The sequence below is a fragment of the Phyllobacterium sp. TAF24 genome, assembly GCF_052113785.1.
In the GTDB taxonomy this organism is placed as follows: domain Bacteria; phylum Pseudomonadota; class Alphaproteobacteria; order Rhizobiales; family Rhizobiaceae; genus Phyllobacterium.
This window is the reverse complement of sequence record NZ_JBFRDN010000022.1, coordinates 1-55,642: the sequence shown is the minus strand read 5'-3', so window position 1 is coordinate 55,642 and position 55,642 is coordinate 1. Positions and strand designations below refer to the sequence as shown.

Below are 55,642 nucleotides of genomic sequence, written 5' to 3'. Positions count from 1 at the left end.
TCTGTCCCAATAGATCGAATTATTGTCCAAGTGAGAATTATAATGGACATCGATAGGAACATCGGTACCCCGATAAGGCACCAGCGCACCGAATATCCAACCAAACGGGATCAACAGCTTTCCGATGGCGCTATGCTGCACCTCCTGCATTGTTCCGCTAACGCAAATGTAGTCATTGCTGTACGGCTGCAACGAATAATGCCGTTTGACGATATCGCCCAGATCATGCCAGGCATCGCCCAGCACTGTCTGAAATACCGGCAGGTGATTTTCTGCGTCGCCGCCGCGTTGAACCTTGCCGTTCTTCAATTCCACTCCCGATACATGCGTGATCCCTTGATGAGTTAGAGCAGTAACTTGCCCAATCTGCGATGGATCAGTCCCACCTGCAAAAGTGCTCCCACGGTCATCCCCTCGATATCACGCGTTATTATCGCATGCATTAAGTAGTTTCGGAGCCCGCTGCACGGAATCGCGTTTCAAACTCACGCCGTAGGGTACGCCGTACTTCGGCAGCGCGCAGGCGTTGTTGCCCGATTTCAGTTGTTGGATGAAATGGCGGCACCTCGGTGGGCCGCCCATCCGCGTCAACGGCCACCATGGTGAAATAACATGAGTTCGTGTGACGTCGCTCGCCGGAACGGATATCTTCGGCCTCAACCCGGATGCCAACTTCCATGGACGTTCGGCCCGCATAATTGATCGAGGCGCGGAAGGTCACCAATTCGCCAACCTGGATGGGCTGACGGAACACCACCCGATCGACGGACAAGGTTACCGCATATTGCTTTGAGTAACGCGAGGCGCAAGAAAAAGCGACGCGATCAAGCAGATTAAGCAATGCACCGCCATGAACCTTACCACTGAAATTGGCCATATCGGGGGTCATCAAGACCACCATTTCAATACGGCTTCTGTCGATACCATCATCCATTCCGGTAGCCCCTAAATTTCAACACTGAGTTGATATCAGCTACCAAAAATCCCCTCGGTAGTCGTGGAGATTCCCTACACCAACATTTCACTGGATGCGATTGTAAAGTCTTCAGCCTCTTGCCGAAGCAGGTGGGTGTGTCTTCGGGCGCTGCCTTTGGCGGCACCCTCGCCATTCTGGCAAGCTTTCCATCGCATCTCGCCTTTCGCGAGTGTGCTGGCTGATATCGGGCAGCAATTATTACCGAACACGGATTTCTTCGGCCCAACCCTACGCATTCTATCCATTCGTAGGATTATGCAACAAGCTCGCAGGATTGCTCTATGGCTCTGACCCCGACCGGGTCCATGAGTGGCAGGTTCCAACTATCTCTTCATCTCAAAAGGAATTCACCATGGCTCTTGCTAAAGGCTATGCGGCGACAGACGCATCCCAACCACTTACACCGTTTATTTTCGAACGGCGGGAGCCCAATGACGATGACGTCGTCATTTCGGTAAAATATTGTGGCGTATGCCACTCCGATATCCATCAGGCACGCGATGAATGGGGCGGCTCGAAGTTTCCCATGGTGCCAGGCCATGAGGTAGCGGGCATTGTTACCGCCGTCGGTTCAAAGGTAACGAAATTCAAGACCGGCGATCGCGTCGGCGTTGGCTGTTTCGTCAACTCCTGCACAAAATGCGCCGCGCGTGATGCCGATCTGGAGCAATACATGCCCGGTATCGTGCAGACTTACAACGACGTCGAAGCCGACGGCGTCACAYCCACCCATGGCGGCTATTCGGATTCCATTGTCGTCAAGGAAGGCTATGTTCTTTCCATTCCTGATAATTTGCCGCTCGATGCAGCCGCTCCGCTTCTTTGCGCTGGCATCACGCTCTATTCGCCGCTCCGCCACTGGAAGGCCGGACCCGGTAAAAAGATCGCAATCGTTGGTATGGGCGGACTTGGCCATATGGGCGTCAAACTCGGCCACGCCATGGGGGCCGAGATCACTGTGATCAGCCAAACCCTGTCAAAAAAGGATGAGGGATTGAAGCTTGGTGCCACGCATTATTATGCATCAAGCGATCCTGAAACCTTCAAGACTCTCGCTGGCGCATTCGATGTCATCATTTGCACCGCAGGCGTCGCGATTGACTGGAACGCCTATCTCGGCTTGCTCAAGATTGATGGCACCATGGTCCTGGTGGGAGCGCCGGAGCACCCGGTTCCGGTAAATGCGTTCTCCGTCATTGCCGGTCGCAAGAGCCTTGCCGGCTCTGGCATTGGTTCGATCAAAGAAACGCAGGAGATGCTGGATTTCTGCGGCAAACATAACATTGTTGCTGAAATCGAGACCATCGATATCAAGGACATCAATGAAGCATACGAACGTGTCCTGAAGAGTGACGTGCGTTATCGCTTTGTCATCGACATGGCTACTTTGTAATATCACAGAACACTGGGAGGGGCAGTTTTGCCCCTCCCTTCTGTCTACGCGCTGCTATTCGCCTGCCGGATTGCTTACCGGCATATTCCGGCGCACGCGCAGCAGATACTCGGTGCGATTGAACGGATCGGCACCCGAACGCAGGCGTAAACGCTTTGGACCCATTATTGGCGCATAGTGATCAAACTCACATTCCATAGCGCCTGCGCCACTCGTCAGTCCCGGCAATTGCAGTTGAACGTTTTGGATTATCGCCGACGCTATTGTGCCTTCAAGCCGGGCCATACCACCGGAAATCAGGGAATCTTTCGTGACAGCCCCAGCCTTTGCCAGCAGGGTGAGCAGGCCACTTAAAGCCGCCGCAGGAGCATCGAGGCAAAATCGGTTGATCGGCTCGCAAATGACAGTCTGTGCCTCCAACAGCGCGGTTGCCAGCACCAATGGCGTCAACTGGCGGAAATCGGCAGCCGTACTAACCGGGGAACTATGCCGGGCCGCGATCATTGCCACATGACAATCAATCACCTGCCAGCCAAACAAGCCCTGCTTCAATGTTGTGAACACGGTTTCCTCGACCGCCCGATAAAAACTCGCGGGCATCTGACCTATGTCGACTTCCAGCGCGAAGCTGTTGCCCGACCCTTCCGGCCGCGGTTCGATGCGCAGCCCAACCGTCGCAATAAACGGATTGGGCTCCTTGAATATGACCTCGATTCCAGTGCCGGTTCCAATAAGCCTTTCGACACAGATGACCGTGGTCTCCTCAAACATGGCATCAAGACCGAAATCACTCAGCAAGGTCGATTGGATGACCTCTTTTTGCACTTCACCATAGAGCGACACAAAGACCTGATTGGCCTCTTCGTTCCTGCGCAAGTTGATCAATGGATCTTGTTCGGCCAATTGGTTGAGCGCCAGCCAGAGTGCGCCATTATCAGATGGATGTCTGGCCAGAACACGGGTTTCCAGAGTGGGCGGCGCAAAATCAGCACGTCTGCTTGAAGCAAGGTCGACGCCCACCACATCACCGATCTGCGCATCACTGAGCCCGCTCACACGGGCAATTTGTCCCGCTTTGAAGCTCGTAGCTGCATGAACCCGTCCGGCCTCGAAAAGCTGGATACCGGTCACTCTAGCCTGCCCTTTGGGTAAATTCAGATATTGCCGGGTCTGGATGGTGCCTGAATTTAGCGACATATAAGAAAGCTTTTCGCCGCCCCAACCGCGTTCGATCTTGAAGATTTTCCCCTCGATCGGACCGTCAGGATCAGGAAGGCGCGCGGGCAGCATCGCCGCGATGGCGGCCATCAGGGCGGAAATGCCAATGCCTGTGGTTGCCGCTCCCCCGAATACGGGGTGCACCCATCCCTTGGCGATCTGATTAGCGAAGGCATATTCAAGTCTTTCGGCGATCAGGCGTTCGGGAGCCAGAACATAATCGGCCAACAACGCGTCGTCATTCTCCGCCAGCGTCTCGCACAGGACTTTGAAGAATGGTCCATTTCGCAGATCAAGCGCCTCGATCTGCGCGCGCTTGCTGCCGGGATCGATGACACCAGACATAGCGATAGGCCGGACTGGCAACTGGTTGGCGATGGCCTCCAGTACCCGGTCATATTGCGCACCGACGCGATCAACCTTGTTGATGAAGAACACGAACGGAACTGCAAGGCGTTGCAGCGCCCGTACCAATACACGCGTCTGCGCTTGCACGCCCTCGACCGCCGAAACAACGACCACCGCCGCATCGAGCAATCCAAGGATACGCTCAACCTCGGCAATAAAATCAGGATGACCGGGCGTATCGATGAGATTAACCACCGTATCGCCAATAGTAAAAGACACGACCGCAGCCCGGATCGTAATACCGCGTTGCCGTTCAAGCTCAAGATTATCGGTCTGCGTGTTACCGCTATCGACGCTGCCAAGCTTGTCGATCACACCGGCATTAAAAAGCAGTCGTTCAGTAAGGCTGGTCTTGCCTGCATCCACATGGGCCAGAATGCCCAGATTCAAAGTGCGCATGAATCCTCAACTTCTCAGAATTTCGTTTGTGATTTTCTTGAGAAGTGAATCGGGGCATTGGAACCTCTATGCACGGATGACAATGACTATTGCGAAGACACTCCATCGAGTCCGGAGCATGAGCAGAACCCTACAAACTTCGCGAAAGATATGTCAAGGATGGATAGCTCATGGCTGAAACCACGACATTAATCGAAGCCACTCCCGGCATTCCTGTTCGATAGTTTGAACCCGAAAAATTCGTGGCATCTTCATTTGGGCGGGCATTTATGGATCAATCCGGAACTTTCTGTACAAATTGCGTCACTAGAAAGTGCCGACATAACGATATACCCTCCCGGTGCAACTTAAGGTTATTCATCGGAGGGAAAAGCGATGAGTCAGCCGTCGAAGTGGTGGTGGGGACTACTCCCCCTGATAGTCTTATGGATTGTCGCCACCGTTTTCACCAATAAGTTTGTTAGCTCCGATCTCAACAACAGGTCAGCCGCAGCACTGGGCACGACCGTTGACAGTCCGGCAATCTCAGTGGCCGGGCGCGATATCACCACGTCAGGCACCATCTTCTCTCCAGAGGACTCCGCCAAGGTCACCAACACCGTTGGCGCCGTTTGGGGTGTACGCAAAGTTTTGAATGATACGAAACAACCCGCGCTGGCAAACCCCTTCAATTGGGGCGTAACCCGCGATGGTTCGACCGTCAATTTGACCGGAAGCGTACCAAACCCTCAGGCGCGGGAAAAAATCGTTTCGGCTGCCAAAGCAGCGTTCACGGGTGCTGAAATCAAGGACGCGATGTCCTATGCCAGCGGCGCACCCGTCAGTTACGAGACTGGCGCGCTGTTCGGATTGGATCAACTCGCCAAGTTGGCAAAAGGGAGCGTCGCAATCTCAGGTGCCGACCTCACGGTTTCAGGCAGTGCCGCAACACAGGCCGCCTATGACGGCATCACGGCTGCGCTTAAAACCCCGCCCCAAGGCATTAAGCTCGCAAAGGCAGACATAGCAGCGCCGCCTTCCTACGCCTTTGACGCTTCGAAAGACGCGGGGAAACTGACGCTCACGGGCAAATATCCGGATGATGATACGCACGGCAAGATACTCGATGCCGCCAAAAGCCTGTTCTTCGGTGAGGAGATTGTCGATCAGCTAACGGCTGCTGCGGGCGCACCGAGCGGTTTTGGCAATGCGGCGATAGCCGGGTTGAACGCCCTCTCCCGGCTGGCAAAAGGCACATTCTCACTCTCGAACACCAATGCAAAGCTTACCGGCGATGCTCTGTACGATCAGGCCGTCGCCAGTGTGCAGAACGCCTTTACCACTGCAGTGCCTGACGGTTTTAAATTCGAGCCAGCGCAGATTGCCGTCAGCCCGGCTGCACCAGCAATAGATGCCACGAATTGCCAATCGACGCTCAATACTATGCTCACCAAATCCAAGATCAATTTCGAGACTGGCAAAGCACAGATAACGCCCGCATCATCCGGCTTGCTTGATCTGATAGTGGCAACCATTGGCCGTTGCGCGAACAGTTCTATCGAGATTTCCGGTCATACGGATTCCAGTGGTGATGAAACAGCGAACCTTGCCCTGTCAGAACAACGCGCCAAGGCGGTGGTCGCCTATCTGACCAATGCAGGCGTGTCACCCGAGCGTCTGGTGGCTGTCGGGCTGGGTTCTTCACGTCCAATTGCATCAAACGACACTGATGAAGGCAAGGCGCTCAATCGCCGGATTGAATTTTCTGTTAAATAGGAGGTAGCGGCAATGACCTATCTACTTTCCACCTATTGGCCATGGATGTTGATCGCATTGCTTTTCGGCGGCGTGGTCGGCTTCGTGACCTTCCTGCGATCTGCCAGTGGCTGGTGGCCGGATTCTTGGCCGGGCTGGTTCAAATTACTCTGCCTGCTGTTCATCGTCGGTCTTGTGGTAGCAGTATTGAAATGGCTGCCTGGCCTTGCAGGCCATTATCTCGAAACTGCCCTGTTGTTGCTTGGCAGTTATATCGTAGGCTGCTTCCTCGGCAGTTGGCTGGCAAGCTTCCGTGCCGCCGAACTGAAACCGCAGGAACGGCCCTCTTCGCTTGCTCCGGCTGCACCAGCACCTACACCTTTGACAGTGTCAGCACCGGTCGTGGCCGCGCCAGCAGTTGCTTTGGCTGCCAATGATGGCCATCCGGGACAACGTCCGGCCTCAATAGAAAAAAGTGCGACGCCGGACAATCTGAAACGTATCTCCGGCATCGGCCATACCAATGAGATAAAGCTCAATGAATTGGGCATCTGGACGTTCCGCCAGATCGCCGAATGGACGGGCGCCAACGCGGAATGGGTTGGAAGCTATCTCGCCTTTCCCGGAAGGATAGAGCGTGAAGATTGGATTGGTCAGGCGGCCCAGCTCGCAAAGGGCCTCGAAACCGAGTTTTCCCGCAGGGTTGATGATGGGGATGTACCGACATCGCAGTGATCAGTTCCATGCTGACATCATGTCCAAACCACCTTGCCTTGCCCACGCTTTGAAACMCAAAGCGTAGCAAGTGAACATGCTGACTCATTCCTGCCCCAGAACGCTGCGACCCTGGGCACGTTGAAATGACGCGAACGGAAAAGAGGAAAAGATGAGTGAAAAACGTTTTTCTGTCCCCGTAGCAGTACGATTGGGCGCTGCCGGGCAGCGGATGATCTTCAGCACTTGGGAAGCCGTAGAGTGTCTCAAAATCCAATGGCCCCGCAATCATGGGCCCAAATACCGCAAAGCACTGCAGGCTTGCATGGATGCGCTTGAAGGGTGGAAACCGACGCATAAAGCCAGACGAGCCTTTGTCGACGCGGCGCGCGAGGCCGGTATTTTCCTTGAGGTCAAACCACTGCACTAAATCCGGGTCTTATGGCCAAGAACGCGGTGCAAAACAGCGCCTTCATTAAGAATGCGCTGAGTTCTCAGCGGCTATTTCCTGAATGAAGTCGAGGAAAGCCCGCACTTTTGCCGGAGGCAGGTGACGCGAGGGGTGATACGTATAAAGCGGAAACCGCTCACCCGACCATCGGGTTAATATCGGCACCAGTTCTCCGTTTACCAGCCACGGCCCAAGCCCCACCGCAAGGCTTTGGAAGATGCCCTGACCAGCGACGCAGGCAGCCACGGCCACCGATGGGTCATCCACGACCACCCTGCCGGTAACCTTCACCTCGATCACCTCTCCTTCAAGATGAAATTCCCATGGAAAAGGCCGCCCTGTCTGCGGATCACGAAAAAGCAGAGCTTCATGGTGTTTCAGATCTTCCGGCGTTTTGGGCTCGCCGTGCCGCTCAAGGTAGACAGGCGACGCACAGGTAATGACGCGCGTATCGAGCAGTTTGCGGACGATCAAAGACGCGATATCCGGCGGACCAAAGCGGACTGCTATATCGGCTCCAGTCATCATGTCCTCGCGATAATTCGTGTTCATCAGTTCCAGAAACAACAGCGGATATCGGGACATGAATTGCGGCAGTTGCGGCGCAAGCACCATCCGGGAGAACCAGGGGTCGATTGATACCCGCAGCCGACCACTGACGACAGCGGCAGCACCTGCGGCATTGGTGGCGGCCTCCTCCAACCCGGCCAGCAGCGGCATAGCTTGCTCATGGAAACGGTGTCCCTCCTGCGTGAGCGTGACATATCGCGGGCTGCGATCAAACAGTCTCACGCCAATGCGTGCCTCAAGCCTCGCTATGGCACGACTGACACCCGAGGGCGTCAGGCCCAGAATTTCTGCCGCCCGGGCAAAATTCCCGGCCTCCGCAACGGCGGCAAACACACCAACTCCAGTCAACAGCCGGGCGTCAAAACTCATGGATTTACCTCTGTTGAAACTCGGTTTTCGGCTGATGACGCAAACTATCCGGGTTCGTCACTACGCATCCTCGCATTATAGCGATGATTTTCAGTCATTTCTCCAATGATCTTTTTGATTTCATATCACGGCACCCTTCATCAGGTGCTCATGCGATGCAAACCCTCACCCTCATTCTTCGCGGCATAAAGCGCTTTATCGGCGGCAAGAAGGATAGCTTCAGGCGACGTACCATGTTGCGGAGCTTGTGCACTACCAATGCTGGCGCTGACCTGTGCAAGCCGGCCATGCCCCAGATCGAAAGAATAGGCCACCGCTTCCTGAATACGCTCCACCAGTTCGACATAGTCTTGACCAGAACGGTCGGGTAGCAGAACAACGAACTCATCGCCGCCGATCCTGAACACGGTATCCTTTGCCCGAACAGCGCCGGTTATGGCAGCTCCCACTTTTTGAAGCACAATGTCGCCTGCCGCATGGCCGCAATTATCATTGACCGCTTTGAAGCCATCAAGATCAATATACAGCAGCGAGAACCAGCGTTTTTCATCCGTTTCGTCGAGACTCAATTGGCTGCAAAGAGCCTCAAGTTTCCCATCAAGTGCCATGCGATTGGGTAGTCCGGTCAGAGCATCATTGGTTGCCAGAAACTGGTTGAGAATTTCCGTTTGTATGGCCCGCACATTCAATTGATAGTTTTGATAGAGCACAAAACACATGCCGGCGGTCCACACAGGCAAGAGCAGGCAGAGATATCCAGAATCGGGAATGGGCGAGAGGTAAAGTCCGACGAGAAACGGAAAGCCGACCAGGATAAGAACCAGAACCGCATATCTTGGCATTGCAGCGTTTCTCGATGCAATGACGCCTTGAATGCCCGCCACATTCATCGCTGCCATCATGGAAAGCGTGAAATTTCCCGTGACGACACAAAAGGCGCAGCCCACACCCGCCACCAATGACCATAGACCGCCAGCGAGCATCAGATAAGAAAATATCCGTGGATCGGTTTCGGACTTGGCTTCTTCTCCGAGCGTCAGGAGATGCTGGCGAATAACCAGCAGTACCAGTTCGATGATGATCCACACAAACGGCCAATTGCTCTGCGTAACCGAGCGGGCATAGGTCGCCAGCGCAACAATGCTGATTGATCCAAAGAACAGCGCTGCCCGGCGCAAAAGCATCGTCTCGATCAGCCGTTGTTCGACGGCACGCGACTGGCGCGGAGATGCAGTTGTGAACCACTCAAATAATAAATTGGACATCGTGAGTTACTTTACGCCTAACGCCCTCTCTTTGATATTTGACGCAACGTCCCAGAGACAATCTGATAAAGTACTATCACAATATTTGAATATGCGCTTGAACAACAGTAAATACATCAAAATGCATCCACAGATTGCGGCATAGTAAATAAAAATGCGCGGCTAAACTTTACCAGCAATCGCATTTGCCCAAGTCAGTGCTTTATCAGCCATCGTTTTCAGATGATCCCCTACAGAGAAACCCGACAGGTTTTTGCGTGGACGCAGATCATGATCTCCATCCTCAAGCCAAACTATTTCGATAGCGCCTGACAGCGTGTAACCGGCAACTTCTTCGCGTGTCCCGAACGGATCGCGCGTCCCCTGTACAATAAGGGTTGGCGTCTTCATGTGGGCAAGATGCGCCGTGCGTAACTGTGCCGGTTTACCGATGGGATGAAAGGGATAGCCAAGGCAGAGCAGACCAGCGATCCGTCCCGAACTATGGAGATCATCAGCGATCATGCTCGCAATGCGGCCACCCATCGATTTGCCGCCGATAACCAGCGCTTCAGTTGCACCAAGGGCGTCAATGGCGGCCAAATACTCAGGAATGAGCGTGTCTGCACGCGGCGGTGGCTTTCGTGCGCCGAGCGTTCGGCGGCTCGCCATATAATTGAATTCAAAACGGGCAACCCGAAACCCGGCGTCCGCCAGGGCCTCAGCATTTGCTGTCATCGAGGCCGAATCCATCGGAGCACCGGCGCCGTGGGCGAGCAGGATCGTATAATCTGCGTTCTCTTGCCCGTTAAACAGGAAGCTTATTGTCATCTCGATCGCTTCTCTGGTTTCAATCTTCCCACAGGCAGGCGGCAACGTAAATTGCAACAAGTCGCTCTACCCCCGCCTGATCAATGCTGTCAAATCTGCCCTGCAATGGACTATCAAGATCGAAAACACCAAGAATGGTGTCCTCGTGAATCAACGGCACGACGAGTTCCGAACGGGAAGCCGCATCGCAGGCGATATGTCCCGGGAAAGCATGAACATCCTCGACAAGAATGGATGAACCCTGCGCAACCGCTGTTCCGCAGACACCGTTGCCCACCGCAATACGCACGCAAGCTGGTTTTCCCTGAAAGGGTCCGACGACGAGTTCGTCTTCCGAATATAGAAAATAAAAACCGGCCCAATTGAGGTCAGGCATCATCTGGAAGATCAGTGCCGACGTGTTGGCGGCATTCGCTACAGGGTCAGTTTCACCCGCGAGCAGACCACTCAACTGATCGGCAAGTTCGCGATAAAACTTGGGCTTGTCAGATTGATCAATCGTCTTCTCGGCAAACATCGAACATCCCAGTTTCTATATCAACGGTCAGAGCAGCAAATTTGCGGCCCCACCTCACATCTTCAAGCACTATATGGCACAAGAAATGCGGATTGAGAAACTGACGGGAATGCCCATTGAGCCTAGCGTCTTCACAAATTTTATGAAGCGGTAAAAATTGGAAAGACCCGAATGATGCGCATTCGGGTCCTTTTTCCAAGCGAATCGCAACTCCGGCTAGTCGACGGAGATCACTTCGCCTGTCCGCCTGTCAACATTGACCCGGATATCGTTGCCACGCCGATCAGTGCCTTCCACAATGAAACGCGACCGTCTGCGTTCGATATTGTCCACATTCCGCAGGCCTTCGGCACGCGCCACGCGGACAGCTTCGCGTTCGCTGATTTCCATTCCACGACGCATGGGCCGCTCGACGCGTGGCTCAACAAGCCGCACACCACCGGGGCCAATTTCAACAGATTGTGCAAAAGATGGCGTCGCCGACATGACTGTCAATGCGGCAACACCTGCAATGGCAAAAGCTTTCAACATGATTGTCTCCCTGAATTAATAAAATTCATGCTTACGGGGAGATAACGCAGAGCGCAGGGCGTGGTTCCCATCGCAGACAGCACTGGCCTTACTCGGCGGCCAGTTTCCGGGCATGAAAAACGTTGCGCGTGCCTTTGGTCAAGTCAGCCTTCACCGCAGCGAAATCGCCGGGTGATGTCCAGTATCGCAGAGTTACCACAACTGAATCCTCCGTCAGATCGGACACGAAGGCTTGTGGTCCCGGGTTTTGCAAAATCCGTTTGTCACCGACAGTCAGTTTGACAAGGCTTTTCTGAATCTGTTCGACATCTTCATCAGGACCACCGCTGATCGTGATATCGTTGCGCCTGACACCGTTGCGCGTGTAGTTCTTCACCGGCTGGGTCCATAGTGTCGAATTCGGAGCCAGAACATAAACACCATCCGCTGCCCGCAACCGCGTGGCAAACAGGCCGATCTCCTCCACAGTGCCTGTAACGCTGCCGACTTCGACATATTCGCCAATACGTAGCGGTCTCAGGGCCAGAAGCATGATACCAGCGGCGATATTCTGTAATGTCCCTTGCAAAGCGAGCCCGATGGCCAGACCAATCGCGCCAATGGCTGCAATGACCGAGGCAGTCTGGATGCCGAACTGGCCGAGCACCATGACTGTTACAAGACCGAGCACCACATACCGGGCAATCTTTGAAAAGAAGCKGCGCAGTGTAAGATCAAAACCGCTCACCTGCCCCAATCCGGCATAGAGCCATCGCTCAACCAGCCCGGCAACGATATAGCCAATCACCAGCAGCAATATGGCCCCTATCACCGAGAACGAATAGGTGACGACAAGCGCACTGGCTTGCTGAACTCCGGTTTGAATGGCGTTGAAGGCGTTTTGGGGATCAAGTTCCATGAAGCATTTCTCCTTGTCAGGGACTGCTGGACAAAACTTTACAGCCCCGGGATAGTTCCCAAATCGGCTGCATCGCTTGCCCGTCGAATCCTGTTCGGGGAACTAATATCTAAACATCATTGTGGCCATACTTTTGACAACGCCAGAGGGCGATATCCCATTTCAGGGCTTGCGCCGAAACCCGCTGTCTGATTCTTTGCCGAATATTGGGGCAGAAAGCAGTTTTGATTCTCCAGCTGAGCCCCGCCATACCATTACGTACCTGCACGCCGATAATGATCACCGGCCGGGAATAAGGATTGCACGATGTCAATTAACCTCATGAAGCCGGAAATTTCCGAGATGAAGCCGAATATCACTGTATTCGGTGTCGGTGGAGGCGGTGGTAATGCGGTTAACAACATGATCCGCGAAAACCTGCAGGGAACACAGTTCATCGTTGCCAACACCGATGCACAGGCTCTTTCCATGTCCAAGGCCAGCCGCTTGATCCAGCTTGGCGCGAATGTGACGCAGGGCCTTGGCGCAGGCTCCCACCCGGAAATCGGCCGGGCTGCGGCGGAAGAAAGCATCGACGAGATCATGGATCATCTTGCCGGCACGCATATGTGCTTTGTGACGGCGGGTATGGGCGGCGGCACTGGAACGGGCGCTGCACCGGTCATTGCACGCGCGGCACGCTCCGCTGGCATTCTCACCGTCGGTATTGTGACAAAGCCATTCTCCTTCGAAGGCACCCGCCGTATGCGCATGGCCGAAGAAGGGTTGGAAGAACTGCGTGACAGCGCCGATACTTTGATCGTTATTCCGAACCAGAATCTGTTCCGGGTCGCCAATGCCGCAACGACATTTGCCGATGCCTTTGCCACGGCTGACCGTGTGCTTTATTCAGGTGTTGCCAGCATCACCGATCTGATGGTGCGCGAAGGCCTGATCAATCTGGATTTTGCCGACGTGCGCTCCGTCATGCGTGACATGGGCCGTGCCATGATGGGCACCGGCGAAGGTTCGGGCGAAGGCCGCGCACAGGCTGCGGCCGAAGCAGCTATTGCCAACCCGCTTCTCGATGTGGAATCGATGAAGGGTGCCAAGGGCGTTCTGGTTTCGATCTCCGGCGGGCGTGATATGACCCTGTTTGAGGTTGACGAAGCCGCTACCCGCATCCGTGAAGAAGTTGACGATCAGGCAAATATCATCCTTGGCGCAACATTCGATGATGCATTGGAAGGCGTTTTCCGCGTATCCGTCGTTGCCACAGGCATTGACGTTGCCCGCACCGCCGCCGCTTCGGATGCAGAAACACCGGGCTCCGTCCTCTCCATGACCAGACGCCAAGCCTGATCAAATTATAAATATATACTTCAATTGGTTATGCGAAAGGTTTGTCTTGTTACTGGAACAGGACAAACCTTTGAAACATGTTGAATATAATGACCGGTACAGTGCCATTTCAGGCGCTGCACCGGCTGGAAGACGTTAGTCTTTCTTCTTGCCCGCTTCGATATCAAGCGCAGCCTGTTCGAGTATCTTGCGAACCCGTTCCGCCTCTTCCGCATCCCAGCCATGGCTGTGCAGATGCAGGGCTGTGCGCAGCGTGTCCATCGCGTGGGCGATGGCTTCCGGTGCGCGTTGTCCAGCCATGGAACGGGCAACCATGCCCATACGCGTGCGGACCGCATCGACGAGGTTCTTGTTCTCGGCCAGATAGGCAAGCCCTTCCTCGGTGATGGTGTAGAGCTTCTTCGAGCCTTCGCTCGCCGCAGCCGTAACCTGCCCTATTTCCTCTAGGAATGTCAGGGACGGATAGACTGAACCGGGGCTTGGTGCATAGGCGCCCCCGAACAGTTCTTCGATATCCTTGATCAACTCGTAGCCGTGGCGGGGCCGTTCGGCGACCAGAGCCAGTAGGACAAGACGCAGATCGCCCGATGCGAACACCCGGCCTCCTCCGCCTCTGCGGCCAAAACGACCGCCGCCCCCAGGACCATCATGACCACCGCCATGGCGGCCGAAGCCGCGCGCCATAGCGCGCAAGATAGCGCGTTCGACGTGTTCATGACCTTCGCGCCGTTCGCTTCGTTCGTGATGACAATTTCCAAACATGTGTTTTCTCCTTTTCATACACAAACGATATATCTTTTGAGTCTATCTGTAAATAGAATCTTTAAATCGCATCGAAAGTACGTACCGCCGATAGCACTATGTGTATGATTGTCTTGGAGAAAATATTGCGGCATTCATCCATCAGCTGGCTGTAAAGTCGCAACATGGACCATATCGCCAGTGCAAAAATTCACTTGCTCCGCCGATCGATCTCTTCCGCTTGCTGCCGCGTTATGCCGATATCATCGAGCAAATGATCGCTGAGCTTACTGATGCGCGGGTCATCCGCCCGCTCTTCCCGGTAGAACAAATTGTTCCAGCGGAACGTGAGGACTTTTCTGATCAATTGTAACACAGCGTCACCGCTCTTCTGCAGGCCAATAGTATTGGGTTCATTTACTAGTAGACCAGTCGTCTTGATACTAGACATGATAAATCTCCTATGCGTGGTTTTTAAGCAGCCCGTCGAACGCCATCGTCGTGAAACGCTGGAGCGGTGCGATGCTGCCTTCGGTCTTCATGCGAACAAGGGCGCCTTCATAGGCGTCAATGAGAAAAGCTGCGGTTTCATCAGGATCAAGGTGCGAAGGCAATTCCCCCTGCTCCCGCGCTTCCCGCAAGACTTGCTGAAAATCGCGCTGCCAGGCAGCAAAGGCACGGTGCAGCTCCTGCCTGAGCACATCACTGTGAACCGCGATCGATTGGGCAAGGTTGCCGAGCAAACATCCACCTATGGGGTTTTCGCTGGCATATACCTGCTCATGATACTCAAAATAGGCGCGCAGACGTTGCAGCGGTGATTTGCTCTCGTCGGTCAGCAATTGGGTCCGAACGGTCTGATTACCTTCTGTATAAGAACCGACAACCGCCGAGGCAAACTCCTCCTTGCTGGCAAAGAAGTGGTAGAACGACCCCTTGGGGACGCCGGCGGATTTGAGGATTGGCCCAATTCCCGCCCCTTCATAACCATGCGAGAGAAGAGCTTTCAGCCCCTCGTCAATAAGTACAGCGCGTGTGTCAATCTTGCTCATACTCTGAAAAGTAGACCAGTCGTCTAGTAAAGTCAACCCTCCCTGATGATCGGCTTGCAGCGGGATTGGCAAACATGAAAATGTGGTGCTCGGAGCGCGAGCGATACGTCCCTTACCTCAGGACCTTTATGTGAGTGCTGCCTCTCGCGCGTTGCGGCGGATTACCTGTGGCGGTTGACCGAAAGCCCGCAGAAAAGCACGGCGCATCCGCTCGCGATCAGCAAATCCGGTTTCCTGCGCCACTGTATCGATAGGCAGACGCCCCTGCTCCATCATCAGCCGTGCCGCCTCGACACGCAGGTTCTCGACAGCCTTGGCAGGTGATTGGCCGGTTTCCGCTTTGAATGCGCGGCTGAACTGGCGCGGACTGAGGTGGGCTGCCTCGGCAAGCTGTTCCACCGAAAGCGCCGTTTGCAGATTGCGCTTGGCATAAACAAGCGCGCTCTGGATGCGATCGGATTTGGGTTCGAGATCAAGCAGCGTTGAAAACTGTGATTGTCCACCTGCCCGGCGATGATAGATGACGAGGCTTTTTGCCACCAGCCGGGCAATGTCTGCACCCAGATCCTTTTCGACCATCGCCAGCGCCAGATCGACCCCGGCAGTCATGCCCGCAGACGTCCAGACCGAGCCGTCAACGATGAATATCCGGTCTTCTTCCACTTTGATTGCAGGAAAACCGGAACGCAGATCCCGCGCATAGAACCAATGGGTGGTTGCCCGGCGCCCATCCAGAATGCCTGCTTCGGCCAGAACAAAAGCACCCGTACAGATAGACGCAATGCGCCGGGCACGGTTCATTTCCCGTTGCATGAAGGCGACCAAACCCGGCCTCGACGGCGCGATACCGGTGGCACCACCAACGATCAGTGTGTCGAAAACTAGATTATTGAACGGCTCAGTCTCCATCGCCAATCCGATAGAGTTGCGAATGGGTCCACCCGTTTCCGACAACAGATGCACATCATAAATATCCTCCTCAGCCTCGATATTGGCGAATTCAAACACCGACGCCGCAGCCAGACTCATCATCTGGAAATCAGGGAAAACCACAAATCCGATACGCTGCATAACACCATGTCCTAAAAGGTTGCATATATGACATTTAGGACACAGACCATGCGATGTAAAGTCCAGCTCACTATCAACAACCAAAAACACATGGAGCATGATGATGAGCACGAACCCAAGCAAAGGCACCGCCCTGATTACCGGAGCATCTTCAGGCATTGGTGCAATTTATGCAGATCGCCTCGCCCGGCGCGGATATGATCTGATCCTTGTTGCCAGAAACCGCGGACGTCTGGATGCGCTTGCCGAGCGACTGACAACGGCAACGGGCCGTTCAATCGAAGCGGTCGCTGCCGATCTGAACGACAAGGCCGATCTTGCGCGCATTGAGAATATTCTGAAAACCGATGCCAGCATTACGCTGCTGGTCAATAATGCCGGTGTCGGCGCATCGAAACCCTTGCTTGATGGCGATATCGATAGTCTCGACAGCCTTATCAGCCTGAACGTTACTGCATTGACCCGGCTGACCTATGCGGCAGCGCCGGGTTTTGTCGCCAGAGGCGGCGGCACGATCATCAATATCTCGTCCATCGTTGCCATTTCGCCGGAAATGCTGAATGGCGTTTACGGGGGCAGCAAGGCCTTCGTTCTGGCTTTCAGCCAATCGCTGAAGCACGAGCTTGCCGATAAGGGCGTACGCATTCAGGTTGTACTGCCCGGTGCCACCGCTACCGAATTCTGGGACGTCGCAGGAGTGCCGATCACGCATCTGCCTGAAGCCATCGTCATGACCAGCGAAGACCTGGTGGATGGCGCTTTGGCAGGGTTTGATCAGGGTGAATTCGTCACCATTCCATCTCTGCCCAATGCAGCGGACTGGGACCGCTACGAATCAGCACGAACAGGCCTTGCGCCGAATCTCTCGCACAAGAAGCCCGCTGAACGTTACGGAGTTGCCCCGCGCGCCGCAGCCTAGTGACAAAAAGAGCGCTCGCCGGATGGCGGGCGCTCTTTTATCCTAACGAAATCGACCTTCCCCGAACTATCTGTACCGGCTCGACGACGCGACGCGAGGGATTTTACGAACAATATTCTGGTTGCTTGCAGCCTGTTCGGGAGAAATCTCTGCGAGCCTGCGCAGGTTACGTTCACTTTCAAACTGCATAACCGATAGCGCAATGCCCACCGAAGGCTTGCAGCGCCCATGCAGTGACGCTGCCAAAATCTCGCGACCTGAGAAAAAATCGTTGAAATCATATCTGGACAGATAATCGTCCACGGCAGCACGCGCATTGAGGAAGGCCGATTTCCAGACTTCCATAATTTCGCCATGCAGAGCCACGGCAAGCCGCCAGCGTTCGTAACGCTCTCCGGCATTCCCCGCATCGCGGTAAGCCGCCAGACGCTCACGCAGTTCATCGCACAGCGCTGCCAGTGGACCGATCTTTTTTTGAATAACCGCCTCTGCACCACGGATCAGTTTTACTGTTTCCGGGTCAGTATCGATAGGTTGGGGACTGGCCCAATTGCTCGGCATGATTGTCGATTCCCTCGAAAATATCAGCACTAGAGGACATTTTCCCACACGAAACGCCCGCTCAATGAGACTTGGCCAAGGTTTCAACGCAGGTACCGGTTCGATTTATTGGCATTCCGACTGTGGTTGTGCGATCAGCGTCTGTAGGATTGAGAACAGTTCGTATTTGTCCAAATTGTCATCGTCCTCCAGCAGAAGAGAACAAATGTGCCGTGCTTTCGCTGCAAATTCTTCCAACGTATTTGCCGGATGCCTTAGCATTGCAACGCGTGCGTGATGTTCCGCATCCGTCGCCGCCGCAAGGCGTCTGTCAAAGGAAGCAGTCTCCTGCCCGCCATCCATGCAATCAGTGCATGCACGTACAAGCCATTGTAGTTCGCGTCTGGAATTTCGGTGCCGTTCGAGCACAGTTGCAATCGAAGCAACGCGGGCGGCAGGATTAACCCTGATACCATCGATGGTAATGACAGCCAAAGTCACGCCGAAAATCCCCTTGATGCAAATCTGCACCGCTCACGTTTCGGTCGGAACACTATTCCGTTATACCAAGAAAAATAGGGACAACCCTGTCCCTATTTTGCGCTTTATAGAAATCGCACTACTCTCTAAGCGCCAATGCTGTCAGCATGGTAAAATGGCGTGCAACCGGGAGTACGCGTGAGGGCGATGGCGGAACAGACGTCGAAGCATACACACGTGCTGATCATCGAAGATCAGCACTTAATGAGACTGGCCCTGATTCATGAATTGCAGGCAGCCTTGCCTGCGTCCATTGTTCACGGCGCAGCCAATATAACAATTGCGCTCGACCTGCTGGAATCACACCAGTTCGACCTTGTGGTGATTGACCCGGGTCTTCCCGGCTATGATCCGAAGTCACAGGACGACCGCTTTGATGTCGTGCAGGTTGTCATAGAACTGTCACCCGACGCCATCCATTTTGTGGTCACGGGTTCTGATACGGATGAAGAATGGGAACACTGCCAGAAACTCGGCGTCGTCGGCTATCTGGCCAAGAACAATCTAAGGCCCGGAGCCTTGGTCGACGTTCTGCAGGAGGTTGCAGAACGCGGATACAGTGTCAGGCTTTCAAATGAGACGACAGCACCACCCGAATTCTATCATTCGGGTTTGACACCGCGTGAACAGGAAATACTCGGCTGGATGCGGCAACGACCGTCTGGAATCAGCCGCAAAGAAATATATGAACAGCTCGGGGACCGCTTTGATATTGATGCAGCATCTGCAGAAAAATACTATAAACGTGCACGTGCTAAGCTATTAAAAACCGGGCTCCTACCAAAGGGGTTATGATGGGGACTGCTCTGGAACACCATAATAACAAAAAACTAAAGGCATCAGCGGCAATTGGAGGTCTTTTCGCCACTGGAACTGCCAACCGAACAAAACAGATAAATAACGCAGGCAAGCAGGTTTCTTTTCTCTTCGCGGGCTTGTGCCTCTGCATGTCGATTTTTTCGGGTACATCTTTTGCCAATGATGACCCTGCGGTCATTCAAATGCAGGATGCATCCGGCGGTGCTTTGGCGACCTTCACCCAGGAAAAACTCCGTCAGGAGTTTCCCATGCATGATCTGGTGACGGAGACACCCTGGACCAATGGTGTGAAAATCCATTTCCGTGGCCCTTCGGTGAAGGAAATGGTGACCAAGTACAAGATTGCGGACAAGCCCAACCTCGAAGTTGCTGCATTCGACAATTATATTATAAAAATCACCATGGAAGAGGTGGTTGAGTTTGCGCCCATCATTGCACTCGAACAGGCCTGCACAGATACCGACAAGCAAAGCGGCGTCTGCACGAAGGATCAGGATTTCAGGCCTTTATCACTCGATGATGGCGGGCCGTTCTATATTGTCTGGCCACTGGGTAAACTGCCAAAGCCCTATATCCCGGCACGTAACTCCATATGGGTCTGGTTTGTTACTTCGATCCGCCCGGCCGATTGAAACTGACTGAACATGAAGCTGGATAAGTACCTCGACCCGCTCTTTTACATCATCCTGATCGGGGCGGCCCTACTCTGTGTCTGGTCGTTTGTCCGCGCGGATCTGTACCGTATCCAGACCAATGAAATCATGAGTCAGACCTTTGAGGTTCAGGTTCGAGCTTCACAGGCACGCGAGAAGATTGCCAGCATCAAGGGTTATCTGATGCTGGCCACCAGAACGGGCGATCCTGAGCCGCGTCTGATTCAGGAAGTGACCCTGATGAATTTCAACCTGAAATCACTGGATCAGCTCGACTATGCAGACCGGTTTCTCGATGCGCCTGATATCGCTTCCCTGAAAAAGACGATCCTGACAGTCGACACGGTCTTGACCCCGCAAATCAAGGCAAGCCAGTTCGACAAGGCGTTGAAAACCGTACAAACCATCGAAACGGATATTTTCCGCACCGCCGGGTCGACCTTGGCCCATAGTATTACCCTGCAGGGCACCGCCACCATCGCCGCCGATGTTGCCAGAAACAAGCTTCTGGGTGCAGCTGGCGCGCTGATCCTCGCCGGACTGCTCATCCATCAGCGCAGCCTTCTGGCCCGCCGCAAGGACCAGCATATCCGCTCTTTCTCCGCACTGTTTGCCCATATGACGCGCACGCGGATCGCCGCATTGCGCCTGTTTCTCGGCTATGTCGGCAACAATGCCATTCCCTCCTCTGAAATGACCGAGGCAGCCCGCAGCACGATTGCCGAACTGGAAAGCATCAATGAGGGCCTGATGATGATCGGCCACTCCAAGACGCAATTCAAGAAAGTGCCCTTGGGCGATCTGCTAGCGGACATTGTGTCGAAAAGCCCGATCAACCTGCAACTGGACATTGAGCAAGCCGCGCGGAAATCCCTTATTCCAGCATCTCAGTTCCATCTCATCATTGACGAACTGGTCCGCAACGCCACCAATGCCGTCGCCACCCGGACTGATCCGGTCATTGCAATCAGGGCAAGCGTCAACCGCCGCTTTCTGCAGCGCCCGCAACTAGTACTGGTTGTTGCTGACAACGGCATCGGCATGAGCCCCTCCACGCTGGCGAAAGCCAAGGAGCCATTCTTTTCGACCAAGGCAGGTGTCCATCTTGGCCTTGGCCTGACGAACTGCATGGAACTGGTGAAAACCATGACGGGAAAGCTGAAAATCACATCGGTCCCCGATGTCGGCACGACCGTGCGCATCAGCTACGGGCTTGATAGTTAGTCTCGAACTGATTTTTGAACCCGATTGTTCGAATTCGACACAACCCAGGATAGCTTTCTTCACTTGTTTCAGGCTTGAATGCCGGTGCTCGCAACTGACCCGGCGGAAACAATGAACATCTACAACCTATGGATGACCCGATTCGGTGCGCTTTCGCCATTGAGGCAAGTCGCGATCATGGTTGGCATGGCCACCATCTCGTCAGATATCATGGCTGTCAGCGCATTTTTCGTCATTGGCCTCGAAACGCCCCATCGCGTGGCCGCTGTTACAACTGGCATCGTCGTTCTCGTCAGCCTGCCGCTCGGCGCATTTCTGGTTGGGCTGAATTACAAATTGAAGCAGCTTGCCGAACAGCTCGATCTCGACTCGCGCCGGGATGATTTGACTGGCCTGCTCAACCGGGCCGAGTTTTACCTGCAAACACAGCAACTGTTTGCCACATCCCGCCCCATCGACAGTGCGGGCGCCCTCCTCTACATCGACGCCGATTACTTCAAGGCCATCAATGATCGCTTTGGCCATGCCACTGGTGACGGCGTCATTCATGAGCTTGGCCGGGTCATTAAATCCAGCATCGGCGAGCGGGATTTGGCGGCGCGGATTGGCGGTGAAGAATTCACCGTCTTCCTCGCCGATGCGGATCTTGGCCGCGCCAACTGGATAGCCCATAAAATTCTGATCGCCACCCGCGCTATTGGCAGGGAACTCGGGCTTGAGCGAACCACGATCACCGTCAGTATCGGTATTTCCCTGCACACACCGGGCCAGTCACTGGAAGAGACATTGGCGATTGCCGACAAATATCTCTACTCCGCCAAACATCAGGGCCGAAACCGGGTCGTTTATGGCTAAAAGCTTTTTCTATTTGCCGGTCATTTGGATCAGCTGAATCAGATTTCCGCAGGTATCATCAAACACCACCATCCGGACTGGTCCGGCATCCATTGGCTCGACAGTGAACGATACGCCGAGGTCACGCAGCCTGCGATACTCCGCATCAATATCATCCACCTGAAACGAGGTTGCCGGGATACCATCCGCAACAAGGGCGTCCTTGAAGGGCTTGGCTGCCGGATGTTCGCTCGGCTCCAGCAGCAGTTCCGTTCCCTCGGGGTTTTCGGGCGATACGACCGTCAGCCAGCGATGTTCGCCGCCAAGGGGGATATCGTGTTTCACGGTGAAGCCAAGGATTCGGGTGTAGAAGTCCAAAGCCTTTGATTGATCGTCTACCAATACACTGGTGACATAAATCCTCATGGTGGTTTTCCTCCTAAAGATGTTTGCGAAGCCAGAGAGCCGCCGCCGCCTGCAACGGAATGAGATCGATGGAATGAATTTTGGTTCGCCCAGACCATGAAACATGGAGCAGTCCAGCTTTCTCAAGCGTATCGAGATGCTGGGTGATCGCCTGCCGGGACAGGGCTTCCCCATCCTCCGCTACCGACAGCGCGCAGATGTGGAACAGCGATTGATCGGGGCGCTCGCGTAATCGGTCTATGATCCTGCGCCGCGTCGGGTCGGCAATCGCCTTGAAAATCCGATCGAGTTGCTCATCATCCATGCCGAATAAATGCAATAATATTATTGCATGTCAAGAGATCGGTCGAAGAGAGAGCGGATAGTTGCGCGTCTGTCGGACCACGCATGATGGATTTTGCAATTCATGGATAAAAGGGCGCCTATGGCAGCCTCATCAAGAAGCTTGCATATCGTAACATATAGAGTTACATGAAATGCGTTGGCGACCTTTCTTCCACCCTGCTTGCCCTTACCGCAGCGGTGAAGCCTCGAACGGAGATGCAGATGTCATCGTTTTCCAATCCCGATATTGTTTCGGGATATGCGGCCAGAACCGCACAACTTGTGCCGGGCCTTCACGACCTGCACCTGATGACCGGTCTGCTTCTGGCAGAGCGGGCTCCCGCCGATGCGCGCGTTCTGGTTCTCGGGGCTGGCGGAGGAATGGAACTGGGCGTGCTCGCGCAGATGCAGCCACACTGGCGTTTCGATGGCGTCGACCCCTCTGCCGAGATGCTTCAACTGGCAAGAACCAATCTCGGTGCGCAGGCCTCTCGCGTTGCGTTCCACGAGGGCTATATCGACAGCGCGCCCGAGGGCCCATTCGACGCCGCAACCTGTCTTTTAACACTTCACTTCCTGCCGGAAGAGGAACGGCGTCAGACGCTGCGGGCGGTCCAGCAGCGACTGAAGCCCGGCGCGCCATTTGTCGCCGCGCACCACAGTTTCCCCAATGAGGGGGCGGAATTGGACAAATGGCTCACACGCTACGCGGCGTTCGCGGCGGCAACTGGGGCTCCAATATCCCTGACAGCGAACGGCATCAGAACCATGAAGGAGCGATTGCCCGTTCTGTCTCCCGCTATGGACGAAACCATCCTTCGCCAAGCGGGATTCTCAAATATCGAGCTATTCTACGCCGGTTTCACATTCAGGGGCTGGGTCGCTTACAAGAGTTGACCGCGGACTGCACCCCACCTCCTTCCGTCATCCTCGGGCTTGACCCGAGGACCCACAGCTAAAGAGTTCCATTGAACTTGATTGCTCGTGCTTTCAGATCATGGGTCCTCGGGTCATCCTCGGGTTAAACCCGAGGACTGAGGATGACGGAGTGGGGGTGATGCAAGGGAGCCAAGTTCTGCAACCTTTGTTCTGCAACCTTCGCGATTAGCGTTGCATCCACTCAAGCCCCTCAGGGTTGTTATGTCGAACCGCGAACCGACAGATGTGCAAATCTCTCTTTTATGATTAGCGCTTTAAAGGTGGTTTGCCCTCAGCATATTCAAACGCTTCGCCCGGCCCCTGATCGAGGAAAAGTAGCGGTGGGTTATCTCCCACCTGCTTTATGTGGCTGATGATATGAACCCGGTTTTGCTTATCCCTATGAACTGAATAAACAAGTTCGCCATCCAGCCCTTTGTCTGCCCGCTTGCTCTCGATCCTGAACCGCATGGTCATCGCCACCAGCCCCAGCACAAACGCAGGCGGAATGATCAGCCATATTGCCTTGATCAAATCAGGTGAGGATTGAAACGTATCAAGCAGATGAGCCCAGAAATTGTAGTCGGTCATGCGCACTCCCTTGTTTCACGAGGAAAGCGGCCACCCGAGGATTATCCTCTGGTGACCGGGGAGCTAGAAAGTCGCACACAGACGACCGCCACGGCCTTTAAGCCGAAGCTCTGGACATACGCCGAGGCCTCCCCGGCCATAGGGCTGAGGAGGTGCCTTTGCGGTCGACACCGACCGCTGTATGCGAGGTTTCTAGGCCCCAAGACCAATCCATTTCGACCGGTCTCAACGCAGACCATAGTGGGAAAATTATGCAGGTGGAAGGGGTTAGAGTGTCGGTTTGCAGGGTTATTAGTGGGTGGGGTGTGGTATGTGGTTCGTGGTTCGACAAGCTCACCATGAGGGGCTTGGGTGGATGCAACGATAATCACATAGATTGCAGATCAAAATGGTTGCAGCGCAAAGGTTGCAGAACCTAACTCCCTGCACCCCTCTTTCCGTCATCCTCGGGCTTGACCCGAGGACCCATGATCTGAAAGCGCGAGCAATCAAGTTCATTGGAACTCTTTAGCCGTGGGTCCTCGGGTCATCCTCGGGTTAAACCCGAGGACTGAGGATGACGGAGAGATGAGAGCTATAGGATGACGGAGTGGGGAGTGATGATGGGGAGCCATAGTCTGCAACCTTTGCGATTAGCGTTGCATCCACCCAAGCCCCTCATGGTGAGCTTGTCGAACCACGAACCACGAACAACACTGCACCAACCCTCTCCGCAAAATGGGAGAAGAGCGAAACCATAGCGCTAAAAGCAGGAAGCGGAGCATTGGCCCCGCTTCCTATAAATTAGATTTAGCTCTTCAGGCGGGAATTGCAGAGGCTGTAATAGCCGCCGCCCTTCTGGATCCACTTGAGGCCGCCAAGCGTGTTGTTCTGCTTGTTGGCATAATACTGTTCAAGGCATGTATGCATACGGGCCTTGCCAGCGCTTTCAGTGGAGTATTTGGCCGAAACGGCCTTCGGGAAACCAACACCCGCTGGAGCTGCCGTCGTGGCTGCTGGCGGCTCATCCTTATAGGTCGCTGTCTGAGGTGTTGGAGCAGTGTCATCATTGGTAGCAGCGGCAGAAGCGCCGGAGCTGCACTGTGCCTTGCGGAAATCATTCCACTTCTGGCCGCCAAGTGTGCCTGCCGTCTTGGCAGCTTGATACTTGGCACTGCATTCCTTCATCGTCAGGCCGCCACCGGCGCTGGCATCTGCTGGAGCAGTGGCTGTCTTGGTCGGTGCGGCGGCGGGAGCAGCTGCTGCCGCATCACCACTGCACTGGGCCTTGCGGAAATCATTCCACTTCGCGCCGCCAAGTGTACCTGCCGTCTTGGCAGCCTGATACTTGGCACTGCACTCCTTCATGGTCAGGCCGCCACCTGAATCAGCGGGGGCAGCAGCTTTCGGCGCTGCGGCTGTTGTCTTGGCGGCTTTGGTTGGAGCAGCCGGGGCCGGAGCCGCAGCTGCAGGCGATGCATCCGCACATTGCGTCTTGCGGAAATCATTCCACTTCGCACCGCCAAGTGTTCCGGCAGTCTTGGCTGCCTGATACTTGACGCTGCACTCTTTCGCCGAGAGCGCGTAGGCCGGTACAACCGTAAACGATGCGGCACCGATAATTCCGGCCAATATAAGATTCCGGGTCATAGACATTTTTGAACTCCCTCAATTTCAACAGTGCACATTCAGAAACTGGCACCAACCATGGTTTCCCCCCGAAACCCATAGTCTTCCCATGTGATGAAATGATTATGGCTTAAATTGGAGAAGTAACCAACAGGAATTACGCATGCAGAATATTCAAAATATCTGACAGAATATTACAGAATTTCAAAGAATTATACCAAAGTCTTATCAAAATACTGCCGTAATACCCACATAAAGACAGCAACAAGAAAATGGCCTTTCAAAAGAGAAAAACTGCCCATGCGAAGAATCGGGCGCCCTCCGTCACCCTTAACCGTGAGTTAACAATCTGAAGTTGTTAAACTGATCCTTGGTGCGAAGACATGAACGGCGAGGCATTTACGCAGCCGGACTTTTCGTTGTTATATGACGCCAAGGAAAAACTCTTCGATCAGGAAAACGCGTTGCATCCATCACCTGCCCGCCCGCTGCCTGCGCCTGTCTTTCGTCATTACACCGTCGCTGAACTCTGGGCTGACGGAGTGGTCCATATAACAGGCGTGACCTTGGCCATATCAGGAGCGATTCTCCTGTTCGTCTTCGGGCCGAAAGAACCCGCGACCTATGCGGCTGTAGCCATCTACCTTGCGACGCTCGTCCTCTCCATGGCGCTTTCGGCGACATACAACATATGGCCGATTTCGCCTGTTAAAGCCCTTTTGCGGCGTTTCGATCATTCGGCAATCTATCTGCTGATCGCGGGCACCTACACGCCGCTTATGGCAAAAAGCGGCACATGGTGGCTGCTATCCACTGTCTGGGCCATTGCCATCGCGGGCGTGCTGTTGAAACTTTTAATGCCCAACCGCTTCGACCGGCTGTCTATCGTGCTTTATCTGGCCTTGGGCTGGAGTGGCGTGGCCGCCTATCAGGAACTGACAACAGCGCTGTCAGCCACGGTGCTGTGGCTGATTCTCGCCGGTGGCCTCGTCTATTCCCTTGGGGTGATTTTCCATGTTCTTGAGCGGCTGCCATTTCACAACGCGATCTGGCATGCCTTCGTTCTGACTGCGGCAAGCATTCATTATGCCGCCATTTGCACGGCTGTCGCCTAGGGAAACAACATGAGCAAATATGTGTTGATTGGTTCGGCAGGATGCGGCTCTGTCATTATCGAACTGGCCTTCGCCCGCGCAAAAGCGAACTACACACTCGAACAGATACCCTATCTTGAACCAGGTCCAGAGCGTGACCGGTTGCTGGAACTCAATCCTCTGGGTCAGGTGCCGACGCTCATCCTGCCCGACGGGAATATCCTGACGGAAAGCGCGGCAATCATCCTGCATCTGGCCGATGCTTTCCCCGACGCCGGACTGGCACCCTCTGCCAGTGATCCACATCGCCCGCAGTTTCTGCGCTGGCTCGTCTACATCATCGGCGCCATCTATCCGGTTTCCACTTTTGGCGATGACCCAGCCCGCTGGGGGCTGGATGAGACAAACCAGAAGAAATACCGCGCCAGCCTCGAGGAATACCGCCTTAGCCTTTGGAAAAACGTCGAAGAGGTTGCAGACGAACCGTGGTTCCTTGGTAAGAATTTCAGCGCTATCGATCTCTATCTGGCGGTCATGCGCAATTGGCGGCCGGGGCTTAGCATATTCAACAGCCATTTCCCCAAACTCGCCGCCATCGCGGATAATGTTGGCAAAGAACCGGCCTTTGCAGAAATCCTCAATCGAGATTTCTAACTCTGCCCTAAACGCTCCTGCCATAACAGGCATAAATGCTGACATGACAGGCTTGAGCCACGGTGGAAAATAGGACAAGCTTGCAGGTGAACGGAAAGCTGCAAATTTTTCGTTGCAGGCCCTTTTCGCGGAAATAAATACCCGGACCCGCCACGGCAATCGTGGTTTAAAGGTCATATTAATTCGGGATATCCAAAGGGAACGAAAAGAATGTCTACCAGCAAAACCTTTCTCGGCGCTGCGCTCGCTCTGGCGCTTTCTATCGGATCTGCAAGCGCGCAGGTCGTTGTTTCATCCAAGATCGATACTGAAGGCGGCGTCCTCGGCAATATCATTCTGGCCGTGCTGAACGCCAACAAGATTCCGACCACCGACCGCATCCAGCTGGGCGCGACACCCATTGTGCGCAAGGCGATTACCGCCAAGGAAATCGATATCTACCCTGAATATACGGGCAATGCCGCCTTCTTCTTCGAGAAGGCTGATGATCCCGCATGGAAAGATGCGACCAAAGCCTATGAGACGGCGAAAAAGCTGGACTACGATGCCAACAAGATCGTCTGGCTGACACCCTCGCCCGCCAACAACACCTGGGCAATTGCCCTGCGCAAGGAAGTGGCCGACGCTGAAAAGCTGGTAACACTGTCTGATTTCGGCAAATATGTCGCTGGTGGTGGCAATGTCGTGCTTGCCGCCTCCTCCGAATTCGTCAATTCGGCGGCAGCCCTGCCCGCATTCCAGACCACCTACGGTTTCAAGCTGAAATCCGACCAGCTGATCACCCTTTCGGGCGGTGATACGGCTGCAACGATTGCCGCCGCTGCCAACAAGACCAATGGTGCCAATGCGGCCATGGTTTACGGCACTGATGGCGGTATTGCTCCATCCGGCCTCGTCGTTCTCGCCGATGATAAGGGCGTTCAGCCTGTTTATCAGCCAGCACCGATCATCCGCGAAGCTGTGCTGAAGGAACATCCGGAGATTGAAACCCTGTTGAAGCCGGTTTTCCTGAAGCTCGACCTCGTCACATTGCAGGACCTCAATGGCCGTGTGCAGGTGGGCGGCGAACCGGCAAAGGCCGTTGCGGAAGACTTTCTGAAGAAGAACGGCTTCCTCAAATAAGTCAGTCACTTCACTGAAGCAGGGCGGGCTGATCCCGCCCTGTTCCGGTAAATGGAGACCATGGCCGTGCGTCTGGACAAACTAGGTGTCGTGATTGCCCTGATCGCCGGATATGCGGTAGGCGTAGCGCCGTTTGCCACGTTCCGCGCCAACCGGATCGTTGCAGGTGAACCGCAAACCCTTCTGGCTTCCCTGCCTTCATGGGCTGGCCCCACGCTTCTCGCCATCATTGCCGTTGCTGTGGTTATCGGGCTCTTTCGAACCCCACCGACACTGCGGATGGCAGCTAGCTTTGCCACGCTTGCAGCTTTGTTTCTCCTCATCGGCACGGCCGCCGACCACCTCACCCCGCCTGCCAACACCTATGCACGTGTTTCGCCCGCGTCCGGCTTCTGGCTGCTGCTGTTTGCTTTCGCCCTGCTCGCAGCGGATTCGCTGACGCGCCTGCGCCTGACACCGCTGCTCCGCATCCTTGTGCTGATCCTTGCGGCTGGCTTCATCGGCTTTGTCCTGCTTTCCGGAAGCTGGGACAAACTGTCGATCCTGAAAGAATACAGTGCCCGTGCCGATAGTTTCTGGGCGGAAGCCAGCAAACACGTCACATTGGCGCTGGGTTCGCTCGTCGCGGCTGTTGTCATTGGCATCCCGCTCGGCATTCTCTGCCACCGGGTGCAGAAACTGCGCGACATCGTGCTCAATGTGCTGAACATCGTCCAGACGATCCCGTCCATTGCCCTCTTTGGCATTCTGATCGCCCCGCTTGGCTGGATTGCTGCCAACGTGCCCGGTGCCGCAGAAATCGGCATCAAGGGCATCGGCATGGCACCTGCCTTTGTCGCGCTGTTTCTCTATTCGCTGCTGCCTGTTGTAGCCAATACGGTGGTCGGACTTGCGGGTGTTCCCGTTCAGGCTAATGACGCGGCGCGTGGTGTCGGCATGACCGAAAGGCAACGCCTGTTCAAGGTGGAATTCCCACTGGCCTTCCCAGTGATCCTCACCGGTGTGCGCATTGTTCTGGTGCAAAATATCGGCCTTGCAACCATCGCCGCTCTTATCGGCGGCGGCGGTTTTGGCGTTTTCGTGTTTCAGGGCATCGGCCAGACCGCCATGGATCTCGTCCTGCTTGGCGCGGTTCCCACCGTGCTTCTCGCCTTTGCGGCAGCCATTATTCTTGATGCCGCCGTCGAACTCAGTTCACCCTTTCACTCCGGGGCATCCGCATGATTGAAATCGAGGGTATCACCAAGCGCTACGGCGCGGCGACTGTCGTCAACAACGTCTCGCTGGTCGTCCAGCCACGCACCGTCACCGTCATTGTCGGCACGTCAGGCTCGGGCAAGACGACGCTGATGCGCATGATCAACCGGCTGGTCGAGCCGACATCGGGCATTATCAAGCTTGATGGCGAGGATAATCGTTCCCTTCCCGGCTATGAACTGCGCCGCCGTATCGGCTATGCCATTCAGGGCCACGGCCTCTTTCCCCACCGCACCGTGGCGCAGAATATCGCTGTCGTGCCCGAGCTTCTCGGCTGGGACAAGGCGAAAATCGACGCCCGTGTGAGTGAACTGCTTTCGCTGTTCCAGCTGGACCCTGATACATTCGGYCCGCGCTATCCGCATGAACTTTCCGGCGGCCAGCAGCAACGCATCGGCGTTGCCCGCGCGCTCGCCGCCGAACCAAACGTGCTGCTGATGGACGAACCCTTTGGCGCGCTTGATCCCGTTATCCGCTCCAAGGCGCAGGAGGATCTGCTCGCCATCCAGAAACGCTTCGGCACCACCATCATTCTTGTCACCCACGACATGGAAGAAGCCATTCACCTCGGCCACAAGATCGCGGTGATGGATGGTGGCAATCTGCTGCAATACGCAACCCCAGCTGAAATTCTCGCCAATCCGGCAACGGATTTTGTCGCGACACTGGTTGGCACCGGCGACCGGCCCTTCCGCTTCCTGTCCTTGAGTCCCGCTGGTGATGCGGTGGAGCCCGGCACCGCCGAAGGCGAAGCCATTCCAGCCACGGCAACCCAGCGCGATGCCTTGGCCGAACTCCTCTGGTCGGGCCGCCCTGCTCTGCCCGTCGTCAATGAAGCGGGCAAATCCATCGGCCGTGTCACCGTGGACGGGCTGGTGAAACGCGCTTCAAGRCCAGCCGCATGAACCTGCGTTTTCCCACCATTCTGCGCATCGGCATCATGGCGCTTCTCGTGGTGTTTCTGCTGCGACCGGAATGGTTTGAGCCGATCTTCCGGCCACTCACCCAGAACAATGCCCCTGTCATCTACAATCAGGGCAGTTTGCTGACGCTGACGTTGCTGCATCTGCGCACCGTTGCCATTGCAACGGCAGGTGCCACCATCGTCGCTGTTGCTCTGGCTATTCTGGTCACACGCCCGTTCGGTGCCGAGTTTCTGCCGCTTTCGCGCAGTCTTGTGAATATCGGCCAGACATTTCCGCCGGTGGCTGTTCTCGCCCTCGCCGTGCCCGCGGTCGGCTTTGGTGAGAAACCAACGCTCATCGCCCTCTTTCTCTACGGATTGCTGCCGATCTTTGAAAACTCTCTGACGGGCCTGACCACCCTGCCACCCACCGTCACCGATGCGGCGCGTGGTGTGGGGATGACGGGCTGGCAGCGCCTGATCAAGGTTGAACTGCCGCTGGCAATGCCAATCATACTCGCTGGCATACGCCTTTCCGTGACAATCAATCTGGCGACCGCCACCATCGGTTCGACAGTTGCGGCCAAAACGCTGGGTGAAGTCATTATTGCCGGGCTGCAATCCAACAACCTTTCCTTCGTCCTGCAAGGCGGCCTCATCGTCGGCATTCTCGCGGTCATGATCTATGACGGATTATCGGCAATAGAACGCTTCATTTCCCGCCGCATGGGCCTTCTCCAGCAGAGCTGACCACCCCATATAAAATTATCGACGAACCGTTCCCCAAGGCAGGATTGTAAGAGGACATGCGATGAGCACGACACGCAAGCTGCATCTTGGCGCTTTCATGCGACCGGTCAGTATTCATACGGGTGCCTGGCGTTATCCCGGCGCCTATGCCGATGCCAATTTCAATTTTGCTCATCTCAAGCGCTTTGCCCAGACGCTGGAACGCGGCAAGTTCGACGCCTTCTTCATGGCCGACCATCTGGCCGTGCTGAACATGCCGGTGGAAGCGCTGAAACGCAGCCACACGGTGACATCCTTTGAACCGTTCACCCTGCTTTCGGCATTGGCCGGTGCGACCGAGCATATCGGCCTGATCGCCACCGCCTCGACGACCTTTGACGAGCCCTATCACATCGCACGGCGCTTCGCCTCGCTCGACCATATCAGCGGCGGACGTGCAGGTTGGAACATCGTCACCACCTCCAATCCCGACGCGGCGCTTAATTTCGGGCTGGAAGACCATATGGAGCACGACGAGCGCTATCGGCGTGCCCGCGAGTTTTATGATGTGGTGACAGGGCTTTGGGACAGTTTTGCCGACGATGCCTTTATCCGCAACGCTGAAACCGGCATTTATTTCGATCCAGAGCGCATGCATGTGCTCGATCACAAGGGCGAGTTTCTCTCGGTTCGCGGCCCGCTCAACATTGCCCGGCCCGTGCAGGGCTGGCCTGTGATCGTACAGGCAGGGTCATCCGAACCGGGACGCCAACTGGCCGCTGAAACCGCAGAACTCGTCTTTGCCGCACCGTCCAATCTTGCCGACGGCCAAAGCCTTTATGCCGACATCAAGGCCCGCATGGACAAGATCGGCCGCCAGCGCGATCAGTTGAAAATATTGCCCGCCGCCTTTGTCGTGGTGGGCGATACCGTGGAGGAAGCCAAGGAAAAACGCGCCCGTCTCGATAGTCTTGTGCACTACGCCAATGCCATCGGCTCCCTGTCGATTGCCCTTGGTCAGGATGCGTCGGGTTTTGATCCCGATGGGCCATTGCCCGAGATCACCGATACCAATGCCAGCAAGAGCGGCCTGGAGCGTACGGTCAATCTGGCACGGCGTGAAAACCTGACCGTGCGCCAGCTGGCGCAACGGCTGGGTGGCTATGCGGGTCCTGCCTTTGTCGGCACCCCTACAACAATCGCCGACGAGATGCAGCAATGGCTTGAGGAGGAAGGTTCAGACGGTTTCAACGTCATGTTCCCCTATCTGCCTGAAGGACTTGATGATTTTGTCGACAAGGTCGTGCCGGAATTGCAGCGGCGCGGCATTTTCCGCACCGAATATGAAGGCAGGACATTGCGCGAAAATCTCGGTCTGCAACGCCCTGCCAATCGGTTCTTTTAGATACGGTGATCGAGCCGTTTGACCAGCCTGTCACCAACCCACTGAATGCCGCAGACAAGAATGATAAGCACGATCACCACGGCAATCATCACAGAGGTTTCAAAGCGCTGATAGCCATAGCGGATGGCAAGATCACCTAAGCCTCCCGCCCCGATCGCGCCCGCCATGGCCGATGCACCAATCAGGGTGACAAGAGTGACCGTGAAACCCGCAACAATGCCCGGCAGCGCCTCGGGCACCAGCACCTCGCGAATGATGGTCCAGCGATTGCCGCCCATGGCACGCGCCGCTTCAATCAGCCCTCGATCCACCTCACGCAAGGAAACTTCGGCAATGCGCGCATAATAGGGTGTCGCGCCGATGGATAGCGGCACGATGGCGGCCCAAGTGCCGATGGACGTGCCGACGATAAGCCGTGTGAGCGGAATCAGCGCCACCAGCAGGATAATGAATGGCACCGAGCGGAAGGCGTTGATGACAGCGCCAAGCACGCTGTTGACCCACGGGTTCGGCGCGATACCGCCACGGTCAGTTGCCACCAGCGCCAGACCCAGCGGCAGGCCAGCTGCCAGTGAGATCAGGCCGGAAGCCCCTGTCATGACAAGCGTTTCCCACAGCGATTGCAGAAGCAGTTCATACATGACTTGTGGCATAACCAAGCACCTCTACACGGGCCGAGCGGGCCTCAAGAAACGAAACAAATTGAGCAACTGCGATAGCAGGAACCGCAAGATAAAGCCGGGCGACCGCCTGATTTTGTACATGGTCGACACCGCCATGAACAAGCCGGAAAGGTCCCGGCAGATCGGCCAGCAACGTGCCCTGCGCGGCAGCACCGGCAAGATCAACACCAAGCACAGCTTCGCCGGTGGGTTCTGATGACAAGAGACTGACGATATGGGCTGGAAGCTGCGGACGAATACCCGCAAGCAGGCTTTTGGTGATATCGGTCTGCGGATCGGCAAAAACCGACCAGACCGGGCCTTCCTCAACGATTTTACCCGCATCGATAACCGCAACCCGGTCGCCAATGGAGCGGACGACTTCCATTTCATGGGTGATCAGCAGAATGGTGAGGCCGAGCTTCTGGTTGATATCTTTCAGTAGCGCGAGAATGGAACGCGTTGTTTCCGGATCGAGCGCGGATGTCGCTTCATCGGAGAGCAGCAAAGCTGGCCGCGCCGCCAGTGCCCGCGCAATGCCCACGCGCTGCTTTTGCCCGCCGGATAGCGACGACGGATAGGCTTTCGCCTTGTCGGAAAGCCCAACCAATTCCAAAAGTTCCCGCGCCCGGTTCAGGCGCTCAGCTTTCGGGCGGCCCTCGATCTTGAGGGGCAGCGCTACATTCTCTTCCACCGTCTTGGCCGACAGCAGGTTGAAATGCTGAAAAATCATGCCGATGCGACGGCGCAATGGCTGCAGCTCGCGCTCATCAAGCCCGGTAATCTGCCTGCCCTCAACAAAGATGGAGCCCGATTCCGGCCGCTCCAGACCATTGAGGCAGCGGATCAGCGTTGATTTCCCCGCGCCGCTGCGGCCGATAATACCGAGAATTTCCCCCTTGCGGACAATCAGCGACACACCATCAAGCGCTGGGGTATCGCCGAAATGCCGTTTGACATTTTCAAGCCTGACAACATCGTCGTCCTGGCGCGCGTCTGTGATGATTGCGCCCGTGCCACCGGAAACAGAGACATGCGAATTCATTTGTTTTCCCCTGGGCGAATATTGAAATCGTATCCGCCTCAATCGAGAAGGCGGTTCGCGGCATATTCCTATGCTGCGAACCGCCTTGCCGTGATTACTCTGCAATCAACCGGATATCAGTACGCGCTGATACCTGTGCCCTTGTAGACACGGTCAAATTCTGCTTTGACCTTGTCATTCTGATAGGAGGAAACGAGGGTTTTCACCCATGCCTCTTTCTCCTGACCAGCCTTCACTGCAATGAAGTTGCGGTAAGGATTGTCGTCGATCTTTTCCTGCGCGATACGGTTTTCCGGTGTCAGGCCGCTCTTTAAAGCCCAATCCGTGTTGACCACTGCCGCATCGAGATCTTCCACTGAACGCCCGACGATACCGGCATCGAGTTCCTTGATTTTGACCTTCTTCGGATTGTCGGAAATATCGGCGATCGTTGCAAGAATGTCGGTGCCCGCCTTGAGCTTGATCACGCCCTGATCCTGAAGAACCCGCAGCGCGCGGCCCTCATTGGACGGATCGTTTGGCACGCCGATCACTGCGCCTTCAGGAAGTTCAGTGATCTTGGCAAACTTCTTCGAATAAAGGCCGATCGGCCAGACGCCGGTATAACCAACAGGCACGATGTGATAGCCCTGTGTCTTGATCTGGTTGTCGAGATAAGGCTTGTGCTGGAAGGCATTGGCATCAAGATCACCGCGTTCCAGCGCTTCATTCGGCTGTGTGTAATCATTGAAGACAACCGTTTTGATTGTCAGACCGTTCTTGGCTGCTTCGGCTGTGACGACTTTCCACACATCCTCATCTTCGCCGCTGATGATGCCGACCTTGATGGCCTTGTCAGCCGCATGTGACGGCTGTGGCGCTGCAAAGCTTGATAGCGCGATGGCCGAAGCCACCAGCGCAAACAAGCCTGCGCGCCGCGTAATTTTCCCGTTATTTGCGAGATGTTCTATGGTTTTTGTCATGTGCTGGCCCCCGTAGGCAGTGTGAATAGCTAAAAGAGAAACGCCTTGTTTCGTCTCAGATATTCGCCAATGCACACAAATTGAGCGAGGGATGACTATCTTTTGTGCAGCGCAACCGGCGAAAAACCTTTCAACAAACACCTGATTGGGAGCTCAAATTTTCCACCATATGGAACACACGCATCTTTTGCCGCGAAATAAATCCCCCGATACAATTTCATTGGCGCGCGCCGGGGAGAAAATATATGCCATGGATACTTCCCCAATCTTTTGCAGATGGATGTCCCCATGAGCCGCATATCGCCTGTTGTCTATGATGAGGCTTCACCGGAAGCCCGCGCCGAACATGACCGCGAACTGCAGCTGCGTGGCCGCATGACCAATATGAAGCGCATCATGCTGCATTCGCCCATTGCCCATCGTATCTACGCGGAATGGTTCACCTTGCGCGAATTGCTGCGCCCCGCCCTGCCCGACCGCGCCATCTGGCTTTTGTCCCTTGCCATTGCAAAAGCGAGTCATGCGGATATTCCCGTCACCTTTTTCCGCCGGGCGCTGATTGATTCCGGTCTGCAGCCGGAAACCATCGTTCCGGATGCGGATGAGACAGTTCTGATGGATTTCGGCAAGGCAATCGTCGCCAATGCCAATGCGATACCCGAGCGCCTGTGGAAGCGGCTGGCTGACCGCTATGACGAACCGACATTGGTCAATCTCGTCGCCTTTGCAGGCATCATGATCGCAACAACCATTTTCACCAATGTAGTGGAAGTCGATCTCGATCCAGAATTGAATGGCTACCGGGAAGCAAAACCGGATAATGGGGTGACGATTGATCATCTCGACCATCTGGTTCTGACGGTCAAGAATATCGAAGCCACCTGCGCCTTCTATTCAACAGCGCTGGGCATGACGGTCGAAGCATTTGGTCACCAGCGCAAGGCGCTGCGCTTCGGCAACCAGAAGATCAACCTGCACGAACGGGGCCATGAATTTGAACCCAAGGCGAAAGCGGCAACACCGGGTTCCGGCGATCTTTGCTTCATCACCAAAACACCACTGAATGCGGTAATCGCCCATCTCGATCAGCTTGACATCGCCATCGAGGAAGGCCCGGTTGCCCGCACCGGAGCAACCGGACCCATTCGCTCAGTCTATATCCGCGACCCTGACGGCAATCTGGTCGAGATCGCGAATATTGCGGCGGATTAAGGGGTTAACGTCTTTTCATAACGTGCTGAGAGCCAGACCAAGACCAGCGTCGTTAAGGCGGATATTGCCGCAAATACCGCAACCGGCCAGAAATTGGCCTGCGGTAGCAGAACAACAATGATCGTTCCGGCGATGCCGACAATAACGCTCTCGATGAAGTAATAGAGTGCCGTTGCGGTTCCCGCTATATCGCCGAATTCCCGCAATGCGCCGTTGGCAGCCACCGCTGAGGTAACAGAGATGGCGCTGGCCATGACCCACATCGGCCCCATGAAAGTGACGACGGAAAGCGGCAGAAACACCTGCCCCAGCACGAGCAGAATCGCGCCGGTCAGAAACAATGCCATTCCCCGGATCAGGCATCCCCGCTGTCCCCACCATCGCACAAATACACCGCCGAAACGGCTGCACGCGATCATCACCAGTGCAACGGTTGCAAACACAAGACTGAACGAGGTCGTGGAAAGACCCAGCGCCTGCATGAGAATACGCGGTGCTGTCGAGAAATAGACAAAGAACGACCCCATGGCAGTGCTGAATCCCAGCGTATAGGTCCAGAAGGACAGGCTGCCGAACACTCTTGCGAAATTGCTGATCAGTGCGGTTCGCTCCGTCTGTACCGGGCGCGTTTCGGGCCAGCGCAGGAATGCGTGCAGCCCTGCCATCGCCGCAAGTGCGGCAAGCAGCCAGAATATGCCGCGCCAGCCGAATATGTGATCGACAAGCGCGCCGATGGCCGGTGCGAATGCAGGAACAAATGCCAGCATCGAGCCGAACAGGCCGTAGATGATAGCGCCTTCAGGCCGATCCGCATAAACATCACGGACAGTGGCAAACGTCGCCACCAGCGCCGCCGCCCCGCCAGCCGATTGAAGGACACGAAGCGCGACAAAAACCTCGGCAGAACTGGTCACGGCCAGCCCTGTCGAGGCGAGGCAGAACAAAAACGCACCGCCAAGCACCACGGGCCTGCGGCCGATACGGTCTGACAATGGCCCGAAGAGGAGTTGCCCGCAGCCAAGCACAATCATGTAAAGGCTGAGGGTTAGCTGGATAATGGCGGGCGATGTGTTCAGCACCGCAGGCATATGGACGATAACAGGCAGATAAATATCCATGCCAAGGGAAGCGAGAAGATCAAAAGGCGCCATCAGCAGCACGGCCGCTGGCAGTGAATAAGCCCAATTTTTGGGGTGTAGCATAGCAAAATCCCACGCGAACGAGAGGTTCGGCGGCGATCATTGATCCCAACTCAAACGGATATTGAGAGCCTTGAATGCCGCAACAACGGTTGAAAACGGTTGTTACGGCCTATCGGGTTGCGAGCTTGGCGGCTTTCATCGGACTTCGCTTCTGTCAAAGGATCATGCTCGTATAGAGCTGTGATTTTTTACCGTCAAGCGATCAAGAATTGTGTCCCGCCGGTTAAACAAATTTAACATTCGCGCACACAAAGAAAACACGGTCCGCCAATAATCTCGCGCTTGAGCAATGCTGGCATGACGTATAGCGCCTTCTATCTCCTTGATTTGCAAGGACTTGGCGAAATGCAAGCAGTGCTCAGGTGCAACCGTAGCGTGACAAGAATCATTTTCACAACGCGCTACAAAACCGGTTTGTAACTCAAAGGAAACGACCATGAAACTAGTTGCCACCCTCGCCGCCGGCGCGATCCTTGCCTTCGTAGGCACAAGCGCCATGGCACAGACTGCGGCTCCAGCCACAACAGCGCCAGCAGCAACCACTATGGCACCGGCACCAACCACCACGGCCCCGGCGGCTACGACCAAGCCAGCCACCACCATGATGAAAAAGGCCACGACCGCAACCACGCCTGCCAAGACGGCCATTTCAAAGGCGTGCTCGGCTCAGGCTGATGCCAAGGGTCTGCACGGCAAGGAACGCCACAAGTTCCGCAGCGATTGCAAGAAAAACGGCGGCAAGGTTTAACAGCCCCGTTTGAATGCTGGCGGCAAGATACCCGCAACTTGCCGCCAGTCATTCAGCACTTTTATGCGTTCAGACCAAGTCCACCTATGGGAACAGTTTCCGTGTGATTGGAAAAGCCTGCAATAAGCGGGCGGGCTTTGGCAATCGTCGCCTGTACCGATGCCAGCGCCAGCGAATTGCGGTGGCTTTCCTGATTATCCCAGACCTCGGTGATCCAGATACCATCCGCATCCGTGGGGTCCGTGGCAATCACATAGCTCAGACAGCCCGGCATTTCCGAAACATCAGCAAGCATAATGCCGAGCAGCTCATCACGCTTCCCCGCAACAGCCTGCATTTTCCCGATCAATCCGTACATGCGCTCCTCCCCTTTTTCGTTTGATCCCGCGATAGCTATTTTCAATAAGGCTTACTAAACTTGGACACATAAAACGTGATTCAGGGAATATTATGATGACAATTCTCGTTACAGGGAGTGCCGGTCATCTTGGTGAAGCCCTCATGCGCAGCCTGCGTGAGGGTGGCGAGTCCGTGCGGGGCATCGACGTCAAATCGTCGCCATTCACCGACAGCATCGGATCAATCACCGACCGGAACTTTGTCCGTGCCTGCATGAAGGGCGTTCAGACGGTGATGCACACGGCAACACTGCATAAACCGCATGTCGCCACCCATTCCAAACAGGATTTTATCGATACCAACATTACAGGCACGCTGATCCTGCTCGAAGAAGCTCTGGCTGCCGGGGTCAATGCCTTCGTCTTCACCAGCACCACAAGCACATTCGGTGCGGCCCTTACCCCTGCCGCTGGCGAGCCAGCGGCGTGGATCACCGAAGATGTCACGCCGGTTCCCAAGAATATTTATGGCGTCACCAAGATAGCTGCGGAAGATCTGTGCCACCTGCTTTTCCGCACGGAGCGCCTGCCGGTGATCGTGCTGCGTACATCCCGCTTCTTTCCCGAAGAGGATGATGACGCAACAGTGCGGGACAAGTTCCAGCCAGCGAACGTACAGGCAAACGAACTGCTCAACCGCCGTGTCGACGTGGAGGACGTGGTGAGCGCCCATGTTCAGGCGGCACGAAAAGCGCACGGCATTGGTTTTGGCCGATACATTATCTCCGCAACGACACCCTTTTCGCGCAGCGATCTGGCACTGCTTCGGGAAAATGCTGCGGATGTGGTGCGGCGGCTCTTTCCCGAATGCGACGCGCTTTATGCCAACCGCAAATGGCAATTGCCTGCCACTCTGGACCGCGTTTACGTCAATCACCGGGCGCTCGCGGAACTGGAGTGGCAGCCGAAATATGATTTCCGCCATGTCCTCGAAAGCCTGCGCAACGGGCAGGATTTTGCCAGCCCGCTGGCGCGCGCAATCGGCAGCAAAGTGTATCACGGGCAGACGTTCGATAAGGGCCCTTACCCGGTCGCCTGACCGTTTTTGCGCTGCGCCGCCAGCGTGGCAATGAGATCGCTGAAACGGTCCCCCTGCACCGCAATGTGCTGGCGCAGATGCGTGCGGGCGGCCTCGGCATCACCCGAAAGGATCGCCTCAACAATAGCTGCATGTTCGTTGAACGATGTGATCATCCGGTTGCGCACCCGTAATTGCAGTCTGCGGTATGGCCGCAACCGGCGATGTAGCGCGAGGCATTGCTCGATCAGGAAGCTGCTGTGGCTGGCCGTATAAACAGCCTGATGAAACCGCTCATTGTCGTAATAATACGTGTCAGTATCTTCGGCATTGGAAGACTGTGTACACTGGGCGTGGGCGGCCAGAAGGTTGGCCCGGTCCTCATCCGTGTGGCGACGCGCGGCCAGAGAACCCGCCATGCCTTCAAGCTCGGCCATTACTTCGAACATCTCGTAAATGCGATGTGGACCGGGCTCCACGACGACTGCGCCGCGCCGCGGGCGAATCTCGACAAGCCCGATGGCACTCAGTTGCATCAGGGCTTCCCTCACTGGCGTGCGCGAAACACCGAAATGCTTTGCCAGTTGCATCTCATCCAGCCTTTCGCCGGGAGCGAACTGGTTTGTGACGATACCGTTCTCGATTTCGTCCCGCAGTCCTTGCACGATATTTTCGGCCATGATCCCTCAAAAATGCAATATTCCAATTCTTGTATACAAGATAGTTGACATTACATACAAGAAAGCTCAAACATTATATACCATCCCGTAAGAGGTATTGGAACAAACGAATAATCTGACGCATGCGAAAGGGAGTATCGCAGAAGCGCTATCACACCGGATCGGCTATACTATGCAATGCGGTCGGCAACGCCGGATAACCGCCACCTGACAAACCTGCATGCTTTGCCCGATCCATCCTCGGAACTGGAGTTCTGCAATGACCGGTACATCCTTCTTCAGCGACATGGTGCAGACGATCACCGAACGTGGCCGCAAGCTGCTTTCGTTTTCACCGCGCACGCAGAAATTGCCATCGGGCCTCGCCGGTCTTGAACGGCTATGCACCATGCTGCTGTCCAGTCGCGGTGAAGCTTCAGGCATGGCGCTGGCCGCGGAAATCCTGCAGCAATGGTCCCGCCTGAATGATGAACAGCAGCGCGATTTCATGTTGCTCCTCGCCGATAGGTTCGGACCGGATTCCGATAAGCTCGAAAGGGCCATCGACACCTATCGTGCCGAACGCACTGCAAAGACAGTATTGCAACTGCACGAGGCCGCCGAACCGCGCAGGCAGGAACTGATCCGCCGCCTGAACCTTGCCCCCAAGGGCATATCCACGCTCGTAGGCATGCGGGAACGGCTGCTCGAACTCAAGGCCGACACACCTGATCTTGAAGCTGTAGATGCGGATTTTGCCCACCTTTTCACCTCATGGTTCAATCGCGGCTTTCTCATCCTGCGCCCGATTGATTGGTCCACGCCCGCGCAAATCCTTGAAAAGATCATTCAGTACGAGGCCGTGCACGAAATTCACGATTGGGACGAGTTGCGCCGCCGGCTCGCACCAACTGACCGGCGCTGCTTTGCCTTCTTTCATCCGCAACTTCCCGATGATCCACTGATCTTCGTTGAAGTGGCACTGACCAAAACCATCCCCGAGACGATTTCGGATGTGCTGGATGAGAAACGTGCCCCCATTCAGGCACAGGACGCCCGTACTGCTGTCTTCTATTCCATTTCAAACTGTCAGGTGGGCTTGCGCGGCATTTCCTTCGGCAACTTCCTGATCAAGCAGGTGGTCGAGGATTTGCGCCGTGATCTTCCCAAGCTCGATACCTTTGTCACGCTTTCGCCCGTGCCGGGCTTTGCCAACTGGCTGGGACGCGAGCGGCGCAATGACGACTCCGATGTGCTGTCGGTCGAAGACAAGGCTGCCCTCACCGCTCTGAATGACGCCGATTGGTCCGATGACCCGGCAAAGACGACGGCTGTAAAGACCGCATTGCTGCCCGCCGCCGCCTGGTATTTTCTGCGCGGACGAACACCGGATGGGCGCGCCATTGATCCGGTTGCGCGTTTCCACCTCGGCAATGGTGCGCGGCTGGAACGGCTCAATTTTCTTGCCGACCGCTCGCCCCGCGCTGTCAGGCAGGCACATGGGCTGATGGTCAATTATCTCTACAAGCTTGATGATATTGAAACCAACCACGAGGCATTTGCCCAGCGGGGCGAAATCGTCGCGGCACCAGCCATCCGCAAACTGTTGCGCAGCGAAAAACCCGCCCGCGCGACACCGCCCAAAGAGCAAGACAAGACCAAGGCAAGCAGCAAGGAACTGAGTTCATGAGCAACCATCTGTTTGATGCTATCAGGCATTTCATTCCGGCTGAGGATGCCGTGTTCATTGAAACCGGTGATAGCAGCACATGGACCTATGGTGACATGCTGCAATGGTCAGGCCGGATCGCCGGTGCCATCGATACGCTGGGTATTCGCCCCGGCGACCGGGTCGCGGTACAGGTGGAGAAAAGCCCTGAAGCGCTGATGCTTTATCTCGCCTGTATCCGTTGCGGCGCTGTCTATCTGCCATTGAATACCGCCTATACGCTGGCCGAACTTGACTATTTTATCAGCGATGCCGAGCCGCGCCTCGTTGTGGTCACACCGAAAGCTGCCGAAGGCATCAAAGCCATCGCTTCGAAATATGGCGCACTCGTCGAGACGCTTGATGATCAGGGTGGCGGTTCGCTGATTGAACTGGCGAAGGGCGAGGCACCGGATTTCGTCGATGCCACGCGCGCGGCAGATGATCTTGCCGCCATTCTCTACACATCGGGCACCACTGGCCGCTCCAAGGGCGCGATGCTGACCCACGACAATCTCCTGTCGAATGCTTTGACGCTGCGCGATCACTGGCAGTTCACCGCAAAAGACCGGCTGATCCATGCTTTGCCGATCTTCCACACCCACGGGCTTTTCGTTGCAACCAACGTCGTCCTGACGTCAGGCGCATCGATGTTCCTGCTGCCAAAATTCGATCCGGCGGAAATCCTGTCTCTCATGCCGCGTGCAACGGCCATGATGGGTGTTCCCACCTTCTATGTCAGGCTTTTGCAGAATGAAGGGCTGACCCACGATGCTGTCAAAGCCATGCGTCTGTTCATTTCAGGGTCTGCGCCGCTGCTCGCCGACACCCACCGCGCATTTCAGGAGCGCACGGGTCAAGCCATTCTTGAACGCTATGGCATGACCGAAACCAATATGAACACCTCCAATCCCTATGCCGGGGACCGGATTGCCGGAACTGTCGGTTTCCCGCTCCCCGGCGTTACCGTGCGGGTGACCCATCCGGAAACCGGCGTAACCCTACCAGCCGATGAAACCGGCATGATCGAGGTCAAGGGACCGAATGTGTTCAAGGGCTATTGGCGCATGCCCGAAAAGACAAAGATGGAATTCCGTGATGACGGCTTTTTCATTACCGGCGATCTCGGCAAGATCGATCAGCGCGGCTATGTGCATATTGTTGGACGCGGTAAAGACCTTGTGATTTCAGGTGGTTACAATATTTACCCGAAGGAAGTCGAAAGCGAGATCGACCAACTGTCGGGCGTTGTCGAAAGCGCCGTCATTGGCGTCGCCCATCCGGATTTCGGCGAAGGTGTGACTGCTATTGTCGTCAAAAAAGCCGGTTCTGATCTCAGCGAACAGACCATTCTCGATGCGCTGCAAAACCGGCTCGCCCGCTACAAGCAGCCCAAACAGATCATTTTTGTCGAGGACCTGCCCCGCAACACCATGGGCAAGGTGCAGAAAAACGTTTTACGCGAGCAATATGGCAATCTCTATGCCATCAGCGCAAATGCCTGATCCATGACGCCCTCATCGCGCAGATGACGGCGGGAACAAGGGCGTAGGGGGGAGCTTACGCCACAACAAGAACTGAAAAAGCGGCCGCTTATGGCGCGCCGCAGAGGGAGGGTTTTATCGTGAATATCCAGATTTTCTCTATTCTTGTGCTGATTGCCATGTTCGTTATCGCAACGATGCTGCCAATCAACATGGGCGCACTGGCCTTTGCCGCGGCCTTTGTGGTCGGTTCGCTGATCATGGGAATGTCATCCAATGACATCTTTGCCGGGTTTCCCAGCGATCTGTTCCTGACACTTGTTGGTGTCACCTATCTTTTCGGCATTGCCCAGAACAACGGCACCATTGACTGGCTGGTCGAGCGGGCGGTACGGCTTGTTCGTGGTCATATGGCGCTCATCCCCTGGGTGATGTTTTTTGTCGCCGCCGTCATCACCGGCTTTGGCGGACTAAGCCCCGCCGCCTGCGCCATCCTTGCACCTGTCGCACTGCGCTTTGCCGCGCAATACCGCATCAGCCCTGTCATGATGGGCCTCATGGTTATTCATGGTGCCCAAGGCGGCGGCTTCTCGCCGATCAGCATCTATGGTGGCATCACCAACCAGATCGTACAAAAAGCTGGCCTGCCCTACGGTCCGACAACCCTGTTCCTGTCGAGCCTGCTCTTTAACCTTGCCATTGCCGTTGTGGTGTTCTTCATCTTTGGCGGCTGGAAAAGCCTGCGCGATCATGCGGCAGCATCCGGGCCAGATCCTGATACCCATGTGGCAGGCGCGTCGCGATCCATTGTTGGCCATGGTGGCACCCCGGCCTCACCAGCCTATCACCGCACCGCCACATCGCCATCCGGCGCGGCAATCAACCCAAACGAAAGCTTGACCAGCGAACGTCTGCTGACGCTGCTCGGTCTGACAGCGCTTGCGGTTGGCGCACTGGTGTTCAAGTTCAATGTGGGGCTGGTGGCGATAACCGTTGCTGTCCTGCTCGCCCTGTTTTCCCCCAAAACCCAGAAGGCGGCTGTCGACAAGATCAGCTGGTCAACCGTGCTTCTGATCGCCGGTATCATCACCTATGTCGGCATCATGCAGAAAGCCGGGACTGTTGATTATGTGGCATCGGGGATTTCCAGCCTTGGCATGCCGCTTCTGGCCGCCCTGCTCCTTTGCTTCACCGGCGCAATCGTCTCCGCCTTTGCATCGTCAACCGCATTGCTCGGCGCTATCATTCCGCTGGCGGTGCCATTCCTGATGCAGGGACATATCAGCGCCATCGGCGTTGTCTCGGCCATCGCCATCTCGACGACCATTGTCGATACCAGCCCGTTCTCGACCAATGGCGCGCTTGTGGTGGCCAATGCACCGGAAGCCGAGCGGGAGAGCGTCCTGCGCAAACTGCTCGTGTACAGCGCGCTGATTGCGGTCATCGGCCCCATTATCGCCTGGCTGGTTCTCGTCGTCCCCGGCGCGATCTAGGCGCAAAATTCAAGTCAGCGCATCGGCTCCCGGTCGATGCGCTGACTGACACTTATGTTCTGACAATCGATATTTTGCCGTCATTGCCGATTTCGGCGGTGATGTCGTTATAGTCGGTGATCGTCGCGTGCTGCGTGGCAAGCTTATGCACCTGCGTTGCCGTTATCACCAGCACCTCGGCTCCGGCCGCCTCTCCCGCCTGAATTCCTGCTGGCGCATCCTCGAAAACCAGACAATCGGCAATGTCGACACCAAGCTTCTTGGCGCCAAGCAGATAGCATTGCGGATCGGGCTTGCCGATCGATACGTCCTCGGCTGTCACCATAATTTCGGGAAAAGGTATCCCCGCCGCTTCCATGCGCCGTTTTGCCAGCAGAATTGGAGCCGATGTCACAATGGCCCAGCTTTGCGGCGGCAGTGATTTCAGGAAGGCGACCGCACCAGGAATGGCAATAATACCTTCCACGTCGTCAATCTCCGCCCGCTCAATTTCGGCGGCCTCGGCAACAGGGTCAACGCCGGGCAATCCAAGACGGCTAATCGTATCGATACCGCGTGAACCATGCATGGTTGGCATGAAGGCTTCGACATCAAGACCTTTGCTGCGCGCCCAGTCACCCCAGACACGCTCGGCAGCAGCAAGCGAATTGAGGACTGTACCGTCCATATCGAAAAGCAGGGCTGAAAATGGCTTGTTGAAAATCGGAGAAGTCGCTGAAGACAATTTATATTTCCTTTTGATTGGCAAAACCATCGATACACAATTGCCACGCTTGCCCGCAACGCCTGTCATGCTAATTTCCTGATACGAATCTGACGGCATTGCGACATGCGCGGCTGCCAAAGGAGAAATCCATGTTTTCCCACTTCCACATTGGCACGAATGATTTTGCGCGCGCCTTCGCATTCTACACGCCGATCATGGAAGCGCTGGGCAACCCGCTGCGCTTTTCCGACCACGCGAAACCATGGGCTGGCTGGCAGCCACAGGGCGGAGGTCGTCCGCTGTTTCTGCTAGGTGTGCCTTTCGATGGCGAGGCAGCGCATTCAGGCAATGGCCAGATGATTGCGTTTCTGGCCCCGGATCGAGCGACTGTCGACAAAACGCACGCTTTGGCTCTTGAGAATGGCGGGCGCTGCGAAGGCCCGCCCAGCCTGCGGCTGCACTATCACCCGAATTATTACGGCGCCTATTTCCGCGACCCCGATGGCAACAAGATTTGCGTCTGCAACCACGATCCGGTCGAATAGGACTTAGTGCCAACCGTTGTCGAGCTGCTCGCGCGTCTCGGCAACGGCTATGTCCCACAGCGCCAGTGAATCCGCATCAGGCCGCTGGAACAGCCCGTAATAATTGCCTTCCCCGAGCATTTTGCGTTTGCGGCGGGCATCGACACGGGCAAGCCCGCCAAAATCTATCTGTTCTTTCGGCTCTTGCGGTACTGGTGCTCCGGCAATCCTTGTCCACGGAAAATTCTCCATCCACGATGCGTGTGATGCGGCAGGATCGATCTCCATCACCTTTGCCCAGGTTTTCGGCGCGCGCCACCAGTCATGCAGTTTGACCGAGGCGTCAGGATGATCATTCAGCCATTCGGAAATGACGGTTCCGGCAGGCGTATTACCGCCATGGCCGTTGACCACCAGAATGCGCCTGTAACCATTGCGATACATGCTGTCGAGCAAATCACGGATCACAAGCGCATAGGTGGCAAGACTGAATGTCAGCGTCCCCGGAAAATCCATGAACGAGGACGCGAGCCCATAGGGCAATACAGGGAAAACCGGAACGCCTGAAGGTTCGGCCGCATCGACTGCAACTTTCTCCGCCAGAATCATATCCGTGGCAAGGCTGAGATAAGCATGTTGCTCGACACTGCCGATGGGAAGAATGCAGCGATCATCTTTCGCGACACGTTCTTCCACCTGCATCCAGTTCATATCTGCGATTTTCATTCCTGCTCACCTTTTCCGGCATAGATTCATACTGTCGTTTGACAGTGGTGAAGGAGGCCATTCTCCCTCAAACTGTCAAGCCAGACAGTCAAACAAGCCTTGGCTGAATGATCTGTTTTTGCAATGAATTTTATGTCACAAGATGTGACGGTGAACACATTCTTTATCTGCGGCGATGCCGCAGCTTCACGCATTCGGGGGGACGATGGAGAAAGAACAGGCTGATGCAATTGCGGCCATCGGCACTGGCGCACTCGACGTCATTTTCCAGACGCCTCTCACCGGCTTTCTTTCGATTGGCGCTCTCGTTCTTTCATTTGTCATAGCCAAGCTGATCACGCGGCGTCTGAAGCGCGTCCGGCCGATTACATCGCGCGTCAGAATCATAATCGACTATCTCTCGACGATCGTCTTGACCATCCTCATCATGTTCGGGTTGATGCGACTTTTCGGCGGTACACTTGCCAATCCGTTGGTATTCGTTATGGGCGGAGTGGTCCTGCTATTCCTCGTTATCCGGCTTATTGGCATGGTCGTGGAACTGATCTTCAAACCGCATGATCCCTTGCGTTCAATCCTGCGCGGCTCTTCCGTGGTGTTCTGGCTGACGGTGCTTATCTACATTTTTGGACAGTGGAACGAGACGGTAAAAAGCTTCTTCGACACCGAATATTCCATCGGCGATGCCAAGATCAGTGTATTGGCGATACTCTCAATCCTGTTCTTTGCCGCAGTCATCATCATCGTCACCATCTGGATTTCCGAGATATCACAGCGCTACCTGCATAAAAGAAGCGGCCTGCAACCCAATCTTGCCTTGGCGCTTGAGCGTATCATCTCGGTGACAATCTGGATTATTGCGGCGCTGATCATCATTTCCATGGCCGGGATTAACCTGACCGCCCTCGCCGCGTTTGGTGGTGCACTCGGCATCGGCCTTGGTCTCGGTTTCCAGAAGCTGGCCGCAAGCTATATCAGCGGCCTCATTCTGCTGTTTGAGCGTTCGGTTCGGGTTGGTGACAATCTGGTCAGCGACCGCATCACCGGCAAAGTCACCGAGATGACCATTCGCTATACGACCATTCATACGACCGATGGGCTGGATGTTCTGATTTCCAACGATACGCTGATCAACAGCACAATCTTCAACGAGACGCTCTCAAACAGCAATATACGGCTGGAGTTTCCCATTACCGTGGCATCGACCACCGATCTCGACGAGGCGCGCAGCATCTTTCTTGCAGCTGTCCAGAAGCAGCCGCGCGTGATGAAAGAACCCCCGCCGCAGATCTATACCGCAAGCATTGAAAACAAGAGCATCAAGCTTCTGGCCCGGTTCTGGATTAACGACCCAAGCAATGGCAGGATTGCGATCATCTCTGATATTAACGAGATGGTTCTGGATGAGTATAAGAAAAAGGGGATCGATCTGGCCTGACTACGAAGCAGCAGATCGTAATATGGGTGCTGGGAGGCGCATATGTCATTGAATGACGAGGTAGATCCGTACCGCAAGATAAGCCTGCGCATCATCCCGTTGATGATGGTGCTCTATCTCGTGGCATTTCTCGATCGCGTAAACATCAGCTTTGCCGCGCTCACCATGAATGACGATGTGGGTCTGACCCCATATGTCTATGGCTGGGGCGCTGGCATTTTCTTCCTTGGCTATTTCCTGTTCGAAGTGCCCAGCAACGTCATCCTCGAAAAAGTCGGCGCAAGACTCTGGATCGCCCGCATCATGATCACATGGGGCCTTGTCTCTGCCGCCATGGCCTTCGTGCATGGTCCGTGGAGTTTTTTCATCCTGCGTTTCCTGCTCGGCGTTGCCGAAGCCGGTTTTCTCCCCGGCATGATCCTTTATCTCACCTACTGGTTTCCTTCAGCCCAGCGGGCAAAATTCATCGGCCTCTTCATGGCAGCGGTTCCGCTGGCAAGCGCCGTCGGCGCTCCTCTATCGGGCCTGATTATCGGCATCGACAATGTCTGGGGCCTGAAAGGCTGGCAGTGGCTTTTCATCATTGAAGGTCTGCCATCGTGCCTGCTCGGCCTCGCCGTGCTGCGCTTTCTGCCGAACGGACCAGCACAGGCCCCGTGGCTAACCCTGACGGAACGCCGGATCGTGCAGGAAAGGCTCGAAGAAGATCGCCAGCTCAATCCGGGACGCACCCAGCACCGGCTTTGGCCCGCCCTTGTCGACCGGCGGGTGCTGCTGCTGGGCCTCGTCTATTTCGGCATTGTCATCGGGCTCTATGGCATTGGTCTCTGGCTGCCGCAGATGATCAAGGCCATGGGCTTTTCCAATACGCAGGTCGGGTTCATCACCGCCCTTCCCTATATTGTCAGCGCCTTGGCCATGCTGCTTTGGGGCAGGCACAGCGACAAAACGGGCGAACGGGTCTGGCATGTGGCCATTGCCGCAGCCATCAGCGCCATTGGTTTTGTCGGCAGCGTCTATCTGCAATCCAATCTGGTGGCACTTTTTTGCCTCGGCCTTGCTTCCATTGGCATCTATGCGAGCCTTGGACCCTTCTGGGCCATGCCCTCAGTCTTTCTGCAGGGAACGGCAGCGGCTGGCGGTATCGCGCTGATCAATTCTGTCGGCAATCTCGGCGGATTTGCCGGGCCTTATCTGGTTGGCTGGATCAAGCAGAGCACCGGCAGTTTCCAGATTGGCATGGGCGTGCTTGCCTGTTGTCTTGCGGCGGCGGCTGTCCTTGTCCTTTTTCTCGGGCGGGAACTCAAATCCACCAGACACGACGCCATACACTAAAACCTATTCAAACAGATCCGGATGGTTCTTTTCGATCTCCGGCAGAACCCGCAAGATCTCGGTGAGATGATAATTCATGGCCGCTTCCGCCGCATCGGGATCACCGGCATCGATTGCGCCGATAATCGCCTGATGCTGCTCAATGAGAAGCTGCATGGAAGCGGTGTTGAGCAGGCTGAGCTGGCAAGCGCGGTCCATATGTGCCTTCAGATTGCCGACGACTGACCACGCCATCGGGCAACCCGCCCCCTCAGCCAGGGCAATGTGAAACTGCTCGTCAAACTTCTTAAAAGCCGTGGAATCTGATCTGGCCGCCGCTCGGGCCTGCGCCTCCAGTGCCTCATCAATCTTTTCGCGGCTTGCCGGATCAAATTCTTCACAGGCGCGCCTGACAACAGCGCTTTCGATTACCTCACGCAGAAATCGCGCTTCGCGCATTTTCGCAATGGAAATCTTGACGACAATCGTCCCCCGCTGCGGCAGGACTTCAACAAAATGCTGCTTGCTGAGCGCAATCAAGGCTTCACGCACCGGTTGCCGCGACACGCCGTAACGCTCGGCGATCTCCTGCTCCGATAGCCGGACACCCGGATATAGTTCAAGCGAAACAATCGCCCTGAGTAGTTCTTTTTCGAGCCGTTGAGCTGTTGAACCACCGCGGCTGAGATCAATCGTCAAAATAAGCTCCTCCCATCCGCTTGCATTGCATCGATTACCATATCATACTACCATACTAGTATATGCCACGCCATTTGAGGTCAAGCGACGGCCTGTTTGCGAACCACGATAAGGTGCCGGAACACCCCATATCTGTTTCGCACATCATCCCGCCCGAACCAAGCAGAGCCTGCGCATAAACAACAGCACGCCGATCCGGTTGAGGAGCCGCCGTCGTGTTTCAAAGCCGTCCTGATAAAGAGCGGTAAAACGGGGGACGCCGGGGGTGGCGTCTGGAACAGTGAGGACCACCTGTGTGGTCCGTGGAGGAGTTACTATGAAGGATATTCGCCTGACACGCCGTGCATTTGGCCTTGGCCTTGCTGGTGCCGGAACATTTGCCATTATCGGTCGCGCAACACGAGCAGAAGCTGCTCCCATTGCCTTGCGCATGTCATCATCCCTACCCGCTGATCCCAATTCCGCGCATTGGCTCTGGTATGACCGCTTTCAAAGTGGTTTGAAGAACAAGCTTGGCGACGCGGTGGAGATCAAATATTTTCCTGACAATCAGCTCGGCAAGGAGGCCGACATTGTCGGTCAGGTCAAGCTCGGCATTGTCGACATGATGATCTCTGGTTCCTCGATCTGGGGAACACTGGCACCCGAGATCGGTGTGCTTGATCTTGGCTATCTGTTCGACTCGATGGRTGCCGCTGGACCAGTGCTTGATGGCAATGCGGGCAAGGTGCTGAACGGTATTTTTGCCGACAAGATCGGCGTTGAAGTCGTAAGCTGGGCCTATAGTCTTGGCGGGCGCAACGTGACAGCGCGCCAGCCAGCCAATACGCCGGAACTGCTCAAGGGTCAAAAAATCCGCGTCCTGCCGGTTGCCAATTTCGTTGCCACGTTGAAGGCCATGGGCGCTTCACCAACGCCGATGTCACTCGGCGAAGTCTATACCGCCTTGCAAACCGGGGTTATCGACGGGCTTGAGCACGACGCCCCCACCGTTCTTGCCCTCAAATGCTATGAGGTCGCCAAGCACATCTCGCTCACCCAGCATATCTGCAATCCGCAGACCATCGTCATCGGCAAGCGCGCCCTGTCAAAGATTCCAGCGGAACACCTGCCCGCTTTCCGGGAAGCGGCAGCCGAGGCATCCACCTTCCAGCGCAGCAAAGCAAACGAGATCGAAGCCAGCGCATTGGCAAAATTGCGCAGCAATGGTGTGACAACACACGAGGTCGACCGTGCGGCTTTCAAGCAGCTCGTCATGCCGCTCTGGAGCGAATTTACCAAGACCTATCCAAGCACCAAGCCAGTGCTTGATTCGATCCACAAAGCCTGAGGTCAATTATGTCCGTCGAGGCTGCACTCCCCACCTCCCACGCACCAGCCGTCCGGGGAGCGCCGTTTATCGGCGCTCTCCTGCGCATTGTCGAGATTCTCGCCGCCATCGCCCTGGCCGCCGATCTCCTGCTGGTCATCTCAGCCGTCCTTTGGCGCTATATCTTCAACGACACTATTTTGTGGGCCGATGAAGTCGCCCGCATGCTGCTCATTGCCGTTGCCTTCCTTGGCGGTGCAGCCGCCGTTGCCAAGGGCAACCATGTCGGCATCCGCATTCTGCGCGATAAACTGGCTCCACAACATGCGGCTCGCGTGGAAACCGCCGGTTTATGGATCGAACTTGGCGTAACCCTCGCTGTAGCGATTTTCGCTATCCAGTACTGCGAATCCGCCTCAACACAGGTCACATCAACTGGCTGGCCGCAAAACCTCTTCATGTATCCGCTTGTCGTCGGCGGCTTCTGCATGGCGATTTTCACCGCAGCGCGGCTGCTTGTTTATCCCAAGGCCGATATCCTTGCGGGTCTGGCAGGGCTTCTTGTTCTCGCCGGTGTCGTTGCGCTCTGGAGCATTGTCTTTCCCGCACTCGCACCAAGCCCGCTTTTCCTCATGCTCGGCGGCTTTGCGATTTGCCTGTCCAGCGGCATTCCCATCGCCTTTTCGCTCTGTGTCGGTGCCCTGCTCTACATTTTCGGCGATGGCTTTATTCCATTCGCTGTCTTTGCCCAGCAGGCATCCAGCGGCATCGATAATTTCGTGCTACTCGCCATCCCCTTCTTTGTTCTCACTGGCCTTGCCATGGAAGTGAACGGCATGTCGGTGCGGCTTATCGAACTGCTGCGCCGTGGCGTCGGCAAGCGCAAGGGCGGGCTCAACATCGTCACCATTCTCAGCATGGTGCTGTTCTCAGGCATTTCAGGCTCGAAACTTGCGGACGTCACCGCTGTTGGCACTGTCATGATCCCGGCCATGCGCCGCTCCGGTCATGATCCGTCCGAAGGCGTGGCCCTGCTCGCTGCAAGCGCTGTGATGGCGGAGACCATCCCGCCCTGTATCAACCTCATCATCCTAGGCTACGTCGCCAACCTCTCCATCGGCGGTCTGTTTGCCGCCGGTATCTACCCGGCCATCCTGATGGCGAGCGCGCTGATCCTCGGCGTCATCATCTTCTCCAAGAAAGCACCGCCTGCCCCGGTGGAAACATCAGGCCGCAGCCTGACCAATCTTCTGTGGAGCGGGGCCGTCAGCCTTGGCGTTATCGTCATCATTTTCGGCGGTTATCGCTCCGGCTTTGCCACGGCCACCGAAATCGGCGCCTTTGCCGTCGCCTATGCGCTGCTTGTCGGGCGTCTGGTATTCAAAGAACTGACATGGCGTAGCACGGTGACGCTGTTTGTCCGTTCGGCAACGCTGGCGGGCATGATCCTCTTCGTGGTGGCCGCATCACAGACTGTCGCCTTCTCGCTGACCATTGATCAGGTGCCGCATGTGCTGGCAGAAGCCATGATCAATCTCAGCCATGGTGCCGGTTCATGGGCCTTCATCATTGCCTCCATCCTAATCCTTATCGTCATGGGGGCGGCACTTGAAGGCGCTCCGGCGCTGATCATCTTTGGCCCGCTGCTCATTCCCGTGGCGCAGAGTTTTGGCATCCACCCGCTGCATTATGGCATTGTCCTGATCGTTGCGATGGGGCTTGGCCTGTTCGCGCCGCCATTGGGGCTCGGTCTCTATACAAGCTGCGCGGTGGGCGGGGTATCTCTCGAAGCAACGGTCAGGCCAATCGCGAAATATCTGCTGATCCTGTTCGTCTGTCTGCTGCTGATTGCTTTCATCCCGGAAATCACCTTGTCGCTGCCGCGCTATATGGGCTTTTTGCATTAACCTGTAACCGCAGCAAAGCCATGCAATGCCGGGCCCTGTGCCCGGCATTTTTATGCCCACCGCAAATGCGCACAGCCGTCATATGACAGTTGCGCTTTTGATCTCCGCTGGAAGAGTGTCGCGCGAAATGCCAATCATTGGGTCGCCAGCGATTGGACATTGTCTAAAATCGGACAGGAATATATGTGGAATTTCAGTATCGCGCGTTCACTTGGGCTTATGGTGCAGACAGCGCCGTTCATTATGCTTCGCATTGCCGTCTATTTCGGCATGGCTGTAGCCTATGTCGTCGTCACCGGGACCGGTGCAGGCATCGGTTGGGGTATAGGCGGCCTTGGCGATGAGGGCTTCAGAACAAACTGCACGTTCGTCGGCGGCCTCACCGGCTTCGTCTTGACGGCTGGCATCCTCTATCTGATGCGCGAATACATTCTTTATGTTGTCAAGGCGGGCCATATCGCCGTGCTGGTCGAGCTTCTCGACGGCCGGTCATTACCCGATGACAAAGGCCAGATCGAATACGGCAAAGAGGTCGTGATGAGCCGATTTGCCCAGACAAGCGTGCTCTTTGCTGTCGATCAATTGATCAAAGGTGTAATCGGGACCATTACCGGACTTATACAGGGCGTTGCAGCCTTTCTGCCAATTCCGGGATTACAGTCACTGATTTCGTTAATCCGCGCATTCCTGCGCATTGCAGTCGGGTTCATCGATGAAGTCATGCTTGGCTATACGATCCGCACCCGCAGTTCCAACCCATGGCAAGCGGCACAAACGGCTTTGGTTCTCTACGGCCAGAATACCGGCACGATGCTGCGCAATGCGGCATTTCTGACAATCATTGTCTATGCCCTGACGATTGCAGTTTTCATCCTGATGCTGACCCCGGCTGCCGCTTTGGTTTACTGGATTCCCGGTGGCTGGTCGTCGGGCGGACTGGTCGCCGCGCTTATCTTTGCCTGGGCCATAAAGGCAGTGCTCATCGAGCCCTTTGCCATCGCCTGCATGATGCAGGTGTTTTTCCGGACAATCGAAGGTCAGGTGCCAAACCCGGAATGGGACGCCAAGCTTTCGCAGATTTCCAGCAAATTCAGGACGTTGAAGGAAAATGCAGGCATGGCGACCTGATGTGGAAAGTTTCGCTATAGGATCATCAGTGCGTGGTGCGTGGTTCGACAAGCTTGTCTGTTAGAGATGGTATAATGTGAAGAGGTCCACGTACCCTTTCCCGGCACGTGGACCGATTGACAGGATGCCGTTTCGACAAGCGGACATTGCAGTCCGATGGTGAGCAAGGCCCTGTCATTCGATGACACCCGAACAGTTGCAAGGGGCACCGACCCCGTATGACAAGCCAGGGAACCTCATCATGACACAGTTTGATCGTTTTGTCGGCATTGATGTGAGCA

Annotated in this window: 57 protein-coding genes and 2 pseudogenes (1 of these 59 cut by a window edge); 31 read left to right on the top strand and 28 right to left on the bottom strand. The window is 55.6% G+C overall.

Translation table 11 applies throughout. The annotated features are described in order from the left end of the window. Together AB4Y96_RS18335 and AB4Y96_RS18330 are read right to left on the bottom strand one after the other, a co-directional pair. Positions 1–309: the beginning of a DUF4166 domain-containing protein gene (locus AB4Y96_RS18335; protein WP_441918957.1), read on the bottom strand. The gene continues 348 nt to the left of window position 1, outside the view; only the first 309 of its 657 coding nucleotides appear in the window; the start codon lies at positions 307–309; the stop codon falls past the left edge of the window. Positions 310–442: 133 nt separating this feature from the next. Then, entirely contained in the window at positions 443–934 is a 492-nt protein-coding gene (locus tag AB4Y96_RS18330) for an acyl-CoA thioesterase (RefSeq protein ID WP_441918956.1), read from the bottom strand. Positions 935–1,328: 394 nt separating this feature from the next. On the opposite strand from AB4Y96_RS18330, the gene AB4Y96_RS18325 reads away from it, so the two are divergent. After that, positions 1,329–2,369, top strand: a complete 1,041-nt coding sequence (locus AB4Y96_RS18325) for an NAD(P)-dependent alcohol dehydrogenase (protein ID WP_441918954.1) — start codon at positions 1,329–1,331, stop codon at positions 2,367–2,369. 54 nt (positions 2,370–2,423) lie between these two features. On the opposite strand, the gene AB4Y96_RS18320 is transcribed toward AB4Y96_RS18325, so the two are convergent. Continuing rightward, positions 2,424–4,394 carry a GTP-binding protein gene (locus tag AB4Y96_RS18320; RefSeq protein ID WP_441918952.1) on the bottom strand — a complete coding sequence of 657 codons (1,971 nt, stop codon included), beginning with the start codon at positions 4,392–4,394 and terminating at the stop codon, positions 2,424–2,426. A gap of 375 nt (positions 4,395–4,769) precedes the next feature. Between AB4Y96_RS18320 and AB4Y96_RS18315 the strand changes: the two genes are divergently transcribed. From AB4Y96_RS18315 to AB4Y96_RS18305, 3 genes are all read left to right on the top strand, one after another. Then, positions 4,770–6,149 carry an OmpA family protein gene (locus AB4Y96_RS18315; RefSeq protein WP_441918950.1) on the top strand — a complete coding sequence of 460 codons (1,380 nt, stop codon included), beginning with the start codon at positions 4,770–4,772 and terminating at the stop codon, positions 6,147–6,149. A 12-nt stretch (positions 6,150–6,161) separates the two neighbouring features. Beyond that, positions 6,162–6,863, top strand: a complete 702-nt coding sequence (locus tag AB4Y96_RS18310; RefSeq protein WP_441918949.1) for a hypothetical protein — start codon at positions 6,162–6,164, stop codon at positions 6,861–6,863. A 151-nt stretch (positions 6,864–7,014) separates the two neighbouring features. Next, complete coding sequence (locus tag AB4Y96_RS18305) at positions 7,015–7,272, top strand: DUF982 domain-containing protein (protein ID WP_441918947.1); 258 nt, start codon at positions 7,015–7,017, stop codon at positions 7,270–7,272. Between the two features lie 45 nt (positions 7,273–7,317). Here the strand turns inward: AB4Y96_RS18305 and AB4Y96_RS18300 are convergent, their stop codons facing one another. The 6 genes from AB4Y96_RS18300 to AB4Y96_RS18275 form a co-directional block, all read right to left on the bottom strand. Then, positions 7,318–8,232 (bottom strand): LysR family transcriptional regulator, encoded by a 915-nt coding sequence (locus tag AB4Y96_RS18300; RefSeq protein ID WP_441918946.1) that lies wholly within the window; start codon positions 8,230–8,232, stop codon positions 7,318–7,320. 140 nt (positions 8,233–8,372) lie between these two features. After that, complete coding sequence (locus tag AB4Y96_RS18295) at positions 8,373–9,497, bottom strand: diguanylate cyclase (protein ID WP_441918945.1); 1,125 nt, start codon at positions 9,495–9,497, stop codon at positions 8,373–8,375. Between the two features lie 162 nt (positions 9,498–9,659). After that, positions 9,660–10,307, bottom strand: a complete 648-nt coding sequence (locus AB4Y96_RS18290) for an alpha/beta hydrolase family protein (RefSeq protein WP_441918943.1) — start codon at positions 10,305–10,307, stop codon at positions 9,660–9,662. 19 nt (positions 10,308–10,326) lie between these two features. Further along, positions 10,327–10,824 carry a GAF domain-containing protein gene (locus AB4Y96_RS18285; protein ID WP_091877385.1) on the bottom strand — a complete coding sequence of 166 codons (498 nt, stop codon included), beginning with the start codon at positions 10,822–10,824 and terminating at the stop codon, positions 10,327–10,329. Between the two features lie 216 nt (positions 10,825–11,040). After that, the gene (locus AB4Y96_RS18280) at positions 11,041–11,355 is read right to left on the bottom strand and encodes a PepSY domain-containing protein (protein WP_091877387.1); all 315 of its coding nucleotides are present in this window, start codon (positions 11,353–11,355) and stop codon (positions 11,041–11,043) included. A gap of 88 nt (positions 11,356–11,443) precedes the next feature. After that, positions 11,444–12,253, bottom strand: a complete 810-nt coding sequence (locus AB4Y96_RS18275; protein WP_441918942.1) for a mechanosensitive ion channel family protein — start codon at positions 12,251–12,253, stop codon at positions 11,444–11,446. Between the two features lie 306 nt (positions 12,254–12,559). On the opposite strand from AB4Y96_RS18275, the pseudogene ftsZ reads away from it, so the two are divergent. Beyond that, positions 12,560–13,564, top strand: a pseudogene (gene ftsZ / locus AB4Y96_RS18270) (cell division protein FtsZ); the annotation flags it as partial. A 165-nt stretch (positions 13,565–13,729) separates the two neighbouring features. Here ftsZ and AB4Y96_RS18265 read toward each other — a convergent pair. The 4 genes from AB4Y96_RS18265 to AB4Y96_RS18250 form a co-directional block, all read right to left on the bottom strand. Next, positions 13,730–14,356: a PadR family transcriptional regulator gene (locus tag AB4Y96_RS18265; protein ID WP_441918940.1), complete on the bottom strand. Its 627-nt coding sequence runs from the start codon at positions 14,354–14,356 to the stop codon at positions 13,730–13,732. 190 nt (positions 14,357–14,546) lie between these two features. After that, entirely contained in the window at positions 14,547–14,786 is a 240-nt protein-coding gene (locus tag AB4Y96_RS18260) for a DUF1127 domain-containing protein (RefSeq protein WP_441918938.1), read from the bottom strand. Between the two features lie 10 nt (positions 14,787–14,796). Continuing rightward, on the bottom strand, positions 14,797–15,459 hold the full coding sequence (locus tag AB4Y96_RS18255) for a TetR family transcriptional regulator C-terminal domain-containing protein (protein WP_441918936.1): 663 nt from the start codon (positions 15,457–15,459) through the stop codon (positions 14,797–14,799). Between the two features lie 54 nt (positions 15,460–15,513). Continuing rightward, the gene (locus AB4Y96_RS18250; protein ID WP_441918934.1) at positions 15,514–16,458 is read right to left on the bottom strand and encodes a GlxA family transcriptional regulator; all 945 of its coding nucleotides are present in this window, start codon (positions 16,456–16,458) and stop codon (positions 15,514–15,516) included. Between the two features lie 103 nt (positions 16,459–16,561). Here AB4Y96_RS18250 and AB4Y96_RS18245 point away from each other — a divergent pair, with 103 nt between their 5' ends. Then, a complete protein-coding gene (locus tag AB4Y96_RS18245) occupies positions 16,562–17,377 on the top strand; it encodes an SDR family NAD(P)-dependent oxidoreductase (protein WP_441918932.1) in 816 nt (271 codons plus the stop codon). A 66-nt stretch (positions 17,378–17,443) separates the two neighbouring features. Here AB4Y96_RS18245 and AB4Y96_RS18240 read toward each other — a convergent pair whose 3' ends face one another. Together AB4Y96_RS18240 and AB4Y96_RS18235 are read right to left on the bottom strand one after the other, a co-directional pair. Then, positions 17,444–17,938, bottom strand: a complete 495-nt coding sequence (locus tag AB4Y96_RS18240; protein WP_139210374.1) for a hypothetical protein — start codon at positions 17,936–17,938, stop codon at positions 17,444–17,446. A 105-nt stretch (positions 17,939–18,043) separates the two neighbouring features. Then, the gene (locus tag AB4Y96_RS18235) at positions 18,044–18,418 is read right to left on the bottom strand and encodes a hypothetical protein (RefSeq protein ID WP_441918930.1); all 375 of its coding nucleotides are present in this window, start codon (positions 18,416–18,418) and stop codon (positions 18,044–18,046) included. Between the two features lie 186 nt (positions 18,419–18,604). On the opposite strand from AB4Y96_RS18235, the gene AB4Y96_RS18230 reads away from it, so the two are divergent. The 4 genes from AB4Y96_RS18230 to AB4Y96_RS18215 all read left to right on the top strand — a co-directional run bounded on the left by AB4Y96_RS18230 (position 18,605) and on the right by AB4Y96_RS18215 (position 22,008). Next, positions 18,605–19,252 carry a response regulator transcription factor gene (locus AB4Y96_RS18230; RefSeq protein ID WP_091877405.1) on the top strand — a complete coding sequence of 216 codons (648 nt, stop codon included), beginning with the start codon at positions 18,605–18,607 and terminating at the stop codon, positions 19,250–19,252. 152 nt (positions 19,253–19,404) lie between these two features. Next, a complete protein-coding gene (locus AB4Y96_RS18225; protein ID WP_139210378.1) occupies positions 19,405–19,908 on the top strand; it encodes a hypothetical protein in 504 nt (167 codons plus the stop codon). A gap of 12 nt (positions 19,909–19,920) precedes the next feature. Next, positions 19,921–21,153 (top strand): sensor histidine kinase, encoded by a 1,233-nt coding sequence (locus AB4Y96_RS18220; RefSeq protein WP_091877409.1) that lies wholly within the window; start codon positions 19,921–19,923, stop codon positions 21,151–21,153. A gap of 111 nt (positions 21,154–21,264) precedes the next feature. Further along, the gene (locus AB4Y96_RS18215; RefSeq protein ID WP_091878399.1) at positions 21,265–22,008 is read left to right on the top strand and encodes a GGDEF domain-containing protein; all 744 of its coding nucleotides are present in this window, start codon (positions 21,265–21,267) and stop codon (positions 22,006–22,008) included. A 9-nt stretch (positions 22,009–22,017) separates the two neighbouring features. Here the strand turns inward: AB4Y96_RS18215 and AB4Y96_RS18210 are convergent, their stop codons facing one another. Then, complete coding sequence (locus AB4Y96_RS18210) at positions 22,018–22,413, bottom strand: VOC family protein (RefSeq protein ID WP_091877411.1); 396 nt, start codon at positions 22,411–22,413, stop codon at positions 22,018–22,020. A 13-nt stretch (positions 22,414–22,426) separates the two neighbouring features. Then, a complete protein-coding gene (locus AB4Y96_RS18205) occupies positions 22,427–22,717 on the bottom strand; it encodes an ArsR/SmtB family transcription factor (protein ID WP_091877413.1) in 291 nt (96 codons plus the stop codon). A 242-nt stretch (positions 22,718–22,959) separates the two neighbouring features. Between AB4Y96_RS18205 and AB4Y96_RS18200 the strand changes: the two genes are divergently transcribed. Beyond that, a complete protein-coding gene (locus tag AB4Y96_RS18200) occupies positions 22,960–23,634 on the top strand; it encodes a class I SAM-dependent methyltransferase (RefSeq protein ID WP_441918927.1) in 675 nt (224 codons plus the stop codon). Positions 23,635–23,922: 288 nt separating this feature from the next. Here the strand turns inward: AB4Y96_RS18200 and AB4Y96_RS18195 are convergent, their stop codons facing one another. Together AB4Y96_RS18195 and AB4Y96_RS18190 are read right to left on the bottom strand one after the other, a co-directional pair. Further along, complete coding sequence (locus tag AB4Y96_RS18195; RefSeq protein ID WP_441918926.1) at positions 23,923–24,246, bottom strand: hypothetical protein; 324 nt, start codon at positions 24,244–24,246, stop codon at positions 23,923–23,925. A gap of 789 nt (positions 24,247–25,035) precedes the next feature. After that, positions 25,036–25,881 (bottom strand): hypothetical protein, encoded by an 846-nt coding sequence (locus AB4Y96_RS18190; protein ID WP_441918924.1) that lies wholly within the window; start codon positions 25,879–25,881, stop codon positions 25,036–25,038. A 356-nt stretch (positions 25,882–26,237) separates the two neighbouring features. On the opposite strand from AB4Y96_RS18190, the gene trhA reads away from it, so the two are divergent. The 7 genes from trhA (at position 26,238) to AB4Y96_RS18155 (ending at position 33,019) form a co-directional block, all read left to right on the top strand. Further along, complete coding sequence (gene trhA / locus AB4Y96_RS18185; RefSeq protein WP_441918922.1) at positions 26,238–26,969, top strand: PAQR family membrane homeostasis protein TrhA; 732 nt, start codon at positions 26,238–26,240, stop codon at positions 26,967–26,969. Positions 26,970–26,978: 9 nt separating this feature from the next. After that, positions 26,979–27,602, top strand: a complete 624-nt coding sequence (locus AB4Y96_RS18180; protein ID WP_441918920.1) for a glutathione S-transferase family protein — start codon at positions 26,979–26,981, stop codon at positions 27,600–27,602. 210 nt (positions 27,603–27,812) lie between these two features. Next, positions 27,813–28,724, top strand: a complete 912-nt coding sequence (gene osmF, locus AB4Y96_RS18175) for a glycine betaine ABC transporter substrate-binding protein OsmF (protein WP_441918918.1) — start codon at positions 27,813–27,815, stop codon at positions 28,722–28,724. A 60-nt stretch (positions 28,725–28,784) separates the two neighbouring features. After that, entirely contained in the window at positions 28,785–29,948 is a 1,164-nt protein-coding gene (locus tag AB4Y96_RS18170) for an ABC transporter permease (protein WP_441918916.1), read from the top strand. Further along, a complete protein-coding gene (locus AB4Y96_RS18165) occupies positions 29,945–30,886 on the top strand; it encodes an ABC transporter ATP-binding protein (RefSeq protein WP_441918915.1) in 942 nt (313 codons plus the stop codon). Before AB4Y96_RS18170 ends, AB4Y96_RS18165 begins: the two co-directional genes overlap by 4 nt. After that, positions 30,883–31,635, top strand: coding sequence for an ABC transporter permease (locus AB4Y96_RS18160; protein ID WP_441918913.1), 753 nt, complete (start codon positions 30,883–30,885; stop codon positions 31,633–31,635). Before AB4Y96_RS18165 ends, AB4Y96_RS18160 begins: the two co-directional genes overlap by 4 nt. A gap of 61 nt (positions 31,636–31,696) precedes the next feature. Continuing rightward, the gene (locus tag AB4Y96_RS18155; RefSeq protein ID WP_441918911.1) at positions 31,697–33,019 is read left to right on the top strand and encodes an LLM class flavin-dependent oxidoreductase; all 1,323 of its coding nucleotides are present in this window, start codon (positions 31,697–31,699) and stop codon (positions 33,017–33,019) included. Here AB4Y96_RS18155 and AB4Y96_RS18150 read toward each other — a convergent pair. From AB4Y96_RS18150 to AB4Y96_RS18140, 3 genes are all read right to left on the bottom strand, one after another. Beyond that, entirely contained in the window at positions 33,016–33,672 is a 657-nt protein-coding gene (locus tag AB4Y96_RS18150) for a methionine ABC transporter permease (protein WP_441918909.1), read from the bottom strand. The genes AB4Y96_RS18155 and AB4Y96_RS18150 overlap by 4 nt on opposite strands. Next, the gene (locus tag AB4Y96_RS18145; RefSeq protein ID WP_441918907.1) at positions 33,653–34,726 is read right to left on the bottom strand and encodes a methionine ABC transporter ATP-binding protein; all 1,074 of its coding nucleotides are present in this window, start codon (positions 34,724–34,726) and stop codon (positions 33,653–33,655) included. Before AB4Y96_RS18145 ends, AB4Y96_RS18150 begins: the two co-directional genes overlap by 20 nt. Before the next feature lie 116 nt (positions 34,727–34,842). Then, complete coding sequence (locus AB4Y96_RS18140) at positions 34,843–35,688, bottom strand: MetQ/NlpA family lipoprotein (RefSeq protein ID WP_441918905.1); 846 nt, start codon at positions 35,686–35,688, stop codon at positions 34,843–34,845. A 288-nt stretch (positions 35,689–35,976) separates the two neighbouring features. On the opposite strand from AB4Y96_RS18140, the pseudogene AB4Y96_RS18135 reads away from it, so the two are divergent. Together AB4Y96_RS18135 and AB4Y96_RS18130 are read left to right on the top strand one after the other, a co-directional pair. Next, positions 35,977–36,495, top strand: a pseudogene (locus AB4Y96_RS18135) (hypothetical protein); the annotation flags it as partial. 18 nt (positions 36,496–36,513) lie between these two features. Continuing rightward, entirely contained in the window at positions 36,514–36,900 is a 387-nt protein-coding gene (locus AB4Y96_RS18130) for a VOC family protein (protein WP_441919001.1), read from the top strand. Here the strand turns inward: AB4Y96_RS18130 and cml are convergent. After that, positions 36,897–38,102: a CmlA/FloR family chloramphenicol efflux MFS transporter gene (gene cml / locus AB4Y96_RS18125; protein ID WP_441918903.1), complete on the bottom strand. Its 1,206-nt coding sequence runs from the start codon at positions 38,100–38,102 to the stop codon at positions 36,897–36,899. The genes AB4Y96_RS18130 and cml overlap by 4 nt on opposite strands. A gap of 436 nt (positions 38,103–38,538) precedes the next feature. Here cml and AB4Y96_RS18120 point away from each other — a divergent pair, with 436 nt between their 5' ends. Beyond that, positions 38,539–38,850, top strand: coding sequence for a PsiF family protein (locus AB4Y96_RS18120; RefSeq protein WP_441918901.1), 312 nt, complete (start codon positions 38,539–38,541; stop codon positions 38,848–38,850). 61 nt (positions 38,851–38,911) lie between these two features. On the opposite strand, the gene AB4Y96_RS18115 is transcribed toward AB4Y96_RS18120, so the two are convergent. Next, positions 38,912–39,208 (bottom strand): putative quinol monooxygenase, encoded by a 297-nt coding sequence (locus AB4Y96_RS18115; protein ID WP_441918899.1) that lies wholly within the window; start codon positions 39,206–39,208, stop codon positions 38,912–38,914. A 95-nt stretch (positions 39,209–39,303) separates the two neighbouring features. Between AB4Y96_RS18115 and AB4Y96_RS18110 the strand changes: the two genes are divergently transcribed. Beyond that, entirely contained in the window at positions 39,304–40,287 is a 984-nt protein-coding gene (locus AB4Y96_RS18110; protein WP_441918898.1) for an NAD-dependent epimerase/dehydratase family protein, read from the top strand. Here AB4Y96_RS18110 and AB4Y96_RS18105 read toward each other — a convergent pair. Then, the gene (locus tag AB4Y96_RS18105) at positions 40,272–40,946 is read right to left on the bottom strand and encodes a GntR family transcriptional regulator (RefSeq protein ID WP_091877445.1); all 675 of its coding nucleotides are present in this window, start codon (positions 40,944–40,946) and stop codon (positions 40,272–40,274) included. The two genes, AB4Y96_RS18110 and AB4Y96_RS18105, sit on opposite strands and share 16 nt — an antisense overlap. A 259-nt stretch (positions 40,947–41,205) precedes the next feature. On the opposite strand from AB4Y96_RS18105, the gene AB4Y96_RS18100 reads away from it, so the two are divergent. From AB4Y96_RS18100 to AB4Y96_RS18090, 3 genes are all read left to right on the top strand, one after another. Then, positions 41,206–42,615, top strand: coding sequence for a malonyl-CoA decarboxylase (locus AB4Y96_RS18100; RefSeq protein ID WP_441918896.1), 1,410 nt, complete (start codon positions 41,206–41,208; stop codon positions 42,613–42,615). Beyond that, on the top strand, positions 42,612–44,138 hold the full coding sequence (locus AB4Y96_RS18095) for a malonate--CoA ligase (protein ID WP_441918894.1): 1,527 nt from the start codon (positions 42,612–42,614) through the stop codon (positions 44,136–44,138). Before AB4Y96_RS18100 ends, AB4Y96_RS18095 begins: the two co-directional genes overlap by 4 nt. A 119-nt stretch (positions 44,139–44,257) precedes the next feature. Further along, positions 44,258–45,610 carry an SLC13 family permease gene (locus AB4Y96_RS18090; RefSeq protein WP_091877451.1) on the top strand — a complete coding sequence of 451 codons (1,353 nt, stop codon included), beginning with the start codon at positions 44,258–44,260 and terminating at the stop codon, positions 45,608–45,610. A gap of 52 nt (positions 45,611–45,662) precedes the next feature. On the opposite strand, the gene AB4Y96_RS18085 is transcribed toward AB4Y96_RS18090, so the two are convergent. Continuing rightward, positions 45,663–46,364, bottom strand: coding sequence for an HAD family hydrolase (locus AB4Y96_RS18085; protein WP_441918999.1), 702 nt, complete (start codon positions 46,362–46,364; stop codon positions 45,663–45,665). A gap of 101 nt (positions 46,365–46,465) precedes the next feature. On the opposite strand from AB4Y96_RS18085, the gene AB4Y96_RS18080 reads away from it, so the two are divergent. Further along, positions 46,466–46,861, top strand: coding sequence for a VOC family protein (locus AB4Y96_RS18080; RefSeq protein WP_441918892.1), 396 nt, complete (start codon positions 46,466–46,468; stop codon positions 46,859–46,861). 3 nt (positions 46,862–46,864) lie between these two features. Here the strand turns inward: AB4Y96_RS18080 and AB4Y96_RS18075 are convergent, their stop codons facing one another. Further along, a complete protein-coding gene (locus tag AB4Y96_RS18075) occupies positions 46,865–47,566 on the bottom strand; it encodes a creatininase family protein (RefSeq protein WP_441918891.1) in 702 nt (233 codons plus the stop codon). 205 nt (positions 47,567–47,771) lie between these two features. On the opposite strand from AB4Y96_RS18075, the gene AB4Y96_RS18070 reads away from it, so the two are divergent. Beyond that, the gene (locus tag AB4Y96_RS18070) at positions 47,772–49,004 is read left to right on the top strand and encodes a mechanosensitive ion channel family protein (protein WP_441918889.1); all 1,233 of its coding nucleotides are present in this window, start codon (positions 47,772–47,774) and stop codon (positions 49,002–49,004) included. Between the two features lie 42 nt (positions 49,005–49,046). Beyond that, entirely contained in the window at positions 49,047–50,339 is a 1,293-nt protein-coding gene (locus AB4Y96_RS18065) for an MFS transporter (RefSeq protein WP_441918888.1), read from the top strand. A gap of 3 nt (positions 50,340–50,342) precedes the next feature. Here the strand turns inward: AB4Y96_RS18065 and AB4Y96_RS18060 are convergent, their stop codons facing one another. After that, on the bottom strand, positions 50,343–51,017 hold the full coding sequence (locus AB4Y96_RS18060) for a GntR family transcriptional regulator (protein WP_210275911.1): 675 nt from the start codon (positions 51,015–51,017) through the stop codon (positions 50,343–50,345). Positions 51,018–51,333: 316 nt separating this feature from the next. Between AB4Y96_RS18060 and AB4Y96_RS18055 the strand changes: the two genes are divergently transcribed. From AB4Y96_RS18055 to AB4Y96_RS18045, 3 genes are all read left to right on the top strand, one after another. Then, on the top strand, positions 51,334–52,347 hold the full coding sequence (locus tag AB4Y96_RS18055; RefSeq protein ID WP_441918886.1) for a TRAP transporter substrate-binding protein: 1,014 nt from the start codon (positions 51,334–51,336) through the stop codon (positions 52,345–52,347). 8 nt (positions 52,348–52,355) lie between these two features. After that, positions 52,356–54,233, top strand: coding sequence for a TRAP transporter large permease (locus tag AB4Y96_RS18050; protein WP_441918884.1), 1,878 nt, complete (start codon positions 52,356–52,358; stop codon positions 54,231–54,233). A 183-nt stretch (positions 54,234–54,416) separates the two neighbouring features. Further along, the gene (locus tag AB4Y96_RS18045) at positions 54,417–55,361 is read left to right on the top strand and encodes a hypothetical protein (protein ID WP_441918882.1); all 945 of its coding nucleotides are present in this window, start codon (positions 54,417–54,419) and stop codon (positions 55,359–55,361) included. Positions 55,362–55,642 lie beyond the last annotated feature (281 nt).

Excerpts from the sequence above, each read along its gene's own strand:
- AB4Y96_RS18330 (WP_441918956.1), bottom strand. The coding sequence starts at position 934 with ATGGATGATGGTATCGACAGAAGCCGTATTGAAATGGTGGTCTTGATG.
- AB4Y96_RS18320 (WP_441918952.1), bottom strand. The coding sequence starts at position 4,394 with ATGCGCACTTTGAATCTGGGCATTCTGGCCCATGTGGATGCAGGCAAG.
- AB4Y96_RS18315 (WP_441918950.1), top strand. The coding sequence starts at position 4,770 with ATGAGTCAGCCGTCGAAGTGGTGGTGGGGACTACTCCCCCTGATAGTC.
- AB4Y96_RS18310 (WP_441918949.1), top strand. The coding sequence starts at position 6,162 with ATGACCTATCTACTTTCCACCTATTGGCCATGGATGTTGATCGCATTG.
- AB4Y96_RS18305 (WP_441918947.1), top strand. The coding sequence starts at position 7,015 with ATGAGTGAAAAACGTTTTTCTGTCCCCGTAGCAGTACGATTGGGCGCT.
- AB4Y96_RS18300 (WP_441918946.1), bottom strand. The coding sequence starts at position 8,232 with ATGAGTTTTGACGCCCGGCTGTTGACTGGAGTTGGTGTGTTTGCCGCC.
- AB4Y96_RS18295 (WP_441918945.1), bottom strand. The coding sequence starts at position 9,497 with ATGTCCAATTTATTATTTGAGTGGTTCACAACTGCATCTCCGCGCCAG.
- AB4Y96_RS18290 (WP_441918943.1), bottom strand. The coding sequence starts at position 10,307 with ATGACAATAAGCTTCCTGTTTAACGGGCAAGAGAACGCAGATTATACG.
- AB4Y96_RS18285 (WP_091877385.1), bottom strand. The coding sequence starts at position 10,824 with ATGTTTGCCGAGAAGACGATTGATCAATCTGACAAGCCCAAGTTTTAT.
- AB4Y96_RS18280 (WP_091877387.1), bottom strand. The coding sequence starts at position 11,355 with ATGTTGAAAGCTTTTGCCATTGCAGGTGTTGCCGCATTGACAGTCATG.
- AB4Y96_RS18265 (WP_441918940.1), bottom strand. The coding sequence starts at position 14,356 with ATGTTTGGAAATTGTCATCACGAACGAAGCGAACGGCGCGAAGGTCAT.
- AB4Y96_RS18260 (WP_441918938.1), bottom strand. The coding sequence starts at position 14,786 with ATGTCTAGTATCAAGACGACTGGTCTACTAGTAAATGAACCCAATACT.
- AB4Y96_RS18250 (WP_441918934.1), bottom strand. The coding sequence starts at position 16,458 with ATGCAGCGTATCGGATTTGTGGTTTTCCCTGATTTCCAGATGATGAGT.
- AB4Y96_RS18245 (WP_441918932.1), top strand. The coding sequence starts at position 16,562 with ATGAGCACGAACCCAAGCAAAGGCACCGCCCTGATTACCGGAGCATCT.
- AB4Y96_RS18240 (WP_139210374.1), bottom strand. The coding sequence starts at position 17,938 with ATGCCGAGCAATTGGGCCAGTCCCCAACCTATCGATACTGACCCGGAA.
- AB4Y96_RS18230 (WP_091877405.1), top strand. The coding sequence starts at position 18,605 with ATGGCGGAACAGACGTCGAAGCATACACACGTGCTGATCATCGAAGAT.
- AB4Y96_RS18225 (WP_139210378.1), top strand. The coding sequence starts at position 19,405 with ATGTCGATTTTTTCGGGTACATCTTTTGCCAATGATGACCCTGCGGTC.
- AB4Y96_RS18220 (WP_091877409.1), top strand. The coding sequence starts at position 19,921 with ATGAAGCTGGATAAGTACCTCGACCCGCTCTTTTACATCATCCTGATC.
- AB4Y96_RS18215 (WP_091878399.1), top strand. The coding sequence starts at position 21,265 with ATGAACATCTACAACCTATGGATGACCCGATTCGGTGCGCTTTCGCCA.
- AB4Y96_RS18210 (WP_091877411.1), bottom strand. The coding sequence starts at position 22,413 with ATGAGGATTTATGTCACCAGTGTATTGGTAGACGATCAATCAAAGGCT.
- AB4Y96_RS18205 (WP_091877413.1), bottom strand. The coding sequence starts at position 22,717 with ATGGATGATGAGCAACTCGATCGGATTTTCAAGGCGATTGCCGACCCG.
- AB4Y96_RS18200 (WP_441918927.1), top strand. The coding sequence starts at position 22,960 with ATGTCATCGTTTTCCAATCCCGATATTGTTTCGGGATATGCGGCCAGA.
- AB4Y96_RS18195 (WP_441918926.1), bottom strand. The coding sequence starts at position 24,246 with ATGACCGACTACAATTTCTGGGCTCATCTGCTTGATACGTTTCAATCC.
- AB4Y96_RS18190 (WP_441918924.1), bottom strand. The coding sequence starts at position 25,881 with ATGTCTATGACCCGGAATCTTATATTGGCCGGAATTATCGGTGCCGCA.
- trhA (WP_441918922.1), top strand. The coding sequence starts at position 26,238 with ATGAACGGCGAGGCATTTACGCAGCCGGACTTTTCGTTGTTATATGAC.
- AB4Y96_RS18180 (WP_441918920.1), top strand. The coding sequence starts at position 26,979 with ATGAGCAAATATGTGTTGATTGGTTCGGCAGGATGCGGCTCTGTCATT.
- osmF (WP_441918918.1), top strand. The coding sequence starts at position 27,813 with ATGTCTACCAGCAAAACCTTTCTCGGCGCTGCGCTCGCTCTGGCGCTT.
- AB4Y96_RS18170 (WP_441918916.1), top strand. The coding sequence starts at position 28,785 with ATGGCCGTGCGTCTGGACAAACTAGGTGTCGTGATTGCCCTGATCGCC.
- AB4Y96_RS18160 (WP_441918913.1), top strand. The coding sequence starts at position 30,883 with ATGAACCTGCGTTTTCCCACCATTCTGCGCATCGGCATCATGGCGCTT.
- AB4Y96_RS18155 (WP_441918911.1), top strand. The coding sequence starts at position 31,697 with ATGAGCACGACACGCAAGCTGCATCTTGGCGCTTTCATGCGACCGGTC.
- AB4Y96_RS18150 (WP_441918909.1), bottom strand. The coding sequence starts at position 33,672 with ATGCCACAAGTCATGTATGAACTGCTTCTGCAATCGCTGTGGGAAACG.
- AB4Y96_RS18145 (WP_441918907.1), bottom strand. The coding sequence starts at position 34,726 with ATGAATTCGCATGTCTCTGTTTCCGGTGGCACGGGCGCAATCATCACA.
- AB4Y96_RS18140 (WP_441918905.1), bottom strand. The coding sequence starts at position 35,688 with ATGACAAAAACCATAGAACATCTCGCAAATAACGGGAAAATTACGCGG.
- cml (WP_441918903.1), bottom strand. The coding sequence starts at position 38,102 with ATGCTACACCCCAAAAATTGGGCTTATTCACTGCCAGCGGCCGTGCTG.
- AB4Y96_RS18120 (WP_441918901.1), top strand. The coding sequence starts at position 38,539 with ATGAAACTAGTTGCCACCCTCGCCGCCGGCGCGATCCTTGCCTTCGTA.
- AB4Y96_RS18115 (WP_441918899.1), bottom strand. The coding sequence starts at position 39,208 with ATGTACGGATTGATCGGGAAAATGCAGGCTGTTGCGGGGAAGCGTGAT.
- AB4Y96_RS18110 (WP_441918898.1), top strand. The coding sequence starts at position 39,304 with ATGACAATTCTCGTTACAGGGAGTGCCGGTCATCTTGGTGAAGCCCTC.
- AB4Y96_RS18105 (WP_091877445.1), bottom strand. The coding sequence starts at position 40,946 with ATGGCCGAAAATATCGTGCAAGGACTGCGGGACGAAATCGAGAACGGT.
- AB4Y96_RS18100 (WP_441918896.1), top strand. The coding sequence starts at position 41,206 with ATGACCGGTACATCCTTCTTCAGCGACATGGTGCAGACGATCACCGAA.
- AB4Y96_RS18095 (WP_441918894.1), top strand. The coding sequence starts at position 42,612 with ATGAGCAACCATCTGTTTGATGCTATCAGGCATTTCATTCCGGCTGAG.
- AB4Y96_RS18085 (WP_441918999.1), bottom strand. The coding sequence starts at position 46,364 with ATGGTTTTGCCAATCAAAAGGAAATATAAATTGTCTTCAGCGACTTCT.
- AB4Y96_RS18080 (WP_441918892.1), top strand. The coding sequence starts at position 46,466 with ATGTTTTCCCACTTCCACATTGGCACGAATGATTTTGCGCGCGCCTTC.
- AB4Y96_RS18075 (WP_441918891.1), bottom strand. The coding sequence starts at position 47,566 with ATGAAAATCGCAGATATGAACTGGATGCAGGTGGAAGAACGTGTCGCG.
- AB4Y96_RS18070 (WP_441918889.1), top strand. The coding sequence starts at position 47,772 with ATGGAGAAAGAACAGGCTGATGCAATTGCGGCCATCGGCACTGGCGCA.
- AB4Y96_RS18065 (WP_441918888.1), top strand. The coding sequence starts at position 49,047 with ATGTCATTGAATGACGAGGTAGATCCGTACCGCAAGATAAGCCTGCGC.
- AB4Y96_RS18050 (WP_441918884.1), top strand. The coding sequence starts at position 52,356 with ATGTCCGTCGAGGCTGCACTCCCCACCTCCCACGCACCAGCCGTCCGG.
- AB4Y96_RS18045 (WP_441918882.1), top strand. The coding sequence starts at position 54,417 with ATGTGGAATTTCAGTATCGCGCGTTCACTTGGGCTTATGGTGCAGACA.